This window comes from Streptomyces sp. NPDC012474, from assembly GCF_042955185.1.
Taxonomy (GTDB): domain Bacteria; phylum Actinomycetota; class Actinomycetes; order Streptomycetales; family Streptomycetaceae; genus Streptomyces; species Streptomyces cahuitamycinicus.
In genome coordinates this window covers 115,344-169,331 of the sequence record NZ_JBIBEP010000012.1, presented here as the reverse complement: position 1 = coordinate 169,331, position 53,988 = coordinate 115,344, and the positions used below count along the sequence as shown (strand labels likewise).

The 53,988-nt window shown below is 72.1% G+C and carries 58 protein-coding genes and 1 riboswitch (1 of these 59 cut by a window edge); of the genes, 23 read left to right on the top strand and 35 right to left on the bottom strand.

Annotated features, from left to right (window positions below; all coding sequences use genetic code 11):
- Nucleotides 1-15: 15 nt before the first annotated feature.
- From ACFY9S_RS25395 to ACFY9S_RS25385, 3 genes are all read right to left on the bottom strand, one after another.
- Nucleotides 16-1,029: a CNNM domain-containing protein gene (locus ACFY9S_RS25395; protein ID WP_391132222.1), complete on the bottom strand. Its 1,014-nt coding sequence runs from the start codon at nt 1,027-1,029 to the stop codon at nt 16-18.
- The gene (locus ACFY9S_RS25390) at nt 1,026-2,366 is read right to left on the bottom strand and encodes a CNNM domain-containing protein (protein ID WP_391132220.1); all 1,341 of its coding nucleotides are present in this window, start codon (nt 2,364-2,366) and stop codon (nt 1,026-1,028) included. The genes ACFY9S_RS25395 and ACFY9S_RS25390 overlap by 4 nt, the downstream gene beginning before the upstream one ends.
- A 157-nt stretch (nt 2,367-2,523) precedes the next feature.
- On the bottom strand, nt 2,524-3,414 hold the full coding sequence (locus tag ACFY9S_RS25385; protein ID WP_391132218.1) for an MBL fold metallo-hydrolase: 891 nt from the start codon (nt 3,412-3,414) through the stop codon (nt 2,524-2,526).
- A 106-nt stretch (nt 3,415-3,520) separates the two neighbouring features.
- Between ACFY9S_RS25385 and ACFY9S_RS25380 the strand changes: the two genes are divergently transcribed.
- From ACFY9S_RS25380 to ACFY9S_RS25370, 3 genes are read left to right on the top strand one after another with little or no spacing between them, the layout of a single operon-like run.
- Nucleotides 3,521-3,724 carry a hypothetical protein gene (locus tag ACFY9S_RS25380; protein ID WP_391132217.1) on the top strand — a complete coding sequence of 68 codons (204 nt, stop codon included), beginning with the start codon at nt 3,521-3,523 and terminating at the stop codon, nt 3,722-3,724.
- Complete coding sequence (locus ACFY9S_RS25375; RefSeq protein WP_391132215.1) at nt 3,711-5,129, top strand: amidase family protein; 1,419 nt, start codon at nt 3,711-3,713, stop codon at nt 5,127-5,129. The genes ACFY9S_RS25380 and ACFY9S_RS25375 overlap by 14 nt, the downstream gene beginning before the upstream one ends.
- 10 nt (nt 5,130-5,139) lie before the next feature.
- The gene (locus tag ACFY9S_RS25370) at nt 5,140-5,697 is read left to right on the top strand and encodes a TetR/AcrR family transcriptional regulator C-terminal ligand-binding domain-containing protein (protein WP_391132213.1); all 558 of its coding nucleotides are present in this window, start codon (nt 5,140-5,142) and stop codon (nt 5,695-5,697) included.
- Between the two features lie 265 nt (nt 5,698-5,962).
- On the opposite strand, the gene ACFY9S_RS25365 is transcribed toward ACFY9S_RS25370, so the two are convergent.
- Genes ACFY9S_RS25365 through ACFY9S_RS25350 form a run of 4 tightly spaced genes read right to left on the bottom strand, consistent with a single transcriptional unit; the run spans nt 5,963 to nt 10,808 of the window.
- The gene (locus ACFY9S_RS25365) at nt 5,963-6,427 is read right to left on the bottom strand and encodes a GNAT family N-acetyltransferase (protein WP_391132211.1); all 465 of its coding nucleotides are present in this window, start codon (nt 6,425-6,427) and stop codon (nt 5,963-5,965) included.
- 55 nt (nt 6,428-6,482) lie between these two features.
- Nucleotides 6,483-7,373 carry a TIGR03621 family F420-dependent LLM class oxidoreductase gene (locus tag ACFY9S_RS25360; protein ID WP_391132209.1) on the bottom strand — a complete coding sequence of 297 codons (891 nt, stop codon included), beginning with the start codon at nt 7,371-7,373 and terminating at the stop codon, nt 6,483-6,485.
- Between the two features lie 44 nt (nt 7,374-7,417).
- A complete protein-coding gene (locus ACFY9S_RS25355) occupies nt 7,418-9,988 on the bottom strand; it encodes an FtsX-like permease family protein (RefSeq protein ID WP_391132207.1) in 2,571 nt (856 codons plus the stop codon).
- A gap of 4 nt (nt 9,989-9,992) precedes the next feature.
- Nucleotides 9,993-10,808, bottom strand: coding sequence for an ATP-binding cassette domain-containing protein (locus ACFY9S_RS25350; RefSeq protein WP_391132205.1), 816 nt, complete (start codon nt 10,806-10,808; stop codon nt 9,993-9,995).
- 53 nt (nt 10,809-10,861) lie between these two features.
- Here ACFY9S_RS25350 and ACFY9S_RS25345 point away from each other — a divergent pair, with 53 nt between their 5' ends.
- A complete protein-coding gene (locus ACFY9S_RS25345; protein WP_391132203.1) occupies nt 10,862-11,185 on the top strand; it encodes a fic family toxin-antitoxin system, toxin component in 324 nt (107 codons plus the stop codon).
- Nucleotide 11,186: 1 nt separating this feature from the next.
- Here the strand turns inward: ACFY9S_RS25345 and ACFY9S_RS25340 are convergent, their stop codons facing one another.
- From ACFY9S_RS25340 to bioB, 6 genes are all read right to left on the bottom strand, one after another.
- Nucleotides 11,187-11,861, bottom strand: coding sequence for a methyltransferase domain-containing protein (locus ACFY9S_RS25340; protein ID WP_391132201.1), 675 nt, complete (start codon nt 11,859-11,861; stop codon nt 11,187-11,189).
- 71 nt (nt 11,862-11,932) lie between these two features.
- Nucleotides 11,933-12,868, bottom strand: coding sequence for an endonuclease/exonuclease/phosphatase family protein (locus ACFY9S_RS25335; RefSeq protein WP_391132199.1), 936 nt, complete (start codon nt 12,866-12,868; stop codon nt 11,933-11,935).
- Nucleotide 12,869: 1 nt separating this feature from the next.
- Nucleotides 12,870-13,769, bottom strand: coding sequence for a class A beta-lactamase (gene bla, locus ACFY9S_RS25330; protein WP_391132197.1), 900 nt, complete (start codon nt 13,767-13,769; stop codon nt 12,870-12,872).
- Nucleotides 13,770-13,865: 96 nt separating this feature from the next.
- On the bottom strand, nt 13,866-14,591 hold the full coding sequence (gene bioD, locus ACFY9S_RS25325) for a dethiobiotin synthase (RefSeq protein WP_391132195.1): 726 nt from the start codon (nt 14,589-14,591) through the stop codon (nt 13,866-13,868).
- 1 nt (nt 14,592) lies between these two features.
- A complete protein-coding gene (locus ACFY9S_RS25320; protein WP_391132193.1) occupies nt 14,593-15,873 on the bottom strand; it encodes an adenosylmethionine--8-amino-7-oxononanoate transaminase in 1,281 nt (426 codons plus the stop codon).
- The gene (gene bioB, locus ACFY9S_RS25315; protein ID WP_391132191.1) at nt 15,866-17,047 is read right to left on the bottom strand and encodes a biotin synthase BioB; all 1,182 of its coding nucleotides are present in this window, start codon (nt 17,045-17,047) and stop codon (nt 15,866-15,868) included. The genes ACFY9S_RS25320 and bioB overlap by 8 nt, the downstream gene beginning before the upstream one ends.
- A gap of 150 nt (nt 17,048-17,197) precedes the next feature.
- Here bioB and ACFY9S_RS25310 point away from each other — a divergent pair, with 150 nt between their 5' ends.
- On the top strand, nt 17,198-18,325 hold the full coding sequence (locus tag ACFY9S_RS25310) for an aminotransferase class I/II-fold pyridoxal phosphate-dependent enzyme (protein WP_391132189.1): 1,128 nt from the start codon (nt 17,198-17,200) through the stop codon (nt 18,323-18,325).
- 51 nt (nt 18,326-18,376) lie between these two features.
- On the opposite strand, the gene ACFY9S_RS25305 is transcribed toward ACFY9S_RS25310, so the two are convergent.
- The gene (locus ACFY9S_RS25305; protein WP_102909590.1) at nt 18,377-18,607 is read right to left on the bottom strand and encodes a DUF397 domain-containing protein; all 231 of its coding nucleotides are present in this window, start codon (nt 18,605-18,607) and stop codon (nt 18,377-18,379) included.
- Between the two features lie 9 nt (nt 18,608-18,616).
- On the bottom strand, nt 18,617-19,477 hold the full coding sequence (locus tag ACFY9S_RS25300) for a Scr1 family TA system antitoxin-like transcriptional regulator (protein WP_391132187.1): 861 nt from the start codon (nt 19,475-19,477) through the stop codon (nt 18,617-18,619).
- A 212-nt stretch (nt 19,478-19,689) separates the two neighbouring features.
- Between ACFY9S_RS25300 and ACFY9S_RS25295 the strand changes: the two genes are divergently transcribed.
- Nucleotides 19,690-20,169 carry an ATP-binding protein gene (locus ACFY9S_RS25295; protein WP_391132185.1) on the top strand — a complete coding sequence of 160 codons (480 nt, stop codon included), beginning with the start codon at nt 19,690-19,692 and terminating at the stop codon, nt 20,167-20,169.
- A gap of 116 nt (nt 20,170-20,285) precedes the next feature.
- On the opposite strand, the gene ACFY9S_RS25290 is transcribed toward ACFY9S_RS25295, so the two are convergent.
- The 4 genes from ACFY9S_RS25290 to ACFY9S_RS25275 form a co-directional block, all read right to left on the bottom strand.
- The gene (locus ACFY9S_RS25290) at nt 20,286-20,915 is read right to left on the bottom strand and encodes a DUF6328 family protein (protein ID WP_391132184.1); all 630 of its coding nucleotides are present in this window, start codon (nt 20,913-20,915) and stop codon (nt 20,286-20,288) included.
- Between the two features lie 81 nt (nt 20,916-20,996).
- Nucleotides 20,997-21,470 (bottom strand): C40 family peptidase, encoded by a 474-nt coding sequence (locus ACFY9S_RS25285; RefSeq protein WP_102909586.1) that lies wholly within the window; start codon nt 21,468-21,470, stop codon nt 20,997-20,999.
- Nucleotides 21,471-21,473: 3 nt separating this feature from the next.
- A riboswitch (cyclic di-AMP (ydaO/yuaA leader) is annotated at nt 21,474-21,686 on the bottom strand.
- Nucleotides 21,687-22,022: 336 nt separating this feature from the next.
- Entirely contained in the window at nt 22,023-22,331 is a 309-nt protein-coding gene (locus ACFY9S_RS25280; protein ID WP_030835441.1) for a hypothetical protein, read from the bottom strand.
- Between the two features lie 7 nt (nt 22,332-22,338).
- Nucleotides 22,339-22,974 (bottom strand): ATP-dependent Clp protease proteolytic subunit, encoded by a 636-nt coding sequence (locus ACFY9S_RS25275; protein WP_391132181.1) that lies wholly within the window; start codon nt 22,972-22,974, stop codon nt 22,339-22,341.
- Nucleotides 22,975-23,063: 89 nt separating this feature from the next.
- On the opposite strand from ACFY9S_RS25275, the gene ACFY9S_RS25270 reads away from it, so the two are divergent.
- Complete coding sequence (locus ACFY9S_RS25270) at nt 23,064-23,348, top strand: type II toxin-antitoxin system prevent-host-death family antitoxin (protein ID WP_391132180.1); 285 nt, start codon at nt 23,064-23,066, stop codon at nt 23,346-23,348.
- 80 nt (nt 23,349-23,428) lie between these two features.
- Here ACFY9S_RS25270 and ACFY9S_RS25265 read toward each other — a convergent pair whose 3' ends face one another.
- Nucleotides 23,429-24,421 carry an ABC transporter permease gene (locus ACFY9S_RS25265; RefSeq protein ID WP_391132178.1) on the bottom strand — a complete coding sequence of 331 codons (993 nt, stop codon included), beginning with the start codon at nt 24,419-24,421 and terminating at the stop codon, nt 23,429-23,431.
- Between the two features lie 125 nt (nt 24,422-24,546).
- Between ACFY9S_RS25265 and ACFY9S_RS25260 the strand changes: the two genes are divergently transcribed.
- The 8 genes from ACFY9S_RS25260 (at nt 24,547) to ACFY9S_RS25225 (ending at nt 31,658) form a co-directional block, all read left to right on the top strand.
- Nucleotides 24,547-25,194, top strand: coding sequence for a TetR family transcriptional regulator (locus ACFY9S_RS25260; protein ID WP_391132176.1), 648 nt, complete (start codon nt 24,547-24,549; stop codon nt 25,192-25,194).
- Nucleotides 25,195-25,305: 111 nt separating this feature from the next.
- Complete coding sequence (locus ACFY9S_RS25255; RefSeq protein WP_102909581.1) at nt 25,306-25,608, top strand: urease subunit gamma; 303 nt, start codon at nt 25,306-25,308, stop codon at nt 25,606-25,608.
- 13 nt (nt 25,609-25,621) lie between these two features.
- Nucleotides 25,622-25,933: an urease subunit beta gene (locus tag ACFY9S_RS25250; RefSeq protein ID WP_102909580.1), complete on the top strand. Its 312-nt coding sequence runs from the start codon at nt 25,622-25,624 to the stop codon at nt 25,931-25,933.
- Nucleotides 25,926-27,647, top strand: a complete 1,722-nt coding sequence (locus ACFY9S_RS25245; protein WP_102909579.1) for an urease subunit alpha — start codon at nt 25,926-25,928, stop codon at nt 27,645-27,647. Before ACFY9S_RS25250 ends, ACFY9S_RS25245 begins: the two co-directional genes overlap by 8 nt.
- Before the next feature lie 11 nt (nt 27,648-27,658).
- The gene (locus tag ACFY9S_RS25240) at nt 27,659-28,333 is read left to right on the top strand and encodes an urease accessory UreF family protein (protein ID WP_391132174.1); all 675 of its coding nucleotides are present in this window, start codon (nt 27,659-27,661) and stop codon (nt 28,331-28,333) included.
- Between the two features lie 115 nt (nt 28,334-28,448).
- Nucleotides 28,449-29,126, top strand: coding sequence for an urease accessory protein UreG (ureG, locus tag ACFY9S_RS25235; RefSeq protein WP_391132172.1), 678 nt, complete (start codon nt 28,449-28,451; stop codon nt 29,124-29,126).
- Complete coding sequence (locus tag ACFY9S_RS25230; RefSeq protein WP_391132170.1) at nt 29,114-29,926, top strand: urease accessory protein UreD; 813 nt, start codon at nt 29,114-29,116, stop codon at nt 29,924-29,926. Before ureG ends, ACFY9S_RS25230 begins: the two co-directional genes overlap by 13 nt.
- A gap of 130 nt (nt 29,927-30,056) precedes the next feature.
- Nucleotides 30,057-31,658 (top strand): alpha/beta fold hydrolase, encoded by a 1,602-nt coding sequence (locus ACFY9S_RS25225; RefSeq protein WP_391132168.1) that lies wholly within the window; start codon nt 30,057-30,059, stop codon nt 31,656-31,658.
- A 50-nt stretch (nt 31,659-31,708) separates the two neighbouring features.
- Here ACFY9S_RS25225 and ACFY9S_RS25220 read toward each other — a convergent pair whose 3' ends face one another.
- The gene (locus ACFY9S_RS25220; protein ID WP_391132166.1) at nt 31,709-32,740 is read right to left on the bottom strand and encodes an NAD-dependent epimerase/dehydratase family protein; all 1,032 of its coding nucleotides are present in this window, start codon (nt 32,738-32,740) and stop codon (nt 31,709-31,711) included.
- 59 nt (nt 32,741-32,799) lie between these two features.
- Nucleotides 32,800-33,516: a 1-acyl-sn-glycerol-3-phosphate acyltransferase gene (locus ACFY9S_RS25215; RefSeq protein WP_391132164.1), complete on the bottom strand. Its 717-nt coding sequence runs from the start codon at nt 33,514-33,516 to the stop codon at nt 32,800-32,802.
- Nucleotides 33,517-34,040: 524 nt separating this feature from the next.
- Between ACFY9S_RS25215 and ACFY9S_RS25210 the strand changes: the two genes are divergently transcribed.
- Complete coding sequence (locus ACFY9S_RS25210; RefSeq protein WP_391132162.1) at nt 34,041-34,496, top strand: RpiB/LacA/LacB family sugar-phosphate isomerase; 456 nt, start codon at nt 34,041-34,043, stop codon at nt 34,494-34,496.
- A 1-nt stretch (nt 34,497) separates the two neighbouring features.
- Here ACFY9S_RS25210 and ACFY9S_RS25205 read toward each other — a convergent pair whose 3' ends face one another.
- The 5 genes from ACFY9S_RS25205 to ACFY9S_RS25185 form a co-directional block, all read right to left on the bottom strand.
- Nucleotides 34,498-35,736, bottom strand: a complete 1,239-nt coding sequence (locus ACFY9S_RS25205) for a SpoIIE family protein phosphatase (RefSeq protein ID WP_391132160.1) — start codon at nt 35,734-35,736, stop codon at nt 34,498-34,500.
- A 63-nt stretch (nt 35,737-35,799) separates the two neighbouring features.
- Nucleotides 35,800-38,259 (bottom strand): SpoIIE family protein phosphatase, encoded by a 2,460-nt coding sequence (locus ACFY9S_RS25200; protein WP_391132158.1) that lies wholly within the window; start codon nt 38,257-38,259, stop codon nt 35,800-35,802.
- A gap of 177 nt (nt 38,260-38,436) precedes the next feature.
- Nucleotides 38,437-39,690 carry an ornithine--oxo-acid transaminase gene (gene rocD / locus ACFY9S_RS25195; RefSeq protein WP_391132156.1) on the bottom strand — a complete coding sequence of 418 codons (1,254 nt, stop codon included), beginning with the start codon at nt 39,688-39,690 and terminating at the stop codon, nt 38,437-38,439.
- Nucleotides 39,687-40,517, bottom strand: coding sequence for a dimethylargininase (gene ddaH / locus ACFY9S_RS25190; RefSeq protein WP_391132154.1), 831 nt, complete (start codon nt 40,515-40,517; stop codon nt 39,687-39,689). Before ddaH ends, rocD begins: the two co-directional genes overlap by 4 nt.
- Nucleotides 40,518-40,643: 126 nt before the next feature.
- The gene (locus ACFY9S_RS25185; RefSeq protein ID WP_391132152.1) at nt 40,644-41,159 is read right to left on the bottom strand and encodes an AsnC family transcriptional regulator; all 516 of its coding nucleotides are present in this window, start codon (nt 41,157-41,159) and stop codon (nt 40,644-40,646) included.
- Nucleotides 41,160-41,279: 120 nt separating this feature from the next.
- On the opposite strand from ACFY9S_RS25185, the gene ACFY9S_RS25180 reads away from it, so the two are divergent.
- Genes ACFY9S_RS25180 through ACFY9S_RS25165 form a run of 4 tightly spaced genes read left to right on the top strand, consistent with a single transcriptional unit; the run spans nt 41,280 to nt 45,376 of the window.
- The gene (locus ACFY9S_RS25180; protein WP_391132150.1) at nt 41,280-42,026 is read left to right on the top strand and encodes a LytTR family transcriptional regulator DNA-binding domain-containing protein; all 747 of its coding nucleotides are present in this window, start codon (nt 41,280-41,282) and stop codon (nt 42,024-42,026) included.
- A 2-nt stretch (nt 42,027-42,028) separates the two neighbouring features.
- On the top strand, nt 42,029-42,424 hold the full coding sequence (locus ACFY9S_RS25175) for a hypothetical protein (protein WP_391132412.1): 396 nt from the start codon (nt 42,029-42,031) through the stop codon (nt 42,422-42,424).
- A gap of 25 nt (nt 42,425-42,449) precedes the next feature.
- Nucleotides 42,450-44,165, top strand: coding sequence for a cation acetate symporter (locus tag ACFY9S_RS25170; protein ID WP_391132148.1), 1,716 nt, complete (start codon nt 42,450-42,452; stop codon nt 44,163-44,165).
- On the top strand, nt 44,162-45,376 hold the full coding sequence (locus tag ACFY9S_RS25165) for a histidine kinase (protein WP_391132146.1): 1,215 nt from the start codon (nt 44,162-44,164) through the stop codon (nt 45,374-45,376). The genes ACFY9S_RS25170 and ACFY9S_RS25165 overlap by 4 nt, the downstream gene beginning before the upstream one ends.
- Nucleotides 45,377-45,380: 4 nt before the next feature.
- Here the strand turns inward: ACFY9S_RS25165 and ACFY9S_RS25160 are convergent, their stop codons facing one another.
- The 5 genes from ACFY9S_RS25160 to ACFY9S_RS25140 all read right to left on the bottom strand — a co-directional run bounded on the left by ACFY9S_RS25160 (nt 45,381) and on the right by ACFY9S_RS25140 (nt 49,976).
- Nucleotides 45,381-45,560 (bottom strand): hypothetical protein, encoded by a 180-nt coding sequence (locus tag ACFY9S_RS25160; RefSeq protein WP_030835374.1) that lies wholly within the window; start codon nt 45,558-45,560, stop codon nt 45,381-45,383.
- An 80-nt stretch (nt 45,561-45,640) separates the two neighbouring features.
- A complete protein-coding gene (locus tag ACFY9S_RS25155) occupies nt 45,641-46,591 on the bottom strand; it encodes a cytochrome c oxidase assembly protein (RefSeq protein WP_391132144.1) in 951 nt (316 codons plus the stop codon).
- Between the two features lie 167 nt (nt 46,592-46,758).
- On the bottom strand, nt 46,759-47,784 hold the full coding sequence (locus tag ACFY9S_RS25150; RefSeq protein ID WP_102910631.1) for a 6-phosphofructokinase: 1,026 nt from the start codon (nt 47,782-47,784) through the stop codon (nt 46,759-46,761).
- Between the two features lie 201 nt (nt 47,785-47,985).
- A complete protein-coding gene (locus ACFY9S_RS25145; RefSeq protein ID WP_102910632.1) occupies nt 47,986-48,714 on the bottom strand; it encodes a type 1 glutamine amidotransferase in 729 nt (242 codons plus the stop codon).
- Nucleotides 48,715-48,737: 23 nt separating this feature from the next.
- Complete coding sequence (locus ACFY9S_RS25140) at nt 48,738-49,976, bottom strand: MurT ligase domain-containing protein (protein ID WP_033307230.1); 1,239 nt, start codon at nt 49,974-49,976, stop codon at nt 48,738-48,740.
- Between the two features lie 158 nt (nt 49,977-50,134).
- Between ACFY9S_RS25140 and def the strand changes: the two genes are divergently transcribed.
- The gene (gene def / locus ACFY9S_RS25135; protein WP_391132141.1) at nt 50,135-50,674 is read left to right on the top strand and encodes a peptide deformylase; all 540 of its coding nucleotides are present in this window, start codon (nt 50,135-50,137) and stop codon (nt 50,672-50,674) included.
- Nucleotides 50,675-50,744: 70 nt separating this feature from the next.
- Here the strand turns inward: def and ACFY9S_RS25130 are convergent, their stop codons facing one another.
- Entirely contained in the window at nt 50,745-51,386 is a 642-nt protein-coding gene (locus ACFY9S_RS25130) for a TetR family transcriptional regulator (RefSeq protein ID WP_391132139.1), read from the bottom strand.
- A 172-nt stretch (nt 51,387-51,558) separates the two neighbouring features.
- Between ACFY9S_RS25130 and ACFY9S_RS25125 the strand changes: the two genes are divergently transcribed.
- The gene (locus tag ACFY9S_RS25125; protein WP_391132137.1) at nt 51,559-52,788 is read left to right on the top strand and encodes an acyl-CoA dehydrogenase family protein; all 1,230 of its coding nucleotides are present in this window, start codon (nt 51,559-51,561) and stop codon (nt 52,786-52,788) included.
- On the opposite strand, the gene ACFY9S_RS25120 is transcribed toward ACFY9S_RS25125, so the two are convergent.
- Complete coding sequence (locus tag ACFY9S_RS25120; RefSeq protein ID WP_391132135.1) at nt 52,785-53,000, bottom strand: hypothetical protein; 216 nt, start codon at nt 52,998-53,000, stop codon at nt 52,785-52,787. The two genes, ACFY9S_RS25125 and ACFY9S_RS25120, sit on opposite strands and share 4 nt — an antisense overlap.
- Nucleotides 53,001-53,037: 37 nt before the next feature.
- Here ACFY9S_RS25120 and ACFY9S_RS25115 point away from each other — a divergent pair, with 37 nt between their 5' ends.
- The gene (locus ACFY9S_RS25115) at nt 53,038-53,694 is read left to right on the top strand and encodes a transcriptional regulator (RefSeq protein WP_391132133.1); all 657 of its coding nucleotides are present in this window, start codon (nt 53,038-53,040) and stop codon (nt 53,692-53,694) included.
- 63 nt (nt 53,695-53,757) lie between these two features.
- On the opposite strand, the gene ACFY9S_RS25110 is transcribed toward ACFY9S_RS25115, so the two are convergent.
- Nucleotides 53,758-53,988 carry the 3' portion of a DUF6213 family protein gene (locus tag ACFY9S_RS25110; RefSeq protein WP_033307522.1) on the bottom strand. It continues 6 nt past the right edge of the window, so only the last 231 of its 237 coding nucleotides appear in the window; its start codon lies off the right edge, out of view — the gene reads right to left on this strand; the stop codon is at nt 53,758-53,760.

The window sequence follows — 53,988 nt, the reverse complement described above, 5'->3', positions numbered from 1 at the left end:
CCGCGAACCCGGTCCTCACACCCGCCGGCCGAACAGCTCCCGCAGCACGTCCTCCATGGTCACGAGGCCGGCCAGCCGCCCGTCCGACCCGAGGACGGCCGCGAGGTGCGTTCGGCTGCTCCGCATCGCGGTGAGGACGTCGTCCAGCGGGGTGTGTTCCCGCACCCGTGCGATGGGGCGCATGTCCCGCAGCCGGAACGGCACGTCGCGCCCGGCGGCGTCCAGGGCGTCCTTCACATGCAGGTAGCCGACGATCCGCCGCCCCTCGTCCACCACCGGGAAGCGGGAGAACCCCGACTCGGCCGACAGCCGCTCCAGCTCCTCCGGAGTGACGCCCACACTCGCGTACTCCACGTGTTCCAGCGGCAGCACCACGTCCCGCACCACACGGCGGCCCAGCTCCAGCGCGTCGCGCAGCCGCTCCTGGGCACGGTCGTCGATCAGCCCCGCCTCGCCGGAGTCCTTCACGATCTGCGCTATCTGCGCGTCCGAGTAGGAGGCGGCCACCTCTTCCCGGGCCTGAACGCGCAGCAGCTTGAGCAGCGCGTTGGCGAACGCGTTCACCGTGAAGATCACCGGGCGCAGCGCCCGGGACAGCGCTACCAGGGGCGGTCCGAGCGCCAGCGCGCTGCGCACCGGCTCGGCGAGCGCGATGTTCTTCGGGACCATCTCGCCGAGCAGCATGTGCAGATACGTCGCGAGGGACAGCGCGATCACGAAGGACACCGCGTGACCCGCGCCCTCGGGCACACCCATCGCGTGGAACGCCGGCTCCAGCAGATGCGCGATCGCCGGCTCGGCCACCACGCCCAGCACCAGCGTGCACAGCGTGATGCCGAGCTGGGCGGCCGCCATCAGCGCGGACACGTGCTCCAGGCCCCACAGCACGCTCTTGGCGCGCCGGTCGCCCCGGTCGGCGTAGGGCTCGATCTGGCTGCGGCGCACCGAGATCAGCGCGAACTCGGCGCCGACGAAGAAGGCGTTGACGACGAGCGTCGCCAGACCGATCAGCAGCTGGACGGCGGTCACAGCTCCACTCCCTTCTCGTCGGGCTTCCGGTCGTCGAGCGGTGCGCGCAGCCGGACGCGGGCGGCCCGGCGCCCCGTCGCGTCCAGGACCTCCAGGTGCCAGCCGGCGACCTGGAGGGTGTCACCGGCGGCCGGTATCCGCCCGAGCACCGTCGCCACCAGTCCGGCGAGTGTCTCGTAGGGTCCTTCCGGTGTGCGCAGCCCGATCCGCTCCAGCTGGTCCACGCGCGCGGAGCCGTCGGCCGAGTACAGGGCGTGCCCGCTCTCGTCGGTGCCGGCCGCGGCCAGGTCGGGGGACTCGTGCGGGTCGTGCTCGTCGCGCACTTCGCCGACGACCTCCTCGACGATGTCCTCCAGCGTGGCCACTCCCGCCGTGCCGCCGTACTCGTCGATCACCACGGCCATCGTGCGCTTGCCGGACAGCCGGTCCAGGAGCCGGTCGACGGTGAGGGTCTCCGGGACCAGCAGCGGCTCGCGCATCAGCTCGGAGACGTAGATCCGGGTCCGGCGCTCGGCCGGCACCGCCAGCACGTCCTTGACGTGGGCCGTTCCGACGACCGAGTCGAGAGTCCCGCGGTAGACGGGGAACCGGGACAGGCCGGTCGCCCGGGTCGCGTTCGCCACGTCCTCCAGGGTGGCCTGCACCTCCAGTGCGACGACCTGCACCCGGGGCGTCATCACGTTCTCCGCGGTCAGGTCGGCGAGGTTCAGCGTGCGTACGAACAGCTCGGCGGTGTCCGGCTCCAGAACGCCCTCCTTGGCGGAGTGCCGGGCGAGGGCGGCCAGCTCCTGGGGCCCGCGCGCCGAGGCCAGTTCCTCGGCGGGCTCGACGCCGATCCGCCGCACGACCCGGTTCGCCGTGTTGTTGAGGTGCGTGATGAACGGCCGGAACACGGCGCTGAACCCGCGCTGCGCGTTGCCCACGGTCTTCGCGACGGTCAGCGGCGAGGAGATCGCCCAGTTCTTGGGCACCAGCTCGCCGACGACCATCAGGAACACCGTCGACGCGGCCGTGCCGAGCACCAGCGCGATGCTGTGCGACGCCGAGCGCGAGACGCCGAGGTCCTCCAGCGGCCCGGCGATCAGGGCGGCGATCGACGGCTCGGCGAGCATGCCGACCACCAGGTTCGTGACGGTGATGCCGAGCTGCGCACCGGAGAGCTGGAACGTCAGACTCCGTACGGCCTTCAGCGCCCCCTGCGCGCCCCGGTCACCGCGCTCGACGGCGCGCTCCAGCTCGGCGCGCTCGACCGTGGTGAGGGAGAACTCGGCCGCCACGAAGGCGCCGCAGGCGAGCGAGAGCGCGATCGCCGCCAGGAGGAGGAGCACTTCGGTCATCGGTTCACCCCCGTTCCATGGTTCTCCAGGACGGGGCGGAACGCGCGGTGTCGCGCACGGGGAGGGTCGCCCATGGGCGGACGCTCACAACCTTTCATGCAGGACCGAGTGGCCATTCAAGGGTAAAGGATGGGCAAAGTCCTTCCGTGGGGGGTGCTCAGAGGGAACCCGCGGGCGTCGGCGAGAGGCGGTAGGCGCCTTCGTGGGCCACGACGTAACCGGCGGTGGGCGGGGCGAAGTGGGTGCCCAGGAGGAGGGTGTCGGTGCCGGCGAGCGAGCCGAGGAGCTCTCGGCGGGAGGCCTCGGACCGCACGGGATCGATGTCGACGCAGGCGCCGACGCCGGGGGCGGCGAGCTGGACGGGGTGGTGGACGCAGTCGCCGGTGATCATCGCGGTGCGTCCGCGGCTGGTCAGTTCGACGGCGACATGGCCCGGAGTGTGGCCCGGGGTGGGGACGAGGCGCACGCCCGGAGCGACTTCGGTGCCCTCGGCGGGGATGTCGAGGAGGTCGAGGAGTCCCGCCTCCTCCACCGGGATCACCGAGTCGCGAAACAGCTGTCGGCGCGCTTCGTCCATGGCGTACCCGGCCCAGAACTCGCGCTCGACACGGGAGGTCACGTAGCGGGCGCCGGGAAAGGTGGGCAGCCACGCGCCGTCGGTCGCCCGGGTGTTCCAGCCGACGTGGTCGGCGTGCAGGTGGGTGAGGATCACCAGGTCGACCGAGTCCGGGTGGAATCCGGCGGCGGTGAGCCGCTGCAGGTAGTCGGTGTCGAGGTCGTGCCAGGCGGGGTTGGCCCGCTCCTTGCCGTTGCCGATGCCGGTGTCCACCAGGACTCGCGCACCGTCGACGGTGAACGCGAAGCTGTGGCTGTCGAGGCGCAGAACGCCCTCCTCGTCGGCGAAGCCCGGGCGCAGCCACTCGTGTCCGGCGACGACCTCCGGGGTGGCGTCGGGGAGCAGCCAGGGGCCGGTGGCGGGCGGCAGGGGGACCTCGTCGACGCGGTGGACGGTCACGTCGCCCACGGTCCAGTGATCGGCGGTGGTCAAGGATCCTCCTTCGATGCTTAACGCAATCCGTTTGCGTTAAGTCGACGGTAGGTCCTATGCTCCACTAACGCAAACAGTTAGCCTTTGTCAGCAGAACGGGAGCCACATGCCCGACCTCACGCCCTCGGAGGCGGCCCGCTGGGCCCACCGCGCCGGGCTGGTCCTGCCCGCCGACCGCCACGCCGCCGTCGCGGCCACCGCCGACCACATCCGCCACGTCGTCGCGGTCCTGCGCGAGCTGGACTTCGGGGACACCCCGCCCGCCCCCGCCTACCGCGTGGCACAGGAGACGCGCGATGCAGCCGTATGAACTGACCCTCACCGCCGCCGCCGACGCGATCCGGACCCGGCGGCTGTCGCCCGTCGAGCTGGTCGACTCCGTGCTGGATCGCGTCGAACAGACGGAGCCGCGCCACCGGGCCTACGCCACCGTCACCGCCGAGCGGGCCCGCCGGGCCGCGCGTGAGGCCGCGGACGACATCGCGGCCGGCCGGCACCGCGGTCCGCTGCACGGCGTCCCGATGGGCCTGAAGGACCTGATCGACGTCGCGGGCGAGGCGACATCCGCCAGCTCCCGGGTCAGGGCAGGCCACCGGGCGCGGGCCGACAGCACCGTGGCCGCCCGCCTGTCCGCGGCCGGAGCCGTCCTGGTCGGCAAGACCCACACGCACGAGTTCGCGTACGGGCTGACCACCCCGCAGACCGGCAACGCCTGGGACCCCGACCGGGTGGCCGGAGGCTCCAGCGGGGGCTCCGCCGTCGCCGTCGCCGCGGGCACCGCCACCTTCGCCCTGGGCACCGACACCGGCGGATCGATCCGGGTGCCCGCCGCGCTCAACGGGGTCGTCGGCCTCAAGCCCACCTACGGCCTCGTCCCACGCCACGGTGTGACGTCCCTGTCCTGGTCGCTGGACCATGTCGGCCCGATCACCCGCACCGCCGAGGACGCGGCCCTGGTCCTCACCGCCCTGGCCGGCCACGACCCCCGCGACCCCGCCTCCCTGCCCGCACCGGCCGTGAACCACCGGCCGGGCCCCGGCACGGACCTGACCGGGGTGCGGATCGGCGTGCCACGCACCTACTACTTCGACCACGTCGACGCGGAGGTGGAAGCCGCCGTCCGGCACGCGATCGACTCACTGCAGACCCTCGGCGCACGCCTCGTCGAGGTCGACATCCCCATGACCCGCTACATCCAGGCCACCCAGTGGGGCCTGATGGTTCCCGAGGCCACCGCCTATCACGAGGCCACCCTGCGCACGGTCCCGGAGCTGTACCAGGCCGACGTCCGCGTCCTCCTGGAGGCCGGCGAACTGATGCCCGCCGGGGACCATCTGCGCGCGCAGCGTGCCCGCACCCTCATGGGGCAGGAGTGGGCGCGCATGCTGCGCGACGTCGACCTGATCGCCGCCCCCACTCTCCCGGCCACCGCGGTCGAGGCCGGGCAGGAGACCATCACCTGGGACGACGGTACCGTCGAGGGCGTGTCCGACGCCTTCGTACGGCTCTCCGCCCCGGCCAACATCACCGGCGTGCCGTCCCTGACCGTGCCGGTCGGCCACGACACGGCCGGCCTCCCGATCGGCATGCAACTCATGGGACGGCCGCTCGAAGAGAGCCTGATCCTGCGGGCCGGCCACGCCTACGAGCAGACCCGGCCCGCCCGCGAGCTCGCCCCCGCGGCGCCCGCGCCGGACGCCACGCACGGGCTCTAGGGTGACCGGCATGAGCAGGCAGATGGTGCGTCCCGGCGGACGCAGCGCCCGGGTCCAGGCGTCGGTGCACGCCGCCGTGCGCGAACTGGCCGCGGAGCGGGGCCGGGACGCTCTGACCGTCCCGTTGATCGCCCAACGCGCCGGCGTGACCCCGTCGACGGTCTACCGCCGCTGGGGTGACCTGCAGACGCTGTTGTCGGACGTCGCGGTCGAGCGACTGCGGCCCGACACCACCCCCGTGGACCACGGCGCCCTGCCGGCCGACCTGACGGCCTGGGCCGAGCAGTTCCTCGACGAGATGGCCTCGCCCACCGGCCGCGCCTACATCCGTGACGCCCTGCTCGGCGACCCGGACGGCGGCAACGCCGGCCGGTGCTCGGCATACGCCGCCGAGCAGATCGACGTCATCCTCGCCCGCGCGACCGGGCGCGGCGAGCGGGCACCCGACGTCGAGACGGTCATCGACGAGGTCGTCGCGCCCCTGATGTACCGCATCCTCTTCCGCCCGGCGGGCCTCGACGCCGCCTGCGCCCAGCGGCTCGTGGCCCGAGCCCTGGGCGGAGCCTGACCGGGCGCCGGGGCAGACCTGCGGGGTGTCCGCAAAGCCCCGACGCCCCACGAGGCCCGGCACGCCGAGGGCACACACCGGACGCCCCGGGGCGTCCGCTTGTGCCCGGGGGCGCCTCCGTCCCGAGCCCGCCCCCGGGCTGTACGACGCGAGTTCGGGGGCGCCTCCGTCCCGGGCCTGCCCCCGGGCTGTACGACGCGAGTTCGGGGGCGCCTCCGTCCCGGGCCTGCCCCTCGGGGCGGACGACGCGAGTTCGCGGACGCTCCTAGTCGGTGAGGGGCTTCACCCAGCGCCGCCATCGCTCCTCGGGCCCGTAGCCGACGGCACTCCACGTCCGGTGCGCGGTCTCGTTGCGCGTGAGCACCATCGCGTCGGCGCGGCGCCCGCCGAGCCGGACGAAACGTTCCTCCGCTGCGGCGAGCAGCGCGGAGGCGATGCCCTGACGGCGGAGGTCCGGGTGCACGGCCAGCCGGTAGAGATGGCATCGCCAGCCGTCGAACCCCGCGATCACCGTGCCCGCCAGCTCACCGTCCCTCCCCCGAGCGCTCGAACCCGCTCGAGCAGGGGGGACCCTCATGGCCAGGAGCAGCGCCTCGGGGTCGCGTGCGACCAGTCGCTCCACGCCGCCGCGGTCGTCACTGATGCTCGTGCCTTCGGCGGCGACCTTCCAGAACGCCAGCACGGCGTCGAGGTCGTCGGGCGTCGCGGCCCGGATGCGCAAGGTGGTCATGGGGCGATCACAGCACGCACGGCGAGCCGCGGCCCGGCATTTCACCATGCGGACGTCAGGCCCCGCGCACCCGCGCCATGACCGGTGCGAACACCTCCATGCAGGGCTCCAGGACGGTCAGATACGTGAAGCCGTAGCGCTCGCGCCGGGCGAGGACCTGCTCCGCGAGTTCGTCGGGGGTGCCGACCAGGCAGACGGGAAGGCGCAGCACCTGATCGACCGTCATGCCCGGAACGAGTTCCAGGAACGGCCGCACCGCGGCCTCGCGGTCCTCGGTGCCGATCACCATCTGCACCAGCAGGTTCAGCTCGGGCGGTACCTCACGGTGCTCGGCGAACCTCAGGTACCGCGCCACGCGTTCTTCGAGCTCGTCCGCGGTGATCGGCGTCAGCTGCCCGGTGGTGCTGCCCGCAGCCGTACGTGCCCCGGTGAACGCCGCGATGTCCGCGTGCTCGGCGCTCAGCCGCAGCATCCGGTCGCCGTTCCCGCCGATCAGCAGCGGCACCCGCGGCCGCTGCACCGTCTGCGGCCGGTGCTCTCCCGAATCGAGCAGTCGCTCCAACTCCTCGACGGTGCGCCGCAGATGGTCCACCCGCTCGCCCGGCGAGCCGAACGGCAGCCCGGCCGTCTCGTGCTCCTCCCGCACGTAGCCGGTGCCGAGCCCGAGTTCCAGGCGACCGCCCGTCAGCGCGTCCGCCGTGGCCACCTCACGGGCCAGCAACGTCGGGTTCCAGAAACCCGCGTTGAGCGTGAAGGTGCCGACCCTCGGGCGCTCGGTCGCCTGGGCCGCCGCGACCAGCGCCGGGAAGGGCGCGGGCATGCCCAGATGGTCGGGCACGAGGATCACGTCGTAACCCAGCTCCTCGGCCCGGCGGCACTTGGCGCGCCACTCCTCTGCGGACGCGGGCTCGATCAGATTGACCCCGAAGCGGAACGGACGCGGCATGAACTCTCCTCACACACAAGCCAGTTGAGTACCCCGCGATTCCATCACTCGTGCGCGATGGCCGCCAGCACGTTCATGCGGGACGCGCGCAGCGCCGGCAACAGTGCCGCCACGATCCCGACCACCACCGAGCCGACCACCACCAGCACGATCGTCAGCCACGGGATCGCCAGGGCCGTCATCCCCTGGAGCGCCAGCACCTGCTGCATGCACACACCCCACACCAGTCCCAGGGCGAGCCCGAGGACCGCGCCGAACACGGCGATCACCACCGACTCCAGCCGGATCATCCGCCGCAGCTGCCGCCGGGCCAGCCCGATCGCCCGCAACAGCCCGATCTCCCGGGTGCGTTCGACGACCGACAATGCCAAGGTGTTGACCACGCCCAGCACCGCGATGATGATCGCCAGCCCCAGCAGCGCGTACACGAGGTACAGCAGAACGGCGATCTGGTCGTGGACCAGCCGCTTGTAGTCGGCCAGGTCGCGCACCTGCACCTGCGGGTACGGATCCAGCGTCTCCTCCAGGTTCGCGCGCAGGTCGCGGTCGCCCGTGCCGCCCGCGGCGTTGACGTACAGCGCGGAGTCCTGCCCGCCCGGCGCGTACCGCTCCAGGGTGCCCAGCCCGAAGAACAGCCCGCCCTGGGTGCCGAACCCCTCGGCGGAGTCCTGGTCGGTGAGCGCGCCGACCGTCAGCTCGGCAGAGCGCCCGCCCGGGAACTCCACGGGGAGGGCGCTGCCCACCCGCACGCCGTGGTCGCGTGCGAAGTCCCGGTCCATGGCCAGGTGTCCGCTCGCGAGCGCGGCCGCGGAGTCACCCTGTGCGTAGGTGATGTTGGCGACCTCGTCGAGCCGGGGACCGTAGCCCGCGGCGGTGGTCTCCACACGGTCGCCGTCCGGGAGCCGCACCGCGACCGGTGTGAACCGCCCGCGCACGACGAGACCCACGCCGTCGGTGCCGCGCACCTTGTCGGTGACCTCCTGTGGGAACGGCTGGAAGTTGCTGCTCTGGATCACGAAGTCGGCGCCCAGTGTCTTGTCGATCTGCCGGTCGAGCGACGCGGTCATCGACTCGCTCGCCACCGACATCCCGCCCACCAGGGCGATCCCCACCATCAGGGCCGCGGCGGTGGCCCCGGTACGGCGGGGGTTGCGCAGGGCGTTGCGCTGGCTCATCCGGCCGATCGACCCGAACAGCGCGGGGAAGGCCGCGCCCAGCACCCGGATCACCGGCCGCACCAGCAGGGGCCCGGCGATCACGGTCGCGATGAGGGTGAGCACCACACCGAGCCCCAGCAGGGACGCCGCCGACGAGGTCTGCCGCGACACCGCGCAGCCCGCGAGCGCCGCCGCACCGGCCGCCCCGACGATCGCGCCCGCCACCGCGCGCGCCCGCAGCGGCCGGCCCACTCCGGCGACCTCGGCGTCCGAGAGCGCGGCCATGGGTGAGACGCCCGCGGCCCGCCGCGCCGGGAGGTACGCGGCGACGAACGTGACGCCGAGCCCGACGACGTACGCCGCCACCGGTGTCACCCAGCCGATCTCCATCTCGTCGGCGTCGATGTTCATGCCGAGCAGGCCCATCAGCTCGATCAGCCCGGCCGCGAGCCCGATGCCGGCGGCGAGCCCCAGGGTGGAGCCGACCAGCCCGAGCAGCAGGGCCTCGGTGAGCACCGAGGCGCGGACCTGGCGCCGGTCGGCGCCCAGCGCGCGCAGCAGGCCCAGTTCACGGGTGCGTTGGGCGATGAGCATGGAGAAGGTGTTGACGATCAGGAACACGCCGACGAGCACGGCGATCCCGGCGAAGCCGAGCATCACGTACTTGATCACGTCGAGGAACCCGCCGAGCTGCTCGACGTCCGACTCGGCCTGCTCGTCGGCCGTCCTGAAGTCGTAGGTGTGGGCACCGAGCACGCCGGCCACGCGCCGCTTGAGCTGGTCGTCGCCGACGCCCTGAGCCGCGTCGACCGAGATGCCGGTGGCCGTCCCCGGCCGGCCCAGCAGCTTCGTCTGGGCGGTGGCGGTGTCGAAGTAGAGCTGCGCGGAGCCGGGGTTCGTGGTCCTGAACGTGACGATGCCGACCACTCGGACCTCGAACGACCCGGGGGGTGCGATGACCGTGAGGGCGTCGCCGATGCGCACGTCCTTGCGGTCGGCGGTCTCGGAGTCGATCAGGGCCTGGGCGGGACCGCGCGGGGCGTGGCCCGAACTCAGCTCGACCGGGCTGCGCTCGTTCGGGCTCCAGGCGTTGCCGAGCGTCGGTGCCCCGGTGGTCGGGCCCACCGGCTGGTTCTCCTCGTCGACGACCGTGAGACCGTTCACCTTCACGTCGGCGCGGGCCGCCGCGACTCCGTCGACCTGCCGCCGGACCCGTTCGGCGAGCGAGGCCGGCAGGGTGGCCGTCCGGCCGGAGGGCACCGCCTCGTCGAGGTCCTCCTTCGGGCTGACCGTGACATCCGCCGCGGTGGAGGCGAACAGCCGGTCGAACGTGCGGCTGACGGTGTCCGAGAAGATCAGGCTTCCCGTGACGAACGCGACCGAGAGCAGGACGGCGAGCGCGGAGAGCAGCAGCCGCCCCTTGTGCGCCAGGAAGCTCCGCAGGGTCGCCTTGAGCACGGGCTCAGTTCTCCTCGGACGACGCCGGGGCGTCCTCGTACCGGGTGCGGATCACGTCGAACCTCTTCATCCGCTCCAGTACCGCCTCCGCCGTGGGGCGCCGCATCTCGTCGACGATCCGGCCGTCCCCGAGGAAGAGCACCAGGTCCGAGTGGGCGGCCGCGCCCGGGTCGTGGGTGACCATGACGACGGTCTGTCCGAGCTGGTCCACCGCCTCGCGCAGGAAGCCGAGCACCTCCAGGCCGGCGCGGGAGTCGAGGTTGCCGGTCGGCTCGTCCGCGAAGATCAGCTCCGGCCGGGACGCCAGCGCCCGCGCGCAGGCCACGCGCTGCTGCTGCCCGCCGGAGAGCTGCGACGGGCGGTGCCCGAGCCGGTCCCGCAGACCCAGGGTGTCGATCACCCGGTCCAGCCATGCCTCGTCGGGCTTCCGGCCCGCGATGTCCATGGGCAGCGTGATGTTCTCCAGCGCGTTCAGGGTCGGGATGAGGTTGAACGACTGGAACATGAAGCCGATCCGGTCGCGGCGCAGCCGTGTCAGCTCGCGCTCCCTCAGCCCCGTGATCTCCGTGTCGCCCAGCCAGACCTGACCTGCCGAGACGGTGTCGAGGCCCGCCAGACAGTGCATCAACGTGGACTTCCCGGAGCCCGACGGGCCCATCACCGCGGTGAACCGGCCCCGGACGACGTCCACGTCCACCGAGTCGAGTGCCAGCACGGTCGTCTCGCCCGAGCCGTACGCCTTGGTGAGACCGCGGGCGCGGGCCGCGATCCCGTCGGCCGGCGCGAGGCCGGGAGCGTGCTCCGCAGCAGGTGTGGACAAGGCCGCCTCCTCTGGGTGGACGTCAGGACCTCATGGTCCCGCCCGAGGGTAATGTGACCCGGCCCACACTCGGTATCCTCCGCGGGTCGGACTCCGCCCTTGTCGTCGCCCGCCATCAGGCCACCGTATTCGCCGTCCCCGTCTACGACAGCCCGCACGCCCGCGCCGCCGCCCTGCTCCAGCTCCTCCTGCACGTCCCCGCCCTGGAGCGCTCCGACGCCCTGTTCGCCTCCGCCGTCGCCTACGCGTACCTCGTCGCCGGCGGCCTCAAGGCCGTCACCTCGCCCGAGCAGGTCCGCGACCTCGCCCGGCTGGTCAAGAGCGGCGAGGCGTCCGTCCGGGACATCGAGCGGGAACTGCGCCGGTGGAGCCTGTGACCTACCCTTCGGTCGGGCGCCACCCCGTGCCGAGCACGCAGTACGAGGTGGGCAGCGTCGGCCCCTGTTCCGGCATGAGCACCCGCCGGTAGGGACCGAGCTCGAACCCGGCGTCCCGCAGCGCCCGGACCGGCTCCCGCGCCACATGGCAGCCCCCGCTCAGCACCGGCCACACCGTCCGGTCCAGCGCGTGTTGTGTGAAGGTCATCGCACGGCCGCCGCCCCGGCCGTGCTCGAAGAACCGCACCTCGCCGCCCGGCCGCAGCACCCGCCGCAGTTCCCCGAGCGCCCGGGGCACGTCCCGCACACTGCACAGCACCAGCGACACCACCGCCGCGTCGAAGCCCTCGCTCTTGACCGGCAGCGCCTCGGCCGCGCCCGGCACGACGTCCACCGGCACCCCGGCGCGCAGGGCGGCCTCCACGGCCAGGTGCCGCAGCCGCCGCTCCGGTTCGATGGCGACGACCTCCGCGACGGTGCCCGGGTAGTGCGCGAAGTTCAGCCCGTTGCCCGCGCCGATCTCGATCACCCGCCCGGACAGCCCGCCGAGCAGTCTCTCGCGTATGCGGCCCACCCCCATCCGGGTCTCGGCGGCCACACTGGCCCGGGCGTAGCAGCGGGCGAACAGCGGATGGTGCACGGCGTCCCGTGGCACCTTTCCTGAGCGGAGCGGCATGGAAGACCTCCCTGCGAGGCTGGCCCCCTACCCCGATTCTCCCCGCGACGGGCCCGGCGCACCCCTGCCGGCTACCGCAGGAGCAGGCGGCCCAGCACCGGAAGGTGGTCGCTCCCGGTGGCCTCCAGCGCCGTCACCTCCGCCACCTCGACCCCTCGCCCCAGCACCTGGTCGATCCTCGCCACCGGCAGGCCGGCCGGCCAGCTGAACGCGAACCCCGTGGGCGGAGCGTGCAGCCGGGAGGTGAGCGGGGCGAGGCCACGGTCCCGGACCGTGCCGTTGAGGTCGCCCACCACCAGCAGCCGGCCCGCCGGGTCGGCTGCGATCCTGGCCCCGAGCAGGGCCGCGCTCTCGTCCCGGGCCGCCGAGGCGAGCCCCGTCGGGCCCAGGCGCACGGACGGCAGATGGACCACGTACACCGCGATCCTGCCGCCGGGCGCGGACACCGTCGCCCGCAGGGCCCGCCGCCAGCTCTCCGGGAAGCCCTCGGGCCGGATGTCGACGGGCCGCACGTCCGAGAGCGGATACGCCGACCAGAGCCCTACCGTCCCGCGGACCGCCCGATGCGGATGGGAGGCGCCCAGGACCCCCTGGTAAGCGGGCCGCGCGGCGGGCGTCAGCTCCTCCACGGCGATCAGGCCGGCGCGCGTGGCCAGCAGGGCCCGGGCGGTGCCGGCGGGGTCGGCGTTGTCGTCGGCCACGTTGTGCTGGACGACGGTCAGGTCGTAGGAGCCCGGAGGTGAGGAGAACCACACCCCGCCGAACATCCAGAGCCACACGGCCCCGGGCGCCAGGCAGGCGAGCAGCCCCGCCCTCGACCGCGCGATCAGGGCGACGCAGCCGAGCACGGGCACGGCCGGCCCCAGCCACGGCAGAAACGTCTCCAGCAGGCTCCCCAGCCGCCCGGCCCCGTTGGGCACGGCCGAGTGCAGGGCGAGCAGACCGGCGACACCGCAGGCGCCGCTCACCAGCCAGGCGTCCCACGACGCTCTGCCGCCGACGGCCACGCTAGGCGAGTTCCGCCGCAAGCAGGGCGGCGGCGCCGGCCACCAGCGGATTGTCCGCCGGAGCGTCCTCCTCCGGCTGCGTGGTCAGCACCGACATCACGATCGGCGGGCCGTCCGGCGGCCAGGTGATGCCCACGTCGTTGTTGCCGCCGTACCGCCCGCCGCCGGTCTTGTCGGCGATCAGCCAGTCGGCGGGCAGGGCCTTGCGGAACTTCTCGGTGCTGGTGGTGTTGCGCAGCAGCCAGTCCGTGAGCCGCGCGCGGTCCCGGGGCGCCAGCGCGGATCCGAGCACGAGCCGGGCGTAGGTCAGGCCGATGGCGCGCGGGGTCGTCGTGTCGGTCACCCGCCACGGCTCGGCGGAGTTGAGCTGGGGCTCCCAGCGGTCGAGCCGGGTGATCCGGTCACCGATCGAGCGGGCGAAGCGCGTGATGGCGGTCGGCCCGCCCAGCTCCTTCAGCAGCAGGTTGCCCGCGGTGTTGTCGCTGAAGCGGATGGTGGCGTCGCACAGTTCGCCGACGGTCATGCCGGGCGCGACGTGCTTCTCGGTGATCGGGGAGTACCCGGACTTCTCGACGTAGGCCTGCGTGTAGTGGACGCGCCGGGCCAGGAACTCGCCGTCGCGGTCGAGGTCGCGCAGGACGGCCGCGGCGGCCAGCGTCTTGAACACCGAGGCCATCGGGAAGAGCTCGTCGGCCCGGTACGTCACCGTCCGGCCCGTGCGCACGTTGCGGGCGTACACGCCCAGCCGTGCGGTGTGCTCCCGCTCCAGGTCCCGCAGCCGCGCCGTGATGCCGCCGGCGGCGGGCAGCGCGTGGGCCGTGCCGCCGCCCAGCGAGAAGGCGGCGGCTGTGCCCAGCGCGAGGGCTGTACGGCGGGACGGGCGTGATCCGTTCGTGTGCAAGATGGTCCCTTCGGAAGTGATCACGTACGTACTTCAACACGCGATCACGCCCCCGCCGGTTTCACCGCGCGCCGGCCCGCGCGCCCGCCCGGACGCTCAGAACGCCCCGGGCGCCTCCCGCTCCCGGAACGCATCCGTGTCCCAGGAGCCGTCCAGCCGCGGCGCCAGCCAGTGCGGCGCGGCCGCCCGGAAGCCCGCCGGAGGCAGGGCACCCGACCCGGCCGGGACGGAGCCCAGCAGCGGGGCCCCGGCCACGTCCGGCAGGTCCGCGAGATTGCAGCGGGCGGCGAGGTCCGGGGCCGCGGGCCAGCTCCCGATCACGATCCCGGCCAGGTCCAGCCCCCGGGAGCGCAGTTCACGCGCCGTCAGCTCCGTCATGTTCAGGGTGCCGAGCCCCGCTGGGGTCACGACCAGCACCGGCGCCGACAGCAGCCGGGCCGCGTCCGCCAGGGTGCCGCCGGCCGCGTCGAACCGGACGAGCAGCCCGCCGGCCCCTTCGACCAGCACCAGGTCGTGCTCGGTGGCCAGCTTGGCGGCGGCCTCCGCGACCTCGTGCGGATGGACCGGAGCCCGGCCCGCCCGGCGCGCTGCCGTGGCCGGCGCCAACGGCTCGGGATACCGGGCGAGTTCCGCCGTCGTCACCGGGCCCGCGAGGCGCGCCACCTCGTCGGCGTCGCCGGGCTCGTCGGGCCCCACGCCCGTCTGCGCGGCCTTCAGTACGGCCACCGAACGGCCGGCGGCCAGCGCCGTCGCGGCGACGGCGGCGGTCACGACCGTCTTGCCGACCTCCGTGCCCGTGCCCGTGATCACCAGTACCGGCATGTCACCCCTCCCGCGCCGCCGCGCACACGGCCCGCGCGATCCGCGCCAGGTCCGCGTCGCCCGTGACGTACGGCGGCATGGTGTAGATCAGATCGCGGAACGGCCGCAGCCACACGCCCTCGCGCACGGCCGCCGCCGTCGCCGCCTCCATGTCCACGGCGTGGTCCAGCTGCACGACCCCGATGGCGCCGAGCACCCGCACGTCCTTCACCCCCGGCAGCTGCGAGGCCGCCGAGAGCCCGTCCCGCAGGGCCGTCTCGATCCGCTTGACCTCCGCGAGCCAGTCCTGCCCGAGCAGCAGCTCGATCGAGGCGCAGGCCACCGCCGCCGCCAGCGGATTGCCCATGAACGTCGGGCCGTGCGCGAGCACCGGCACCTCGCCCCGCGAGATGCCGTCGGCCACCCGCGCGGTGCACAGGGTCGCCGCCATCGTCAGGTAGCCGCCGGTCAGTGCCTTGCCCACGCACATCACGTCCGGGGTCACGGCGGCGTGCTCCGCCGCGAACATCGCGCCCGTACGACCGAATCCGGTCGCGATCTCGTCGAACACCAGCAGCACGTCGTGCGCGTCGCACGCCTCGCGCAGCACCCGCAGATACGCGGGGGAGTGGAACCGCATCCCGCCCGCGCCCTGCACCACCGGCTCGACGATCACCGCCGCCAGTTCCCCGGAGTGCCGCTCGATCAGCGACCGCAGCTGCCCGGCGTACGCCTCTTCGTACTCCACCGGGGGCGGATCGGCGAACACCTGGCGCTGGAGCACCCCGGTCCACAGATCGTGCATCCCGCCCTCGGGATCGCACACCGACATGGGCTGCCAGGTGTCGCCGTGGTAACCGCCGCGCCAGGTCAGCAGCCGCTGCTTGCCCGGGCGGCCCAGCGAACGCCAGTACTGCAGGCACATCTTGACCGCGACCTCGACCGACACCGACCCCGAGTCGGCGAGGAACACATGCTCAAGGCCCTGGGGTGACATGTCGACAAGGAGCTTCGCCAGCCGTACGGCGGGCTCGTGGGTGAGCCCGCCGAACATCACGTGGCTCATCCGCCCGAGCTGCTCGCGGGCGGCCTCGTTGAGCACCGGGTGGTTGTAGCCGTGGATCGCCGACCACCAGGACGACATTCCGTCGACCAGCTCTCCCGAGCCGTCGGCGAGTCGCAGCCGCACCCCGCTTGCCGACTCCACGACGAGCGGTTCCCGCCGCCCGGGCATCGGCCCGTACGGGTGCCACACGTGCCGCCGGTCGAGCTCCAGCAGCTCGGCGACCGCCGGCTCAGGCATTGGGCGCGAGGTCCGTCCCTGCGCCCCGGCGGCGCACGGCGACCAGGTCGGTCCGGGGCTCGGCGATGTGCGGGCCGTCCTGCGCGGCATGCGGCGCGGGCTCGGATGCGCACGCCCCGCCACCCTCGGAACCGCACACTCCGCCACCGTCGTGGCAGCCGCCGCCGGCGGCCCGGTGCTCCGGCAGCGTCACCTGGTCGGTGCCCTCCACCTCGAACCCGGCGTCCGCGATCATCTCCAGGTCGGCCCTGCCGGCCTGGCCCTCGCTGGTGAGGTAGTCGCCGAGGAAGATCGAGTTGGCCAGGTGCAGGGCGAGCGGCTGCATCGTGCGCAGATGGACCTCGCGCCCGCCCGCGATCCGCACCTCGACGTCCGGGCAGACGAACCGTGTCATGGCCAGGATCCTGAGGCACCGCTGCGGGGTCAGGTTCCACTCCTTGCCCAGCGGAGTGCCCTCGAACGGGATCAGGAAGTTGACGGGAACCGAGTCCGGGTCCAGCTCACGCAGCGAGAAGACGACATCGACCAGGTCCTCGTCCGTCTCACCCATGCCGGCGATCAGCCCGGAGCAGGCGGACAGACCGGCCGCGTGCGCCTTCTGCACGGTGTCGACGCGGTCCTCGTAGGTGTGCGTGGTGGTGATCTCCCCGTACGTCGCCTCGGACGTGTTGAGGTTGTGGTTGTAGGCGTCGGCACCGGCCTCGCGCAGCCGCTCCGCCTGGCCCTCGGAGAGCAGTCCGAGGCAGGCGCACACCTCGACGCCCTCGTTGGTGTCCTTGATCGCCTTGATCGTCTCGGAGACCCGGTCCACGTCCCGGTCGGTCGGGCCGCGCCCGCTGGCCACCAGGCACACCCGTTTGGCCCCTCCGGCCACCCCGGCCGCCGCCGCGTCGGACGCCTGGCCGGGTTTCAGCCAGGTGTACTTCAGGATCCCGGCCGTCGAGCCGAGCCGCTGCGAACAGTACGAGCAGTCCTCGGGACACAGACCGGACTTGAGATTGACGAGATAGTTCAGTTTCACCCGTCGGCCGAACCAGTGCCGCCGCACCTTTCCGGCCGCGGCCACCACATCGAGCAGGTCGTCGTCGGACGTCGCGAGGACGGCGAGTGCCTCGTCGCGGGTCGGCAGCTCGCGCCGAAGCCCCTTGTCCACCAGCGTGTTCAGCAGGTCCATGGAAGCCGATCCTGTCCTAAGGAGGCGTCCGGGGCCAAGGAGACTTCGCACAAGAGAGTCCCTTCGAGGTGTGGGTATCGCCACACACTGACCTGCTGGGCGCCCCGCTAGTGTCTGTGCACTGCCTACAAATTCCCCGGAGGACCACCCATGGCGTTCGGCTGGATCGACGAGCAGGCGGAGCTGCGCGCCCGCGCCGGACTCGTTCGGACTCTGCGCCCCCGTCCGGCCGATTCGCCGCTCCTCGACCTGGCGAGCAACGACTACCTCGGGCTGGCCCGCCATCCCGAGATCACCGAGGGTGCGGCCCGGGCGGCGTGGACCTGGGGCGGCGGCTCGACGGGCTCCCGGCTGGTCACCGGCACCACCGAACTGCACGCCGAACTGGAGCGGGAACTGGCCGATTTCTGCGGCTTCGAGGCGGCTCTCGTCTTCTCCTCCGGCTACGCCGCCAACCTCGCCGCGGTCACCGCGCTGGCCCCGCACGGCTCCCTGGTCGTCTCCGATGCGGGCAACCACGCCTCGCTCATCGACGGCTGCCGGCTGGCCCGCGGCACCACCCAGGTGGTGGCGCACGCCGAGCCGGACGCCGTGTGCAAGGCGCTGGCGACCCACGACGGCACGGCGATCGCCGTGTCCGACACGGTCTTCTCCGTCGACGGCGACGCGGCGCCCCTCACCGCGCTGGCCGGGGCCTGCCGGGAGCACGGCGCCGGGCTGGTCGTCGACGACGCCCACGGTCTGGGCGTCCTCGGCGACGGTGGGCGCGGCGCTCCCCACGCGGCGGGAATCGCGGGCGCCGGCGACGTGGTCGCGACGGTCACGCTGTCCAAGTCGCTGGGCAGCCAGGGCGGAGCCGTCCTCGGCCCCGCGCGGGTCGTCGACCACCTGGTCAACGCGGCCCGGACGTTCATCTTCGACACGGGACTCGCCCCCGCCGCGGCCGGAGCGGCTCTGTCGGCCCTGCGGCTGCTGCGCCGTGAACCGGAACGGGCGGCACGGGCCCGCGCGGTGGCGGGTGAACTGCACGCACGCCTGACCGCCGCGGGTCTGGAAGCGGTCCGTCCGGACGCCGCGGTGGTCTCGGTGCGGGCGCCCTCTCCCGAGGACGCCGTGAACTGGGCGGCACGGTGCCGCGCGGCGGGCCTGGTCGTGGGGTGCTTCCGTCCTCCCTCCGTGCCCGACGGCATCTCACGGCTCAGGCTGACCGCCCGGGCTGACCTGACCGGTCAGCAGATCGAACGCGCTGTACGGCTGATCGGCGAGACGCGGCCATGAGTCGGCGTGACACGGCCGTGGGTCGCACGATGACGGTCTGACCGAATCCGGTCACATGCGGTCGACCCCGGCCGCGAACGCAGCCCAGCTCCCCGGGGAGAAGAGCAGCGCGGGCCCGGCCGGGGCCTTGGAGTCGCGCACGGCGAGCAGTCCGGCCCAGAGCGGGGCGTCCGGACACGCGGTCTCGACGCAGTTGTTCGCGCCGGTGCTGTAGCTGCTGCGCAACCACCGCACACCGTGCAGTTCGGTGCTTGAGGGGACGTGACGAGGCAGTGCACGCATGGTGCCTCCTTACGCGCCGGTGGCTGTCCCGGCGATGAAATCCAACGAGTCCTCGGGCGAAAGGGCGTGGATCTGAAGGGCGTTGAAGGCCTCCGTGTAGGCCTGGAGGTCTTCTTTCCGTTCGAGGTAGAGGCTACTCGTCAAGTGGTCGAGAACAACCACATCCAGATCAGAAGTGCTCGAAAACGAGAAGATAACGAAAGGGCCGGTGACACCGATGTGTGCCCCGGCAGCGAACGGCAGGACCTGGAGGCGCACTTGGGGCAGCCGGGCCGCCTCGACCAGCCGTTCCAGCTGGCGGGCCATGACCCCGGGTCCGCCCACTTCCCGGCGCAGCACCGCCTCGTCCAGGACGGCACTGAGTCTCAGCGGGGGGTCGGCGCGCAGCACGTCCTGCCGGGCCAGCCGCACCTCCACCAGCGTGTCGAGCCGGTCCTCGGGGAGCCCCTCCACCGCCGCCCTCGTCACCGCACGCGCGTACTCGGGCGTCTGGAGCAGACCCGGCACGACCGTGGTCTCCAGCGTGCGCATCGCGCCGGCCTGGGACTCCAGGCTGATGAAGTCCCGGTAGGTCGGCGGCAGCACCCCGCGGTAGGCGTGCCACCAGTGGTGCCGGCCGCCGCTGTCGTCGGAACCGGCCAACGCCATGAGCAGGTCCCGGAGTTGGGCGTCCGCCACATCGTAGGCGTCGAGAAGTAACCGCACGTCGGCCGGTTTCACACCGCTCGTGCCCGTCTCGATCCGGCTGACCTTGGACTGGTGCCAGCCCACCAGCCGGGCCGCCTCACCGCTCGTGAGCGCCGCCGAGGTGCGCAGCGCACGCAGTTCGGCGCCCAGTTTCCGGCGGCGCACCGCGGGACCGTGCTGCATGGCTCCTCCTTACTCCTTCCGAGCCACCCAAATACGGTCTCGCGTCGGAGAGTTCACCGCTTTGAGCGACAGATATATGCATATCTTGGTGGATCGCCGCCCTTCGCGGGTGTTCTGGTGGCACTCTGGCGACGAAGCACCAGTCCGGGACCGTACTCGAACCATCCGCTCCGTGTCGGGCTGTGGTCCCGTGGGAAAGGGACGACGTCGCCATGGCAGACCATTTGGAAGCATCCGTCACTCTGCCGAGCGATCCAGCCTCGGTCTCCGCAGCGCGTGCCTATGTGGTGGGCACGCTGGCGGAGTGGGGCCTGCCGGCGGACACGGACGTGTCCGACACCGTCCGGCTCATCATCTCCGAACTCGCCACCAACGCCGTGCTGCACACCTCCGGTCAGTCGCCCACGTTCACCGTGGACGTCGAGCTCGACCGCGACGAGCACCTGCGCATCGGTGTCACGGACAGCCATCCGCGCTTCCCCAGACGCCTGCCCGCCGCCGTTCAGCAGGACAACGGCCGCGGCCTGGTCATCATCCGCTGGCTGACCGCGGAATGCGGCGGCAGACTCCGCATCCGCCCCACCCGTGAGGGCGGCAAGACCATCTCGATCGAACTTCCGTGGGTCGTCCCGGTCCAGGCCGGTGACGACGGCGGTGCGGCAGGAGCCGTAGTCACTCCCGGCAGGACCTGAAAGACCTCCCCAGCGGGTGCCCTCCGCGCACCCCGGCCCGCCCGACCGGCATCCGGGCCACCGTCACGGCTGTGACACCCACTCCGAGCCCTTGGACCCGCCGGAGTAAGGGGCCGTCACCGGGGCCGTGCCGACGCCTCCCGGTGTGCTGCCGCCCCTCGAAGCCCTGACGGCTGCCTGACGGTGTGCCGCAGCGGCGCGGGGGCCTTGACGTCGCCCTCGCCTGGTTCCTCTACGGCGGTCCGGCCCGTACCGTCCGCCTCCTGGCGCAGCCCCGCCCGCCGCACCAGCCGCGGGAGCAGCCCCCACAGGCCGACACAGACCAGGAATGTCGCGGCGCCCGCGGCGATACCGCCGGCCCGGCCCGTGGTCACGTCGACCACCAGCAGCACGGAACCGCTGAACGCGAACACCAGCACGCTCAGGCCCGTGGTGGCCAGGCGTGAGGAGACCTGCACGATGCGGGGCTTGGCGCCCTGCTGGAAGAGGGAGCGGTGCAGCGCGGCCGGAGCGGTGAAGAGCGCGGCTGCCACGACCGCCAGCAGCAGGGTGATGACGTAGGTGACGCGCTGGACCGTGTCGAGGTCCTCGAAACGCGAGGTGAACGCCAGCGACAGCAGGAAGGCGAAGAGGATCTGTACGCCCGTCTGGGTGACGCGGAGCTCCTGGAGCAGTTCCACGAAGTTGCGGTCGGCGCGTTGCAGCGGAGTCTCATTGCGCGCGGTGCAGGGACGGTGCTCGGCCATGGGACAACGGGTATCCAGGTGAGCCCGTGTCACGCTCCGGCGTGCGGCGGCGCGTCAGGACGCCGCCGCACGCCGGGCGGATCACTTCACGCGCCCGTACCAGACGCTCTTGGTCCAGATCTTCTGCAGCCGCACCACGTCCCCGCTCTTCGGGGAGTGCCAGAGCTTGTTCTTACCCGCGTAGATACCGACGTGGTACACGTTGCTGCCCGAGTGGAAGAACACCAGGTCGCCCGCCTTGCGGTTCTTGGCGGAGATGTGGCGCGTCTTGTTGTACTGCTGGGCAGCCGTGCGGGGGAGCTTCTTGCCGGCCTTCTTGAACGAGTAGAGCGTGAGCCCGGAGCAGTCGAACCGGTGCGGACCGATGGCCCCGTACTTGTAAGGCGAACCCTTCTTGGAAGCCGCGATCTTGAGTGCCTTGGTCGCCGGTGTGGCTGCCGCGGCCTCGGAGGTGAAGCCGGGCGCCACTATCGAGCCGCCCACGGCGGCGATGGTGAGCGCCGAGGCCGTGCCGGCCCGGACCATGAGCGACGGGACACGATTGAGCGCAGTCATGCGCAACCCTTCGTCAGCCGCCTGTGAAGGATGACCTGTCGGATTCGGGCTGGCGAAGTTGCCCGGCCGCTGACGCGGCTTCACCCCAAGGGCTGCTCGGGTCAGGTCATGGCGTGACCGTCCCGGCGACCCGTCGTGCTTGGGTCCTCCACTCCTGCCGATCCACTCCTGTCGACCGGTCATCCGGGCGGCGGCAGGACTCGGCGTCCGCCCGGATCGCCCCGCCACAGCGGCGGGGGCTTGTCGTCAGACAGGGATCTTGGCGCATGCCTGTCCGGATTTCCCAACGGAACCGGGGATTTGTGTTGTTACTCACCACTCACCCGTTCGGGTGGACACGTGTGCGTTTGAGCCACTGTCCATGTACACGCGTGCGTCCGGACCTGCGGCGGAATGCCCCATTCCGTCCGTGGGTCACGCGTGTTGCGCAACCGGAACGGTCCCAAAATCGGTCTCCCGCCTACTCCGAACAGGGGTACGTCTTTTGGTCCGTTTCGACTCACGTGCGAACGCTCCGGCGCCGGGGCGGGTGTCCGGTCCGACGGTTCCGCGTCAACTGACGGACTCCGGGGGCAGGGTGAGCCGGGCCGTGCGCCGTTCGCCGTCCAGCACCCGCAGCGCCCGGGCCAGGGTGCCGGCGTGCAGTTCCGTCTCGCCCCGCTGATGCATGAGGGTCAATGCGTCACGCAGTGCGGTCGCCTTGCCGACCAGGGCCTGGGCGGCGCGCAGCCCCCGGTAGGTGTCGCCGTCCTGGGCCGGGTTGATGCGGCCGAGCAGGTCGACGACGTCGAGGTAACGGTCGATCAGTTCCGCCTCGGCGCGCGTCAGGGCGGGCAGTGGCGGCAGTTCGGGCGGGAGCACCGGGGCCTCACCGGCCGGTCGGCGGGGCGAGGGTGGCCTTGCGGCCGGGGACGATCCCGTCCACCAGGCCGTAGTCCACCGCCTCCCGGGCGGTCAGGATCTTGTCCCGCTCGATGTCCGAGCTCACCTGCTCCCGGGTGCGGCCCGTGTGCTGCGCGAGCAGCTCCTCGGTCCGGGCCCGGATGCGCGTCAACTCGTCGGCCTGGATCGCCAGATCGCTCGCCTGCCCCCGGACCGGCTCGGGCAGCGCGGGCTGATGGATCACCAGACGGGCGTCGGGCAGCGCGAATCGCTTGCCGGGCGTGCCCGCCGCCAGCAGCACCGAGGAAGCGGCACCGGCCTGACCCAGGCAGATCGTCTCCACGTCGCAGGAGACGTACTGCATCGTGTCGTAGATCGCCGTCATCGCGTGGAAGGTGCCGCCGGGGGAGTTGATGTAGAGCGAGATGTCCCGCTCCGGGGCCTGGTGCTCCAGGTGCATGAACTGGGCCATGACGTCGTTCGCCGAGGTCTCGTCCACGGGCGTCCCGAGGAAGACGATCCGCTCCTCCAGAAGCTTCGAGTACGGATCCATCGTCCGTTGCCCGGACACCGTGCGTTCGGTGAACTCGGGCAGTACGTAGCGGGCGGACGGTCGGGTCATGGTGAGCCCCTCCTCGCGGCGCGGCCGTCTCCGGCGACGGCCGCCTCTGTAAAAAATGTACAGGACGTACGTCACGTTATGATGGGGACATGGCCTACGAGATTCCGGTGACGCAAGCCAGGGCTGAGCTCGCCGACCTGATCAACCGCGTGGTGTACGGCGGCGAACGCGTCGTCGTCACCCGGCACGGCAAGCCCCTCGTCGCCCTCGTCTCGGCCGATGACCTGCGGCGGCTCGAAGAGAACCAGGAGCTCGCGGAGTCCACGGAGGAGCAGGTGATCAGCGCCGTCTCCACGGTCCGCGAGGTCGCGTCCGCTCCTGGCGAACCCCAGCGGTTCGGCATCGCGGCGGAACACCGGCGGGCCGGCCACTAGGTCCCAGCCCCGGACGGACGAAGACCGCGCGTCCCCGTCCGCTGCAGCGGGGACGCACGGCCGCTTCGAAGGGCCGCCGGTCAGCCGACGGCCGAGAGCTCCCGGCGGTCGGCCGCGGGCCCGGCGCCCGCCTTCCGGGCCTTGAGCGAGCCGCCGAGCAGTACGGCGCCCAGGCCCAGCGCCGCCCACCAGGCCAGGGTCAGGGCGGGGCCGGCCGCCGCCGCGCCGTCGAAGGAGGACACCGAGCGCAGCAGGGTCGTACCCGCGCCGGGCGGCAGCCACTGGCCGATCGCGCCGGCCGGCTCCGGCAGCATCTGCGGGGCCGAGGTGGCGCCGGAGAAGGGGTTGCCGATCAGCATCACCACGGCGGCCGCGATGCCCGTGCCGGCGGGGCCGATCAGGGCGGCGAGTCCGGCGACGGCGCCGCCGACGGCCAGCGTGGACAGCGCGAGCACCCCCGCTTCCGCCCACCAGTCGCCGCCGAGCGCTCCGAGCCAGCTGTGCGCGATCCCGGCTGCGGCCATGCCCACCAGGATGGACGCGCCGAGCAGTGCGAGAGCGGCCCGGACGCCGCGCAGTCCGAGCAGGGTGACCACGGCGCCCGCCGCGATGCCGGCCAGGGCGAGCGGCAGCACGGCGGCGCTCAGCACGGCGCCGCGCGGATCGCTGGGCGGGGTGGGCGCGACATCGACCGTCTTGATCTGTGCGCCCCCGGCGGCGACCTGCTGCCCCACTGCCTGCTGGAGGAACTGCGCGACGGCCGGTCCCGCCGCGGACGCGGTGAGCAGCTCGGGTCCCTGCCGCGTGACCACGACCGCGCCGTACACGCTCCGGTTCTCGATGGCGTCCCGGGCGGCGGCCTCGTCGGCGTAGCGGTGGATCTCGAAGGCGCCCTCGTGCCGCTCCAGCCGGCTCTCGGCCTGGGCCGCCGCGGCGGGCGGTCCGGCCACGCCCAGCGGCAGGTCGCGGGGCGCGATACGGGAGGCCGGCCAGGCGAAGGCCCACAGGGCGAGGGCGGCCAGGACGGGCGCGAGGACGACGACCGCGATCACATGGCGGTTGCGGGAAGGCATGAGGGTCTCCTGGAGTGAGCGAACCGGAACGCCAAAAAGAAGGATCGTTCGTTTTTGCTCTGCTCTCACCGTGCTCCGCTTGCGCCACCTTGTCAAGAATGAATATTCGTTTTACTTTGTGGACCATGGCTCGCGTGTCCCAGGAACACCTCGACGCCCGCCGCCGCCAGATCCTCGACGGTGCCGCGCTCTGCTTCGCCCGCAACGGCTTCCACGCCACGTCCATGCAGGACGTGCTGAAGGAGGCCGATCTCTCGGCGGGTGCCGTGTACCGCTACTTCAGCGGCAAGGAGGAGCTGATCGGCGCCATCGTCGCCGAGGTGCTCGGTTCGGTCCGTGAGGCCTTCGAGGAGGCCGCGCGGCAGAGCCCGCCCCCGCCGCCGGACGAACTCGTCGCCTCCGTCCTCGGCAGGACGCTGGCCGCTCGTGAGTCCCTGGTCGTCGACGGCCGACCCGCCTTCCCACGGCTCGTCGTCCAGGTCTGGACGGAGACGCTGCGCAACGAAGAGCTGGCGCTCGTCCTGCGGGACGGCTACGGCTCGGTCCGCGCGGCCTGGGGGAGGATCGTCGAGGGCTACCAGAAGGCCGGGATGATGCGAGCGGACGTGGCGCCGGACCATGTGGCCCGCACGATGATCGCCGCCGTGCTCGGGTTCATCGCACAGCAGTCCCTCTTCGGACCCGCGCCGGTCGAGGTCCTCCGGGACGGTCTGCGGGCGCTGACCAGCATGCGGGACGGGGAGACAGCCCCCGGTGGATCACAAGTCGTTTAACGTGCCCGAAACGCGGTCCATTTAGCCTGCCGACCACGCCACCTGGCACGTTGCCCCGTGGCCGCGGCAGCCGGGCCCCGCACGGCCCGAGCGAGGACTGTGAGGTGGGACGTGCAACTGACCCCGCACGAGCAAGAACGACTGCTGATCCATGTGGCGGCCGACGTGGCCGAGAAGCGCCGGGCCCGGGGACTGAAGCTCAACCACCCCGAGGCGATCGCGCTCATCACCTCGCACATCCTCGAAGGAGCACGCGACGGCCGGACCGTCGCGGAACTCATGTCCTCCGGACGCAAGCTCCTGACCAGGGACGACGTCATGGACGGCATCCCGGAGATGATCCACGACGTCCAGGTCGAGGCCACCTTCCCGGACGGCACCAAGCTCGTCACCGTCCATGAGCCGATCGTCTGACGGGGAGGTCGTCGTGATTCCCGGAGAGATCCTGTTCGCCGACGGGCCGATTGCCTACAACGAGGGCCGCGAGGCCGTCCGGCTGACCGTCCTCAACGCCGCCGACCGGCCCGTGCAGGTCGGCTCCCACTACCACTTCGCCGAGGCCAACCCCGGCCTGGAGTTCGACCGCGCCGCCGCGCGCGGCAGGCGGCTGAACGTCGCCGCCGGCACGGCCGTGCGCTTCGAGCCCGGGATCCCCGTCGAGGTCGAACTCGTTCCGCTGGCGGGCGCCCGCGTGGTGCCCGGTCTGCGCGGGGAGACCGGAGGTGCCCTCGATGCCTGAGATCTCGCGTGCCGCCTACGCCGACCTGTTCGGCCCGACCACCGGCGACCGGATCCGCCTCGCCGACACCGACCTGCTGGTCGAGATCGAGGAGGACCGCTCCGGCGGTCCGGGACGCGCCGGCGACGAGGCCGTGTTCGGCGGCGGCAAGGTCATCCGCGAATCCATGGGCCAGGCCCGTGCCACGCGCGCGGAAGGCACCCCCGACACCGTCGTCACCGGCGCGGTGATCATCGACCACTGGGGGATCGTCAAGGCCGACGTCGGCATCCGCGACGGCCGGATCACCGGCATCGGCAAGGCCGGCAACCCCGACACCATGGACGGCGTCCACCCGGACCTGGTCATCGGCCCCGAGACCGAGATCATCGCCGGCAACGGGCGGATCCTCACGGCCGGTGCGATCGACGCCCACGTCCACTTCATCTGCCCGCAGATCGCCGACGAGGCGCTGTCCTCCGGCATCACGACCCTCGTCGGCGGCGGCACGGGCCCCGCCGAGGGCTCCAAGGCCACCACCGTGACGCCCGGCCCCTGGCATCTCGCGCGGATGCTGGAGGCGATGGAGGCCCACCCCCTCAACATCGGGCTGCTCGGCAAGGGCAACACCGTCTCCCACGAGGCGATGCTGTCGCAGATCCGAGGCGGTGCCCTCGGCCTGAAACTGCACGAGGACTGGGGATCGACCCCGGCCGTCATCGACGCCTCGCTGACCGTCGCCGAGCAGACCGGCATCCAGGTCGCGATCCACACCGACACACTCAACGAGGCCGGGTTCGTCGGCGACACCCTGGCCGCGATCGCCGGCCGGGGCATCCACGCGTACCACACCGAGGGTGCGGGCGGCGGGCACGCGCCGGACATCATGACCGTGGTCTCCGAGTCCTACGTGCTGCCGAGCTCCACGAACCCGACCCGGCCGTTCACCGTCAACACCGCCGAGGAACACCTCGACATGCTGATGGTGTGCCACCACCTCAATCCGGCGGTGCCGGAGGACCTGGCCTTCGCCGAGTCGCGGATCCGGCCGTCCACGATCGGGGCGGAGGACGTGCTGCACGACCTGGGCGCGATCTCGATCATCTCCTCCGACTCCCAGGCCATGGGCCGCGTCGGAGAGGTCGTCATGCGGACCTGGCAGACCGCGCACGTGATGAAGCGGCGCCGGGGCGCGCTGCCCGGCGACGGGCGGGCCGACAACCGCCGGGTGCGTCGCTATGTCGCCAAGTACACGATCAACCCGGCGCTCGCCCAGGGCCTGGCCCGGGAGATCGGGTCGGTCGAGAGCGGCAAGCTGGCCGACCTGGTGCTGTGGGAGCCGGCGTTCTTCGGCGTCAAGCCGCAGCTCGTCATCAAGGGCGGGCAGATCGCGTACGCGCAGATGGGCGACGCGAACGCCTCCATCCCCACGCCGCAGCCGGTGCTGCCGCGCCCGATGTACGGGGCGATCGGGCGGGCACCCGCCGCCAACTCCCTCAACTTCATCGCTCCCCTCGCCGTCGAGGACGGGCTTCCGGAGCGGCTGGGCCTCGGGAAGCGGTTCGTGGCGATCGAGTCGACGCGCGGTGTGACCAAGGCCGACATGCGGGAGAACGACGCACGGCCCGAGGTGCGGGTCGACCCCGACAGCTTCGCCGTGCACATCGACGGGGAGCTGGTCGAGGCGGCGCCCGCGGCGGAACTGCCCATGGCTCAGCGGTACTTCCTGTTCTGAGGGTGGTCTGAATGTCGCGTGCAGCGCTTCTCGTCCTGGCCGACGGACGGTTTCCCGCCGGAGGGCATGCCCACTCCGGTGGCGCCGAGGCGGCGGTCAGGGCCGGACGGATCAGTGGGGCGGCGAGCCTGGAGGAGTTCTGCCGGGGGCGGTTGCACACGGCGGGGCTGGTGGCGGCGGGACTGTCCGCTGCCGCGGCGCTCGGGATCGATCCCGTCGCGCTGGACCGCGCGGCGGACGCGCGAACACCGTCACCCGCACTGCGGGTCGCCGCCCGGAAACTGGGACGGCAGCTGCTGCGAGCCGCGCGGGCGACCTGGCCCTCCGCCGAACTGGACGCTCTCGGCCGGGAGTTCCCCAAAGGGGCGCACCAGCCGGTGGTGCTGGGGCTGGCGGCCCGGGCGGCGGGGCTGGGGCCGGTGGACGCGGCCTACTGCGCGGCGTACGAGAGCGTGAGCGGGCCCGCCTCGGCGACGGTGCGCTTGCTGAGTCTCGATCCGTTCGACGCGACGGGTGCGCTGGCCCGGCTGGCGCCGGAGGCGGACCGGGTCGTGGACCGGGCGGTGGAGGCGGCCCGGAGGGCGGTCGACGAGGGGCTCGACGCCCTGCCGGCGGGCTCCGCACCCCTGCTGGAGATCGGGGCGGAGGTGCATGCGGCATGGCCCGTACGCCTGTTCGCGTCATAGGGGCGCTCAGGTAACCCACCAGGGGCGTGGGGCTGCGTTCGACATGCGGCTCCGCCGCGTGAGCGCGACCGGCCATCACGCACCCGCACCCGACCACGATTCTCAGGAGCCACACATGCACCTCGAACACCACCGCGACACCCCCACCGCCCTCAGCGCCGACGCCCACCGCCCCGACGGCATCCGCAGAGCCTTTCGCATCGGGCTCGGTGGCCCCGTGGGCTCCGGGAAGACCGCCACCGTCGCCGCGCTGTGCCGGGCGCTGCGGGACGAACTGTCGCTCGCCGTCGTCACCAACGACATCTACACCCGGGAGGACGCGGAGTTCCTGCTCCGCGAGGCCGTACTGCCGCCCGAGCGGATCACCGCCGTGGAGACGGGCGCCTGCCCGCACACCGCGATCCGGGACGACATCTCCGCGAACCTGGAAGCGGTGGAGGATCTGGAGGACGCGGTCGGGCCGCTGGACCTGGTGCTGGTGGAGTCCGGCGGCGACAACCTCACCGCGACCTTCTCCAAGGGGCTCGTCGACGCGCAGATCTTCGTGATCGACGTGGCCGGGGGTGACGACATCCCGCGCAAGGGAGGCCCCGGCGTGACCACCGCCGACCTGCTCGTCGTCAACAAGACCGACCTCGCCCCGTACGTCGGCTCCGACCTCGCCCGGATGGCCGCCGACGCCAAGGCGCAGCGTGCCGAACTGCCCGTCGTCTTCCAGTCGTTGCGGGGCGGTACCGGGGTGGCGGACGTCGCCGCGTGGGTGCGTGCGCAGCTTTCCGCGTGGACCGCGTGAGCGTGCCTGCCGGTGCCGGTGCCGGTGCCGGTGCCAGCGCCGGTGCCGGTGTGCGGTCCGTCGCGCGGATCGTCGCCCGTGCCGACGGGCGCGGCGGGACCTCGCTGCCCGTGCTGGAGAGCGACGGGCCCCTGGCGTTGCGGCGCACCCGGTCGGCCGGAACCGGGGCGCGGGTCATGCTGGTCGGTGCGATGAGCGGACCGCTCGGCGGTGACCACTTCACCGTGGAGGGCCGGGTCGAGGAGGAAGCGCGGCTGTCCGTCGGCTCGGCCGCCGCCACCATCGCGCTGCCCGGGCAGGCGAAGGGCGAAGCCCGTTACGACGTCCGGCTCGACATCGCCGACGGTGGCGAACTGCACTGGCTTCCCGAACAGTTGATCTCCGCCCAGGGCAGCGACCTGCGTGTCTCCACTCGGGTCGAACTCGCCGGCACAGCCCGGCTCGTGCTGCGCGAGGAGCAGGTGCTCGGACGCGTCGGTGAGGAACCCGGGCGGCTCACGAGCCGTCTGACCGTGCGGGTGGCCGGGCAGGCCGTGCTGGACCAGGAACTGGCCTGCGGGCCCGGCGCGCCGGGCGGCTGGGACGGGCCCGCCGTGCTGGCGGGGCATCGTGCGGTCGGGCAACTCCTCGTCGTACGACCGGAGTTCGCCGCCACGCCGGTGGCCGCGGGGCTATTGGGGGAGGGTGCCTCGGTGGTGCCGCTCGCCGGGCCCGCCGCGCTGGTGACGGCGGTGGCGCCGGACGCCCTCAGGCTGCGGCGGCTGCTCGACGAGGCCCTCGCCTCGCTCCCGCGGACCTAGACGTCCGTAGAGCAGCACAAGCTCTCCGTTTATCGGATTGGCAAAGAAGGGTGTCCGGCTCTGTTGTCAGGGACCTCACAACCGGAAGGATCCCCCGTACTGATCACAACGAGGTACGGGGAGGTCCCCCTTGAGGGGTTCGAGACCGAAGAGGCGGGTGGCGGCACTCGGTTCGGCCGGCGCGCTCGTCACGGCCACGCTGATAGCCGGTGCCGTCGCGGCGCCCACGGCGAACGCGAAGACGGGCAGCGGCCACGGCCAGGACCGACAGGCCCGGGGCACCGCGATCGCCGCAGCCCGGGCCGCGAAGGCCGGGATCGACTGGCAGGACTGCCCCGCCGACTGGAACCTGGCCAAGCCGATCCAGTGCGGATACGTCACCGTACCGCTCGACTACGCCAAGCCGTACGGCAAGCAGATCAAGCTCGCCGTCGACCGCATCGGCAACACGGGCACGAAGGCCGAGCGGCAGGGCGCGCTCATCTACAACCCCGGCGGCCCCGGCGGCTCCGGACTGCGCTTCCCGGCCCGGGTCACCAGCAAGAACGCCGTCTGGGCCAACGCGGCCAAGGCCTATGACTTCGTGGGCTTCGACCCGCGCGGCGTCGGCAAGTCCGCGCCCATCTCCTGCGTGGACCCGCAGGAGTTCGTCAAGGCGCCCAAGGCCGACCCGGTGCCCGACTCCGAGGCCGACAAGCGCGCCCAGCGCAAGCTGGCCCGCGAGTACGCCGAAGGCTGCCAGGAGCGCAGCGGCGCGATGCTGCCGCACATGACCACGCCGAACACCGCGCGCGACCTCGACGTCATCCGCGCCGCCCTCGGTGAGAAGAAGCTCAACTTCCTCGGTGTCTCCTACGGCACGTACCTAGGCGCCGTCTACGGCACCCTCTTCCCGCGCCACGTGCGCCGCATGGTCGTCGACAGCGTCGTCAACCCGTCCCGGGACAAGATCTGGTACCAGGCCAACCTGGATCAGGACGTCGCCTTCGAGACCCGCTGGAAGGACTGGCAGGACTGGGTCGCGAAGAACGACGCGACCTACCACCTCGGCGACACCCGCGCCGAGGTCCAGCAGCAGTGGCTGAAGCTGCGCGCCACCGCGAAGAAGAGCCCGCTCGGTGGGGTCGTCGGCCCGGCCGAGCTCATCTCCTTCTTCCAGAGCGCCCCGTACTACGACTCCGCCTGGGCGCCGACCGCCTCGGTCTTCAGCAAGTACGTCGCCGGCGACACCCAGGCGCTCGTCGACGCCGCCGCTCCCGACCTGTCCGACACGGCGGGCAACGCGGCCTCGGAGAACGGCAACGCCGTGTACACGGCCGTGGAGTGCGCCGACGCCAAGTGGCCCACCAGCTGGCAGAGGTGGGACCGCGACAACACGCGGCTCCACAAGGACCACCCGTTCATGACCTGGGCCAACGCCTGGATGAACCTGCCGTGCGCCACCTGGCCGGCCAAGCAGCAGACGCCGGTGAACGTCAAGACCGGCAAGGGCCTGCCCGGCGTGCTCATCGTCCAGTCCGAGCGGGACGCGGCCACCCCGTACGCGGGCGCGGTGGAGCTGCACAAGCGGCTCAAGGGCTCCCGCCTGATCACGGAGAAGGGAGCGGGCTCCCACGGAGTCACCGGCCTGGTCAACCCGTGCATCAACCCCCGGGTGGACAGCTACCTGCTCACCGGCAAGCTGGACTCCGCCGACGTGACGTGCGCGCCGCACGCCACGCCGAAGCCGTAGCCGTCGCCCGACGGTGGTGAGGGGCGGCCGGGACACCGGCCGCCCCTTCCTCATGCCCGCCGGGCCGCGAACCAGGCGTCCTCCGCCGCGTAGTCGAAGAGGTCCGGGTAGGCACGGGCGAGGGTGGGGAACGCCTCCCGCCAGTCCTGCTCGGACAGCCTGCCGGTGAGCCACTCGACCGTCTCCGGCAGGCTGTCCGGGTAGGACACGACCGGCCGGTAGCCCAGCTCCCGTTCCGCGGCGGACATGTCGCACACCACCGGCAGCTCCACCGACCAGGGCGAGCTGCCCACGGACGCCTGCGGCGGACCGTCCAGCAGGACGGTCTGCGTCTCCACCCCCATGACCGCGTCCACGGCGGCCCCGATCTCCGACGCGGTCGGCGGCAGCGGATCGCAGGCGTTGAGCACCCGCGAGCCCGGCCGGGCCGCCGCCAGCCGGATCAGTTCGGCGATGTTGCGCGCGGCTGAGGTGTGGAAGAGGCTCTCACCCCGGAAGGCGAGCGCCCGCCTGCGGCGGCCGTCAAGGTTCCGTTTGACGAAGTACAGCTCCCGGGGGAGCGGGCTGTACGGCCCGTGGACCGCGCCCGGGCGCAGCACGGTCGTGGGCAACCGGTCGGCCGCCGAGAGGAGTTCACGCTCCAGTGCCGCCTTGCCGGTGCTGTACGTGGCGTCCCCCGGCGGGACCGTCACCTGGTCCTCCGTGATCGGCACGGGGTAGCGCGGGAGGCCGTCCGGCTCGCGCATGGTGTCGAAGCCGCGGCCCTCGCCGTCCTCGTACACCGACACGGTCGACACCACGACGGCCGCCCCGATCCGGTCGGCCAGGCCCGTCAACTGCCGGGCGTGCCGCGCTCCGTAGGCGACCAGGTCGACCACGAGGTCGCAGCCGTCGCCGATCAGCGCCCCGAGCGCCACGTCGTCCTCGCGGTCCAGCCGCAGCGTCCGCACCTCACCGGGCCGGCTCGCGTGCCGGGCGCCGCCGCGCGACGCGGCGGTCACCTCCCAGCCGTCCCGCGCCAGCGCCCGCACGGCCGGCCTCCCGATCTGCCCGCCGGCCCCGATCACCACAGCACGTCTCATGCCGTGACGGTAGATCGCCGCAGGCCGGCCAGGTAACCGCCTTCTGCCGACAGCAGAGCTCAACGCAGGGGCATACGCCGGAACTTCCGCTCCTTGGTGGCCGACTCCTCCGCCTTCACGACGGCCGCGTACCGGTCGACGTACTCCTGCTCGGACAGCGAGAGGATCGCGTACATGATCTCGTCGGTGATGGCGCGCAGGACGGCCTTCTCGTTCTCCATGCCGTCGTAGCGGGAGAAGTCGAGGGGCTTGCCGAAGCGGATCACGACGGGGTGGAGGTTGGGGATGACCTTTCCGGGCGGCTGGGCCTCGAAGGTGCCGATCATCGCGCAGGGGATCACCGGGACGCCGGCCTTGAGCGCCATCACCGCCACCCCGACCTTGCCCTTGTAGAGCCGGCCGTCGTGCGAGCGGGTCCCCTCGGGGTAGATGCCGAGCAGCTCGTCCTTGCTCAGCACGCCTAGGCCCTCGCGGATGGCGGCCTGGCCCGCGTCCTTGCCGGAGCGGTCGACCGGGATCTGCCCCGCGCTGCGGAAGAAGAACGCCGTCAGGCGACCCTTGATCCCGGGGCCCGTGAAGTATTCGGCTTTTGCGAGGAAGGTGATGCGCCGTTTGAGGATGGCGGGCATCAGAAAGTGGTCCGAGAACGACAGATGGTTGCCTGCGATGATCGCGGCGCCCTCCGCGGGCACGTGCTCCAGGCCCTCTATCCGCGGCCGGAAGACCAGTCGCAGCAGCGGACCCAGCAGCACGTATTTCAGCAGGTAGTAGAACAAAGCGGGCGCTCCTCGACTCTCGCGGTGGACTCAACCGCCGCATTCCAGCAGGTCAACCGGCATGTCGTGGGGTGCCAGTGTAGGTGCAGGCATGGCCACCGGGCACCTTGCGCGGGCGGACCGCACAGATCCTTCGCCAATTGACTGATGGTCAGTCAGGCAGGTGCTCCCGGTGGTGCTCATGCGGCTGGGGAGAACCGCGGGACCAGCGTGCTGCGCCGCCCGGGCGACGGGCAAGCCGAACGGGTGGCCTGGCGCGATAGCGGGGTGTGTGTGGCGGGCCGGTAGCTCTTGCCTGCGGTCCTCGGTTGTGGGTCGGTGGCTTTTGCCTGCGGTCCTCGGTTGTGGGTCGGTGGCTTTTGCCTGCGGTCCTCGGTTGTGGGTCGGTGGCTTTTGCCTGCGGCCGTCGGTTGTGGGTCGGTGGCTTTTGCCTGCGGCCGTCGGTTGTGGGTCGGTGGCTTTTGCCTGCGGTCCTCGGCTGCTGGCCGGTGGCCTTCGCCGCTCCGCCGAGTAACCTGCCAGGCATGCGGATCTCTGTTTCCTCGGACATGGACGAACCCGTCGCCCGCTCCCTCGTCGCCGCCCTGCGCGAGCGGGGGCACGAGGTGCGCCCGCACGGCGCGCTGCGCCCGGGGGACGACCCGCAGTGGGCGGTGTGCTCCGAGGCCGCGGCCCGTGAGGTCGCCGACGGTACGGCGGACCAGGCGGTGGTGTGCTGCTGGACCGGCACGGGCGCTTCGATCGCCGCGAACAAGGTGCCCGGCGTACGGGCCGCCCTGTGCACGGACGCATACACGGCCGACGGGGCCCGCCGCTGGAACGACGCCAACGTGCTCGCACTCAGCCTGCGGCTGACGTCGCAGCCGCTGCTGACGGAGATCCTCGACGCGTGGTTCGCGGGTGAGCCCAGCGCGGACGCCGAGGACCGGCAGAACGTCGACCGCGTCCGGCTGCTCGACCACGGCAAGACCCGTATGTAGGTCACAGCCGCACGATGATCAGCGCCGTGTCGTCGGTGGCGCCACCCGGCGGCAGCAACTCCAGCAGAACGGTGTCGGCGAGGGTCTCGGGGTCCTGGTCGCGGTGGTCGCGCAGGGCGTCGGCGAGCCGTTCAAGGCCCTTGTCGATGTCCTCGTGTCGCCGTTCGATCAGACCGTCGGTGTAGAGCACGAGCGTGGCGCCAGCCGTGAACGTGGTCTCGGCCTGAGGTCTTCGGATCGGGTCCGGGCGGGCGTCGAGCGGCGTGTCCGTGGCCTGGTCGAGGAACTCCGTACGGCCGTCCCGGTGGACGAGCACGGGCGGGGGATGGCCGGCGCTGCTGTACGTGATGACGTGGCGGTCGCAGTCGACGAAGGTCGTCACGGCGGTCGCCGACTCCGCTCCGTCGATCACATGGGCGTAGCGCCCCAGCACGTCCAGGGCCTGGGCCGGCCCGTCGGCGACCCGGGAGGCCGCGCTGAGCGCACTGCGCAACTGGCCCATCACTCCGGCGGCCTCCAGCCCGTGCCCGACCACGTCGCCCACGGCCACACCGATGCGGTCGCCGCCCACCAGATCGACCAGGTCGTACCAGTCCCCGCACACGTTGAGCGCGCCCACGGCGGGGCGGTACCGGACGGCGGCCGGGTGGTTGCGGACCTGGCGGGGGGCGGGAAGCATCGCCTTCTGCAACGCCAGTGCCACCTCCCGCTCCCGGGAGTGCGCCTGGCGCAGCCGTTCGTTGAGCTCCTGCAGCTCACGGGCGCGGGTGTACAACTCGGCCTCCAGCACCCTGCCCCGGCTGCCCCGGTTCCCCGGAGGGCCGCCCCGGGCCCGGATCAGCTCCGTGACCTCCTCCACGCGGTGCAGGATCAGCACGACCTTGCCGTCCGAGCCGAGCAGCGGCGCGTTCACCGGGCTCCAGTAGCGCTTCTGCCACTGGCCGGGCCGCTCCGGGTCCTGGACGTCGTAACGCTGCAGGGCCATGGTGTCGCGCTCACCGGTGGCCAGGACGCGGTACAGCGAGGCTTCCAGGTTGCGCATGCCCGTCGCGGCCGGGTCGTTCGGGTTGTCCGGGAAGACGTCGAACAGGTACTTGCCGATCAGCTGCTCCCGCGAGCGGCCGGAGACGCGGGCGAACTCCTCGTTGACGTCCGCGTACACGAGCTCGGGTGTCAAGAGCGCCACCATGCCGGGCAGGGCCTTGAAAACCGCACCGTAGTCGATCGCCGTCTCAGCCATGGCTGCCGCCTCACCGCCGGGATCACACCAGTTTCGCACGGTCTGGGCGAACCTCACCCGGCTTCACTCCTGGAGGTCCGTCAGGGACTGCTCGGCCCAGATGATTTTCCCGTCGGGAACGAACCGCGTGCCCCACCGCTGCGTGAGCTGGGAGACCAGTAGCAGACCGCGCCCGCCCTCGTCCGTCGTCCGGGGATGGCGCAGATGGGGCGCGGTGGCGCCGCCGTCGAGAACCTCGCACACCAGCGCCCGCTCCCGGATCAGCCGGAGCCGGATGGACCCGGTGGCGTACCGCATGGCGTTGGTGACCAGCTCGCTCACCACCAGCTCCGTGGTGAACGCCAGATCGTCCAGGCCCCAGCGCGCCAGCTGCCGGGTGGCCGTGCGACGGGCGTCGGCGACCACGGCCGGGTCCGAGCGCAGCTCCCAGGCCGCGACCTGCTCGCTGCCGAGACGTTTCGTCCGGGCCATCAGCAGGGCCACGTCGTCGTAGGGGCGGGCCGGGACCAGGGCGTCGACCACGGCCCTGCAGTACGACTCGAGCGGGCCCGACCGCTCCAGCGCGCGGCGCAGCCGCTCCCGGCCCGCGTCGACGGCCCAGGTCTCGCCCCGGGCCAGCAGGCCGTCGGTGTGCAGCGCGAGCGTGCTGCCCTCCGCGAGCGGCAGCTCGACCGCTTCGAAGGGCGGCCCGCCCACGCCGAGCGGCGGGCCCTGCGGCAGATCGGCGAACACGACCGAGCCGTCGGGCCGTACCACAGCGGGAGCGGGATGCCCCGCCGCGGCCATCGCGCATCCGCCGTCGACCGGATCGTAAACGACGTACAGGCACCCGGAACCCACGACCCGAGCCCCCGCCGACCCCGCCGCGCCGGGCTCCGCACCCTCCTCCCGCGCCGACCGCGCCACCAGGTCGTCGAGGTGCGCCAGCACCTCCGCGGGCGGCAGATCCAGCGCCGCCAGGGTCCGTACGGCGGTCCGCAGCTGCCCCATGGCCGCCGCGGCGTCGATGCCGTGCCCGGGCACCTCGCCCACGACCAGCGCGACCCGCGCCCCGGACAGCGGGATGAGGTCGTACCAGTCGCCGCCGAGACCGGTCAGCTCGTCGGCCGGCCGGTAGCACGCGGCCACCTCGACGGCGTCCTGCTCGGGCAGCCGGTGCGGGAGCAGGCTGCGCTGCAGGACGAGCGCGGCGTCCCGCTCGCGGGTGTAGCGGCGGGCGTTGTCCACGCAGACGCCCGCGCGGGCGACGATGTCCTCGGCCAGCCGCAGATCCTCCTCGTCGAAGGACTCCCGGTGACGGCGCCGGTAGAAGGTCGTGATGCCCAGAGTGGTGCCGCGCGAGCGGATCGGCACGGTCATCACACTGTGCAGGCCCAGTTCCAGGAAGGTGGCCCGGCGGCCGCTCGGGGTGTCCGTGGTCCAGTCCCGGGTCAGCGGGTCGAGGCGCTCCTCCCGCCAGGACCGTCCCGTGGCCAGACAGCGGAAGGGCGGCGTACCGGCCCGGAAGGCCACCGTCTCGCCGATCTCGATGACGGCTTCGACGAGGTCGTCCTGCGCGGACCGGTAGCCGGCACGGCGGAGCTCCACCGGCTCCTCCGCGTCCGCGAGAGGCCCGGGAGCCGGCTCGGCGCCCCGCAGCACCGACTCCAGCAGATCCACGGTGACGAAGTCGGCCAGCCCGGGCACGGCCACGTCCGCCAGCTCCTGCGCCGTGCGCGTCAGGTCCAGGCTGCGGCCGATGCTCTCGCCGGCCCGGTCGAGCAGCGCCAGCCGCTGCCGCGCCCGGTGCCGCTCGGTCATGTCCACGACGGTGTAGTACACGCCGATCGGATGGCCCTGATCGTCCTCGAGCCGCGTGAACGACAGCATGTGCGCGGTCTCCCGCAACGGTGCCGAGCGCACATGGCCCACGTGCTCGTAGCCGATCACCGGCTCGCCGGTCTCCAGCACGTGCCGCATCTGCGCCTCGACCGCCTGGGCGTCCATGCCGGGCTGGACGTCCGCGAAGCGCAGACCGAGCCGCCGCGCGGCCGGACCGCCGCCGAACTGCTCCAGGGCGGCGTTCGACCACACGAAGCGCAGGTCCGTGTCCACGATCGCGATACCGACCGGGGCATCCGCCGTCATCTGCTCCAGGACCGTGCGGCTCATGTCCCAGCCGGGGGCATCGGACAGCTCCGACAGCAGCATCAGCCAGCGCGACCCGCCGTGCGCCTCCTCGGCCGAGGCGATCCGGGCCGCCACCTTCACCGGCTGCCCGTCCCTGCGGCGGGCCGTCAGCAGTCCCGTCCAGCCGCCGTCCCTGCGGCACCGCTCGACCAGGTCCGGCACGCGCTGCGCGTCCTCGGCGACCAGCAGATCGGCCAGCTTCCTGCCGACGGCCTCCGAAGCCGGGTACGCCAGCAGCCGCCGGGCACCGCCGGTCCAGCCCGTCACCACGCCCTGTGGATCGAGCAACAGGGGCGCCGCGTCGGCTACATCGAACCGCTGCCGGGCAACGCCGTACACCTCGTCTGCGCCCACGGCCGACCTCTCTGTCGCTGAGAGTGGTCTACCACCTCTAGCCCCAATCTTCACCCTTCCGGCGCCGGCGGGCGGCTTGTGCAGGGCCGGTCGGGGAGGGCGACGACAAGGGCGGCCAGACCCACACGGATGCGATGTCGTGGACGTCGTTCCCCACCGGGGTGAGCGCCGGGCTCCTCAGCCCAGCGCCTTCTCCAGTGCCGCGAGGGCCCCCGTCAGCTCCTCGCCCGTGATGGTGAGCGGTGGGGCCAGGCGGATCGTGGAGCCGTGGGTGTCCTTCGCCAGGACTCCCTCGCGCATCAGGCGTTCGCTGATCTCGCGCCCGGTGCCGAGCGCGGGGTCGATGTCGACGCCCGCCCACAGGCCGCGCGAGCGGAAGCCGACGACGCCCTTGCCGACCAGCCCCGTCAGACCGTCACGCAGGATCACGCCGAGCTCGGCCGCCCGGCCCTGGAACTCGCCCGTCTCCAGCAGCTCCACCACCGCCGTACCGACGGCAGCCGCCAGCGGATTGCCGCCGAAGGTGGAGCCGTGCTCACCCGGGTGCAGCACCCCGAGCACCTCCCGGCGCCCGACCACCGCCGACACCGGCACGATGCCGCCGCCCAGCGCCTTGCCCAGCAGCAGTACGTCCGGCACCACCGGCTCGTGCTCGACCGCCAGCGTGCGGCCCGTGCGGCCGAGCCCGGACTGGATCTCGTCCGCGATGAACAGACACCCCTTGCGGCGGGTCAGCTCCCGCACACCGGCCAGATAGCCGTCGTCGGGGATGATCACCCCCGCCTCGCCCTGGATCGGCTCGATCAGCACCGCGGCCGTCGTCTCGTCGATGGCCGCCTCCATCGCGGCCAGGTCGTTGTACGGCACCACCCGGAAGCCCGGGGTGAAGGGCCCGAAGCCCGCTCGGGCCGTCTCGTCCGTGGAGAAGCTGACGATCGTCGTCGTACGGCCGTGGAAGTTGTCCGCCGCGACCACGATCGTCGCCCGGTCGGCGGGGACGCCCTTGACGTCGTAGGCCCACTTGCGGGCCACCTTCACCCCACTCTCCACCGCCTCCGCGCCGGTGTTCATGGGCAGCACCATGTCCATGCCGGTCAGCGCGGCCAGCCGCTCCGCGAACTCGGCGAGCCGGTCGTTGTGGAAGGCACGCGAGGTGAGCGTCAGCCGGTCCAGCTGACGGTGCGCCGCCTCGACCAGCGCCGGGTGCCGGTGGCCGAAGTTGAGGGCCGAGTAGCCGGCGAGCATGTCCAGGTAGCGCCGCCCCTCGACGTCCTCCACCCAGGTGCCCTCGGCCCGCGCGACGACCACCGGCAGCGGGTGGTAGTTGTGCGCGAGGACCGGCTCCTCCGCGCGGATCAGCTCCTGCGAGCCACGGGTCTCCCGCGCGTCACGGGCCCCCTGCGAGTCCTCGGTGCGGACGGGTGCGGTCATGAGCGGATCTCCCGGATCTCCTGGGTGCAGCACTTGATGCCGCCACCGGCCTTCTGGAACTCGGACAGGTCGACGGGGACGGGGACGTAGCCACGGCAGGCCAACTGCTCGGCAAGGCCCGTCGCCCCCGGCGAGATGAACACATGGCGCCCGTCGGAGACGGAGTTGAGCCCGAACGCCATCGCGTCCTCGCGGGTGGCGAGCACCGCGTCCGGGTACAGCCGGGCCAGCACCTCACGGCTGCCCGGCGAGAACGCCTCGGGGTAGTAGACGATGTTCCCGTCGTGCCCCTCGTCGAGGACGAACAGCGCCGTGTCCAGGTGGTAGAAGTACGGATCCACCAGCGTCAGGCTGATCACCGGCGTCCCGAAGTGCTCCTGCACCTCGCTGTGGGCCTCCCGCGTCGTACGGAAGCCCGTCCCGGCCAGGATCCAGCGGTCGGCCGGCACCAGGTCGCCCTCGCCCTCGCACACCGACTCGGGGTGGTACACCTCGTACCCCTCCGCCTTGAACCACGCCTCGTACGGCACGGACTCGGGACGGCGCTCGGGCGCGTGGAAGAGCGAGCCGAAGACGCGGCCGTCGACGACGACCGCCGCGTTCGCGGCGAAAACCATGTCGGGCAGGCCGGGAACGGGTTTCACACTGTCCACGGTATGGCCGTGGGCACGATAGGCGTCGACCAGCGCCTGCCACTGGTCCAGAGCGCGAAGAACATCGACGGGTTCACCGGGATGCATCCACGGGTTGATCGCGTACTGCACGGCGAAGTGTCTGGGTTCGCAGACGAGGTAGCGCCGCCGGCGCGGCACACGGGAGTCGGGCACAGAGGGGTCCCTCCGCTTCCTCACGGTGTGTGACTGGTGGTTGACACAACGGTAGGAACTGGCGGAGGTGCGCGACAAGAATCAAAGATTGCGCGTTCACGCAGGAACGCTGCGTCTTCCGGCCGCTCAGCGCACGTCTGCTGCGCCGCCCGGGACCCCCTCCGGGGCCGGATGGCTCGCCCCCGCCTCCGGGCTCTCCGGCAGCAGATGGGACAGCACCATCACACTGATCGTCTTCCGGATGAACGGCTCCTGCCGGATCCGCTCCAGCACCTCCTCGAAGTGGTCCACGTCCCGCGCCCGGACATGCAGCAACGCGTCCGCGCCGCCGGTCACCGTCATCGCAGCGGCGATCTCCGGGTAGTCGCGCACGACCTCGGCCAGCCGCCGCGGCGGGGCGGCGCCCTCGCAGTACACCTCGACGTAGGCCTCCGTGCGCCAGCCCAGCGCCGACGGCTTCACCGTCGCCGAGAACCCGGTGATCACACCCGTCTCGCGCAGCCGGTCGACCCGCCGCTTGACCGCCGTGGCCGACAGCCCGATCGCCGCGCCGATCTCCGCGAACGACGTCCGGGCGTTCGCCATCAACGCGGTGATGATCTTCCGGTCGAGTTCGTCGAACGGCGTGGACCTGCTGCTCATGCGGGCACTGTATCCACCGGCACCCCGGCCCGCTCCCGGCCCCGCGCGGGCACCGTGTCCAGCGCGTACGTCCCCCCGGCACGTGTCCAGACGTACGGATCACCCCTACACTCCGGGTTCATGCTGCGCGCCCTGGCTGTCGACGACGAACGCCCCTCCCTGGAGGAGCTGCTCTACCTCCTGCACGCCGACCCCCGCATCGGCAGCGCGGAGGGTGCCGGCGACGCCACCGAGGCCCTGCGCCGCATCAACCGCGCCCTGGAGTCCGGCCCCGGCGGGCCCGAGGCCATCGACGTCGTCTTCCTCGACATCCAGATGCCCGGCCTCGACGGCCTCGACCTCGCCCGGCTCCTCACCGGCTTCGCCCGGCCGCCGCTCGTCGTGTTCGTCACCGCCCACGAGGACTTCGCCGTGCAGGCCTTCGACCTCAAGGCCGTCGACTACGTCCTCAAACCGGTCCGCAAGGAGCGCCTCGCCGAGGCAGTCCGCCGGGCCGCCGAGCTGCGCGGTGCGGCGCGCATACCCGTGAGCGAACCCGACCCGGACCACATACCCGTCGAACTCGGTGGCGTGACCCGCTTCGTCGCCGTCGAGGACATCACCCACGTCGAGGCCCAGGGCGACTACGCCCGCCTGCACACCGACAAGGGCAGCCACCTGGTGCGCATCCCGCTGTCCACCCTGGAGGAGCGCTGGCGCACCCGCGGCTTCGTCCGCATCCACCGCCGCCACCTCGTCGCCCTGCGCCACATCGGCGAACTCCGCCTGGACGCGGGCACCGTCAGCGTCCTCATCGGCTCCGAGGAACTGCAGGTCAGCCGGCGCCACACGCGCGAACTGCGCGACCTGCTCATGAGGAGGCCGTGACGGTGCCCCAGGACCACACCGAACGCCGCGTCGTCGTCACCGCCCCGCCCCGCCGCACCGTCCCCCACGCTCGGCTTCGCTCGCGCGGGAGGCATCCCCAGGCCTCCGGCTACTACCGCCCGCGCACCGAGATCGACGAGCAGACCACCCTCGGCCACGCCTACGTCCGCTCCCTGATGCGCACCCAACTGCGCGCCGCCCTCACCGTGTTCGCCGTGCTCGGCCTGCTCGTCGGCCCACTCCCGCTGCTCTTCGCGGCGATGCCCGACGCCCGCCGCCTGGAGTGGGCCGTCCTCGGCTTCGGCCTCTACGCCCCCCTGGTCCTGCTCGCCCGCTGGTACGTCCGCCGCGCCGAGCGCAACGAGCGCGACTTCGTACGCCTCGTCGAGGACCGATGAACGACCACCGACGGACCGGCGCCCGATGAACTCCAGCTACGCCATCCCCGCCGTCGCCCTCGTCGTCGTCGCCACGGTCCTGGTGGGCGCCTTCGGCCTGCGCATCTCCCGCACCACCTCCGACTTCTACGTCGCCTCCCGCACCGTCGGACCCCGCCTCAACGCGGCCGCCATCAGCGGCGAGTACCTCTCCGCCGCCTCCTTCCTCGGCATAGCGGGCCTCGTCCTGGTCCAGGGCCCCGACATGCTCTGGTACCCGGTCGGCTACACCGCCGGCTACCTGGTCCTGCTGCTCTTCGTCGCCGCCCCGCTGCGCCGCTCCGGCGCCTACACGCTCCCCGACTTCGCCGAGGCCCGCCTCGCCTCCCAGGCCGTGCGGCGGCTCGCCGGCGCCTTCGTCGTCGGTGTCGGCTGGCTGTACCTGCTGCCCCAGCTCCAGGGCGCCGGGCTGACCCTCACCGTGCTGACCGGTGCGCCCGACTGGCTCGGCGGGGTGATCGTCGCCGTCGTCGTCATCGCCATCGTCGCCGCCGGCGGCATGCGCAGCATCACCTTCGTGCAGGCCTTCCAGTACTGGCTGAAGCTCACCGCCCTGCTCGTCCCCGCACTCTTCCTGGTCCTCACCTGGCAGAGCGACGGCGCGCCCCGGCACGCCTTCGACGAACCGGCCACCTTCCGCGAGCAGCGCGTCGTCCGTGTCGACGACAGCATCGACCTCACCCTCGACCGGCCCCTGACCGTCACGGTGACCGGCACCGTCGACGGCCGGACGCACACCGGCACCCGCCTGGAACTCCCCGCCGGTACCCACCGCATCGACAGCGGCACCCGCCTCACCTTCGCCGCGGGCGCCCCCGTCCCCCGGGCCGAGCGCAGCGGTGGTGGCGACCTGTCCCCGTCCCAGGCCGAGGGCCGCGAGGAACGCCCGCTGTACGCCACGTACGGGCTGATCCTCGCCACGTTCCTCGGCACCATGGGCCTGCCGCACGTCGTGGTCCGCTTCTACACCAGCCCGCACGGCGTCGCCGCCCGACGCACCACCGTCGCGGTCCTCGGCCTGATCGGCGCCTTCTACCTCCTGCCACCCCTCTACGGTGCCCTCGGCCGCCTCTACGCCCCCGAACTCACCCTCACCGGCGACCCGGACGCCGCCGTCCTCCTGCTGCCCGACCGCATGATCGGGGGAGTGGGCGGAGACCTGCTGGGCGCGCTGGTCGCCGGGGGCGCCTTCGCCGCCTTCCTGTCCACGGCCTCGGGCCTGACCATGGCGGTCGCGGGCGTCCTCACCCAGGACGTCCTCCCGTCCCGCGGCGTACGGCACTTCCGCCTCGGCACGGTCCTCGCCATGGCCGTGCCCCTCGCGGCGAGCGTCCTGGTCGGCGGGCTGCCGGTCGCCGACGCCGTCGGGCTCGCCTTCGCCGTGTCGGCGTCCTCGTTCTGCCCGCTGCTCGTCCTCGGCATCTGGTGGCGGCGGCTGACCCCGCCCGGCGCCGCCGCCGGGATGCTCGTCGGGGGCGGCTCCGCCCTGCTCGCGGTCGCCGCGACCATGGCGGGCTACCCGGGCGAGGGCGCCGCCCTGCACGCCCTGCTCGCCTGGCCCGCCCTGTGGTCGGTGCCGCTGGGCTTCCTCACCATGATCCTGGTGTCCCTCGCCACTCCCGGACGGGTCCCGCCGGGCACGGCGGCGGTCCTGGCCCGCTTCCACCTGCCGGAGGAACTGCGCACGGAGGTGACGGCATGAGCGGGTTCCTGGCGGGCCTGTGCGTCGCCGTGCTCCCGGTCCTGGCCCTCGGCGTCTGGCTCGGGCGGCGCACCGCACACGCCAAGAGCCTCGCCGGCCTCGGCACCCCCGTCGAGCACGCCACCTTCGAGACCCTGCACACCGCCTCCCTCGCCGCGCCCCCGCTACGGGCCGGCCTGACGGAGGAGACCGCCCGCAAGTCCGCCCGCAAACTGCGCTCCCTGCTCGGCACGGAGGCCCTCTGCCTCACCGACCAGGGGCAGGTCCTGGCCTGGGACGGCGACGGCGCACACCACCGCACCGAGATCATGGAACGTCTTACGGGCCCCCTGGAGACGGGCCGCGGCGAAGCCTTCCGGCTCACCTGCGACAGCCTCGACTGCTCGGTGCGCTGGGCGGTCGTCGCCCCGCTCACCGTCGACGACCGGGTGCACGGCGCCCTCGTGGCCTGCGCGCCGCGCGAGTCGGCGGTGCTGGTCCGGGCCGCCGGCGAGGTCGCCCGCTGGGTGTCGGTCCAGCTGGAACTGGCCGATCTCGACCAGTCCCGCACGCGCCTCATCGAGGCCGAGATCAAGGCGCTGCGGGCCCAGATCTCCCCGCACTTCATCTTCAACTCGCTCGCGGTGATCGCCTCGTTCGTCCGCACCGACCCCGAGCGCGCCCGCGAGCTGCTCCTGGAGTTCGCCGACTTCACCCGCTACTCGTTCCGGCGGCACGGCGACTTCACCACCCTCGCCGAGGAACTCCACGCCATCGACCACTACCTGGCCCTGGTGCGGGCGCGCTTCGGCGACCGCCTCTCCGTCACCCTCCAGATAGCCCCGGAGGTGCTGCCGGTGACCCTGCCCTTCCTGTGCCTGCAGCCGCTCGTCGAGAACGCCGTCAAGCACGGCCTGGAGGGCAAGGCCGTGTCCGCGGGCCAGTGCCACATCCAGATCACCGCCCAGGACGCGAGCGCCGAGGCCCTCGTCGTCATCGAGGACGACGGTGCCGGCATGGACCCCGGCCTGCTGCGCCGCATCCTCGCCCGTGAGGTCAGCCCCTCGGGCGGCATCGGCCTCTCCAACGTCGACGACCGGCTCCGCCAGGTCTACGGCGACGACTACGGCCTGGTCATCGAGACCGCCGCGGGAGCCGGCATGAAGATCACCGTCCGGCTCCCGAAATACCAGCCCGGTGTGCACTCGGCGGGGCGGCTGACCAGGGAGTGAGCTCTCAGGTGCTGCGCGTGGTGACCACCAGTCCCAGGGTGATCAGGCCCAGGACGACCCAGCCGAACCACAGCCAGCCGTTGCTCCCGAGCGCCACCGTGTAGGCCGTCACCACGACCAGTCCGCCCAGTGTGAGCGCTCCCATGGTCTTCGTAGAGTTGGAACCGTTCGTGGAACCGGGCATCGCAACACCCTCCTCATGGTTCGGTCCCTCCATGGTGCCCGGCGGACGCCCGGCGCGCACGGCCCGTACCGAAGAGGACTTCAGCGCCCCTGCGCGTTCAGCGAGGCCAGATAGGCGTTGTACGCCTCCAGTTCCTTGTCCCCGTCACGGTCGGCGGCCCGGTCCGTGCGCCTGGCCTGCCGCTGGTCCGAGGCGTACCACTGGAACAGCAGGGCCACCAGGACCAGCACGGAGGGGATCTCGCTGAACGCCCAGGCGATGCCGCCCGCCGCGTTCTGGTCGGAGAGCGCCTCGATGCCGAGCGAGGCGCTCGGGTTCTTGAACGTCTCGACCATCGGCTCGGACGCCATCATCAACGCGATCCCGAAGAACGCGTGGAACGGCATGCCCGCGAACAGCTCCAGCATCCGCATCAGGTAGCCCGGGCGGTGCGGGCCCGGGTCCACGCCCATGATCGGCCAGAAGAACACCAGACCGACGGCGAGGAAGTGCACCATCATCGCGACATGGCCGGGCTTGGAGCCCATCAGGGTGTCGAAGATGGGCGTGAAGTACAGCCCGTACAGGCTCGCGATGAACAGCGGGATCGTGAACGCCGGGTGCGTGATGATCCGCATGTACCGGCTGTGCAGGAACATCAGCAGCAGTTCCCGCGGCCCCTTGCGCCCCCGCCCCGCGGTCGGCAGCGCCCGCAGCGCCAGCGTGATCGGCGCCCCGAGCAGGATGAGGATGGGCGACACCATGCTGATGACCATGTGCTGCACCATGTGCACGCTGAACATGACCATGCCGTAGTCGTTCAGCCGGGTGCACATCATGAGCATGATGCTCAGCACGCCCAGAACGAAGGCGACCGTCCGCCCCACGGGCCACTTGTCACCGCGCCGGACGAGCCGCACGACCCCCCACCCGTACAGCGCGAGCCCGGTCAGGCAGGCGGCGAGGAAGAACGGGTCCGCCGACCACTCCAGCCCTCGCCCCAGCGTGAACGGCGGCAGGTCCATGGTCATGCCGTGCCCGCTGTGATCCATTCCGCCGGCTCCTGTTTCGTGGGGGTGTGCAGCCATCTGTCCGCCCACAAGAGTAGAACCGCCCCCGGTCACACAGGTGACCGGGGGCGAACTCAGGGCGCGGGGCTGTACCGATATGCGGCTCCGCCGCCTGACACACAACCCGCACCCGGCGGATCAGCACGGCCTCAGAGAACGCACTCCGCCTCTTCGTACCGGTCCTCCGGCACGGTCTTCAGCGTCTTGACGGCCTCGGCCAGCGGCACCATCACGATGTCGGTCCCGCGCAGCGCGGTCATCTGCCCGAACTCACCCCGGTGCACGGCCTCCACCGCATGCCACCCGAACCGCGTGGCCAGCACCCGGTCGTAGGCGGTCGGCGTACCGCCCCGCTGCACGTGTCCGAGGATCACCGGCCGGGCTTCCTTCCCCAGCCGTCCCTCCAGCTCCACGGACAGCTGCCGCGCGATCCCGGCGAACCGCTCGTGCCCGTAGATGTCCTTGCCGCCCTCGTCGAACTCCATGGTCCCGGCCCGGGGCTTGGCCCCCTCGGCCGCGACGACGATCGCGAAGCGCTTGCCCGCCTCGAACCGCTCGCCCACCCGGCGGGTCAGCTCCTCTATGTCGAAGGGCCGCTCGGGGACGACGATGGCGTGCGCGCCGGCCGCCATGCCGGAGTGCAGGGCGATCCAGCCGGTGTGCCGGCCCATGACCTCGACCACCAGGACCCGCTGGTGCGACTCGGCGGTGGTCTTCAGCCGGTCCAGGGCCTCGGTCGCCACCCCGACGGCCGTGTCGAAGCCGAAGGTGACATCCGTGACGGCGATGTCGTTGTCGATGGTCTTCGGCACGCCCACGATGGGCAGACCGCTGTCCGCCATCAGCCGGGCGGCCTTGAGGGTGCCCTCGCCGCCGATGGGGATGATCGCGTCGAGGCCGAGCTCCTCGACATGCCCCCTGGCCCGCTCCACACCGTCCCGCAGCTGGGAGGGCTGGACCCGGGAGGACCCGAGAATCGTGCCGCCGCGGGCGAGGATGCCGCCCACCGCGTCGAGGTCGAGCTTGAGGTAGTCGCACTCCAGGAGGCCTTTCCAGCCGTCCCGGAAGCCGATGACCTCGTCGCCGTGGTCGACGACGGCGCGGTGCACGACGGACCGGATGACGGCGTTCAGGCCGGGGCAGTCGCCGCCGGACGTGAGGACACCAATGCGCATAGCCCGAATACCTTCTCAACGTGGGCCGGGGACCGGACCGCGTTGTCCGGCTGGAATCCCCGCCACCCTAGCGGCATCGAGGGGCCGGACCGAAGCACGCGTCCGCCTGCTGGACGACCCCGCTCACCTGTGCGGATGGGCCGTCATACGGGCTGTTGACCAGCAGGTTGACGCGTGCCCGGGCACGCTGCGGCGCTGCCTCTACGCGGGCTGCTGAGCAGCGGCGATCCGCTCGTTGCGCAGTGCCTCGTACCAGCGGTCGTCGGTCGGCGGCAGGGCGTTGACGTCGAGGGCCAGTTTCAGCAGCAGGTCCGCGATCAGCGGGTTGCGCGCCAGCACCGGCCCGTGCATGTACGTGCCGAAGACGGTGTCGTTGTACGCGCCCTCCGTGCCGTCGCCCGTGCCGTTGCCGTTGCCGAACCGCACCTGGGCGAGGGGGCGGGCGGTGGGGCCCAGGTGGGTGACGCCCTGGTGGTTCTCGAAGCCGGTCAGCGGGGGCAGGCCGAGACGCTGGTCGATGTCGCCCAGCACGTCACCGACGCACCGCGCGCCTTCGCCGCGCACCGACACCACGTCCAGCAGCCCGAGGCCGGGCTCGCGCTGGCCGAGGTCGTTGATGAACTCGTGGCCGAGGATCTGGTAGCCGGCGCACACGGAGAACACGATGGCGCCGTTCTCCACGGCACGGGTCAGTCCGCCGTCCCGGCGCAGCCGCTCGGCGGCGAGCCGCTGCGGCCGGTCCTCGCCGCCGCCGATCAGGTAGATGTCGCCGGAGGTCGGGATCGGCTGGTCGCTGCGCACGTCCAGCCGGGCCACGTCCAGGCCGCGCTGCTGGGCCCGGCGTTCGACGACGAGGACGTTGCCCTGGTCGCCGTAGGTGCTGAGCAGGTCGGGATAGATCCAGACGACCCGCAGTTGGTTGTCGCTCACAAAAGTCCCCTGACGTCTCGTGCTCAGTTGCCGACGCGGCGGCGCAGGTCCTGGAACGCCGTGTAGTTGGCGATGACCTCGATCCGGCCCGGCGGGCACGCCGCCACCGCCTGGTCGAGGTTCTCGTAGACCTGGAAGTGCTGGTCGGCGACCTCCAGGCGCACCGCCAGGTCCAGCCGCCGGTCGCCGACGACGCAGATCGGGTGGCCGGTCAGACGTGAGTAGTCGACATCCCACAGCCAGGACGTGTCGGTGCCGTCGGCGGAGCGCGCGTTCACCGACAGGATGACCGGGGTGGGCGGCGGGTCGATCAGGGAGAACGTCTCCAGCCAGCCGGCCGGGTTCTTCGCGAGCAGCAGCCGCAGGTCACGGCCCTGGAACTGGACGACGTCGTAGCGCCCGGCGACCGCCTGCACCTGGTACATGCGCTCCAGAGCGACCTGCGGCGGCACCCCGAACACGGCGGCGACGGCGGCCGACGAGGCGGCGTTCGCCTTGTTGGCGCGGCCGGGCAGCTGGAGGTGGATCGGCCAGGCCGAGCCGTGCGGGTCGAGCACGTGGTCGCCGGAGAGCGCCCAGCTCGGCGTCGGACGGCGGAATCCGCACTCGCCGCAGAACCAGTCGTCGCCCGGGCGCTGCATCACGCCACCGCACGACGGGCAGGACCAGGCGTCGTCCTTCCACATCTGCCCCGCCGCGACCCAGATCACGTTGGGGGAGGACGACGCCGCCCACACCACCAGCGGGTCGTCGCAGTTGGCCACGACCACGGCCTTGGAACCCGCGAGTCCCTCCCGCCAGTTCTCGGCGAGCATGCGGGTCTCGGCGGCGCGGTCGAGCTGGTCGCGCGAGAGGTTGAGCAGGGCGATGCACTTCGGGGCGGTGTCCCGGGCGACGCCGGCGAGGTACTTCTCGTCGACCTCGATGACGCCGTAGCGGGCGTCCGAGCTGCCGGCGAGGGCCGAGGTGATGCCGGCCGGCATGTTGGCGCCGAGCGCGTTGGAGACGACCGGTCCCGCCGCGCGCAGGGCCTCGGCGATGAGCCGGGTGGTGGTGGTCTTGCCGTTCGTCGCGGAGACCAGGATCACGTCCAGGTTCTGGGCGAGCCGGGCGAGGAGGTCGGGGTCGAGTTTCAGCGCGACCCGGCCGCCGATCACCGAACCGCTGCCGCGCCCTGCGGCGCGCGATGCCGCCGCGACCGCCTTGCCCGCGGTCACGGCCAGCTTGGCCCGCGGCGAGAGCGGGTCCGAGTTGCCTGCCATCAGTTCTCGATCCTCCTTGCGTACGCGCCGCGCCTTGAAGCCTGACGGCCACGTGGTGTGGACCTCAGCCTATCGAGATCCATTCGCACTCCCGAACCGCGGCACTGTGGCGAACTCGTGTGGGAGGCGCGGACCGACAGGACCTTACTCTTGCCGCCATGCGACAGAGCCCCATCCCCGGCACCCGCGGCCGCGTGAGACCCCTCACCCTGCACGGCGATCCCGTCCTGCACTCGCCCTGTGCTGAGGTCACCGACTTCGGCCCCGAACTGGCCAGGCTCGTCGAGGACTTGTTCGCGACCATGTACGCCGCCCAGGGCGTCGGCCTCGCCGCCAACCAGATCGGCGAGGGCCTGCGGGTCTTCGTCTACGACTGCCCGGACGACGAGGACGTCCGCCATGTGGGCCACGTGATCAACCCGCGCCTGACCGAGAAGGACGGCGTGGTGATCCGGGGCCCGGAGGGCTGTCTGTCCCTGCCGGGCCTGGAAGCGGGCACGGAGCGCTACGACCATGCGGTGGTCGAGGGTTTCACGGTCACGGGGGAGCCCGTCACCGTCCACGGCACGGGCTTCTTCGCCCGCTGCCTGCAACACGAGTGCGACCACGTGGAGGGCCGCGTCTACGCGGATCACCTGAGCGGCTGGCGCCACCGCAGGCTGATGCGCCAGGTCGTCAGGGCTTCATGGCGCCGGTGAGCGTATGTCCCTCAGGGGCCCGGGGAACGGCGCGAGCAACCCCCACGGGCGGTCAGCCGAACCACAACGGTCAGAAACCCGGGCCCCCGACCCTGTCCCCGGCCGCCGCAAGCCGCCCCCACAACAGATCGGCAAGACTCCGCACCAACTCCGCACGAGAACAGGGCCGTTCGCCCAGCCACCAGTCCCCGGCCGCATGCATCATGCCGACGATCCCGTGCCCCCACACCCGCGCCAGCTGCTGCCCGCCCGGCCCGAGATCCAGCCGCTCCTCGATGACCTGCGCCAGCTCCTCACCCATCCGCCGCAGCAACGGCGCACTGTGCTTGCCGACATCGAAGCCCTGATCCCCGGGGCTCCCCTCCGCGGGGTGCATCAGGAACCGGTACACCTGGGGTCGCGCCTCGATCGCCGTGAGGTAGGTGTCCAGCGTCGCCTCGACCCGCTCCCGCCGGTCCGCCGGCGCGTCCAGCGCCGCCCGCAGCGAGTCCAGCAGCGCGTCCGTGTGCCGCATGGCCAGGGCCGCGTAGAGTCCGCCCTTGTCGCCGAAGTGCCGGTAGAGAATCGGCTTGGTGATGCCGGCTTCCGCGGCGATCGCGTTCATCGAAGCCTGCGGGCCGTCGCGCAGCACCACTCGGTCGGCGGCTTCCAGCAGCTCACGCCGACGGCGATCGGCGGACCGTTGCTGATCGGTCCGCTGCGTGGTGTCCATGGTCTCTCCCCACCCGTGCTGTTTCGATAACGCCTGCGCAAACTAACACTGAAGCATGCCCAGGGCACCGAACGGGTGCCGACCGGTCGGTAGGAGTTGACTTCGACTACCCACCGGTAACAGACTGCTGTTACCGCAAGTAACATGCACGTGTGCCGCTGAAGGGGACGACATGGCCGAGTTCACCATGGAGCTCAACGACGAACAGAAGGAGGTCCGGGACTGGCTTCACGGCTTCGCGGCCGACGTGATCCGCCCCGCGGCCGCCGAATGGGACGAGCGTGAGGAGACTCCCTGGCCGGTCATCCAGGAGGCCGCCAAGGTCGGCATCTACTCCCTGGACTTCTACGCCCAGCAGTACTTCGACCCCACCGGCCTCGGCATCCCCATGGCGATGGAGGAGCTGTTCTGGGGAGACGCGGGCATAGCCCTGTCCATCGTCGGCACCGGCCTCGCCGCCGTCGGCGTCCTCGCCAACGGCACCGAGGAGCAGATCGGCACCTGGATCCCCCAGATGTACGGCGACGCCGCCGACGTCAAGGTGGCCGCGTTCTGCTCCTCCGAGCCCGACGCCGGCTCCGACGTGGCCTCCATGCGCACCCGGGCCGTGTACGACGAGGCCAAGGACGAGTGGGTGCTCAACGGCACCAAGACCTGGGCGACCAACGGCGGCATCGCCAACGTCCACGTCGTGGTCGCGGTCGTCGACCCCGAGCTCGGCTCCAAGGGCCACGCCTCCTTCATCGTCCCGCCGGGCACCGAGGGGTTGTCCCAGGGCCAGAAGTTCAAGAAGCACGGCATCCGCGCCTCGCACACCGCCGAGGTCGTCCTGGACAACGTGCGGGTGCCCGGCTCCTGCCTGCTCGGCGGCAAGGAGAAGCTCGACGAGCGGCTCGCCCGCGCCCGGGAGAGGGCCAGGCAGGGTGGTGGGGAGCGCGTGAAGAACGCGGCGATGGCCACGTTCGAGGCCTCGCGCCCGGCCGTCGGCGCCATGGCCGTCGGAACCGCCCGGGCCGCGTACGAGGTCGCCCTCGACTACGCCACCACGCGGGAGCAGTTCGGGAGGCCGATCGTCGACAACCAGGGCGTGGCGTTCCAGCTCGCCGACATGCGCACGTCCATCGACGCGGCCCGGCTCCTCGTCTGGCGGGCCTCCTGGATGGCGGTCAACGGCAAGCCGTTCACCGCGGCCGAGGGCTCGATGTCCAAGCTGTTCGCGAGCGAGACGGCCAAGACGGTCACGGCCCAGGCGATCCAGATCCTCGGCGGCAACGGCTACACCCGGGAGTACCCGGTCGAGCGCATGCACCGGGACGCGGCCATCTACACCATCTTCGAGGGCACGAGCGAGATCCAGCGCCTGGTGATCGCCCGGACCCTCGCCGGCGTGCCCATCCGCTAGCGCTGTCCGAGCGGCGTCAGCCGCTCGATGGCGCTGCGCGCCCGTAGTTCCTCGATCACCGGCTCGGAGGACATCTTCGCCGGCGTGTCCGTCGGGTCGGTGAACGCGTGCGGTTGCCCGAACGGGACTCCCGCACGAATCCCCGCGGGCACGCCGGCTTCGCGCCGGACCGCTCCGCGGCCGGGGGCGACGTGCCAGGCTCGTCCCGGCACATCGACGACGGTTGACGGACGCTTGACGGAGGAAGCGATGACGCACCCGGCCCTGGACCTGCTGCGGACGACCACGGCGGCCCTCGCCCCGGACCCGGACACCAACCCCTTGGTCCCCCGGATCGCCGCCGGTACGGCACCCCGCGCCACCCTCGCCGCGCTCGCTCTCGAACAGACCTGGGTGATCCCCGCCGACCGTCGCGCGTTCGAGCACCTGGCCGTCCGCTCCGCAGCGGCCGATCCGGAGGCCGCTGCCTTCTTCACGACTCTCGCGGAGGGTGAGGCGCTGGCAGGCGGGCGACTGGTCGCCTTCGCTCGGGCGTGCCGCGCGCAGGAGGCGTCGTACGAGCCGCTTCCCGGCTGCCAGGCGTACCCCGCGTACGTGGCCTGGCTGGCACTCAACGCCGCACCGGCGGACGTGGTGCCGGCGCTGACGGCCAACTTCTCGGCATGGGGCGGCTATTGCGCGACCATCGCCACGGCACTGCGCGAGCACTACGGCTTCACCGACGAGGCCTGCGCCTTCTTCGACTTCTTCGCGGAAGAGTCACCCGACCTGGACCGGCTGGCGACAGCAGCGGTGGAGGCGGCTCTGGACGCCGGGCGCCTCGATCAAGCACGAGTTCGCACATACGGCCGCCTGCTCCAAGCGTACGAGGCGATGTTCTGGACGGCGCTGAGCGGGACTCGCTGAAAGGGGCGCGGGGAACTGCGCGACAGCCACCTACACGGCCACATACACCCGCGTACGCCACAGTTACGTCGCGGTCCCGCTGCTGTGCGCGATACAGGCCACGTCAATACGATCGGCCAGCTTCGCCAGCTCAATGGCCAACTCGGCGACCGTGTCCTCGTCCAGCCCCGACTCCCCGCCCTCCACCAGCCGCACCCACCGACCCCCCACCGTCCGCAACAGCTTGCTGACATCCGCCGCGGCCACCTGCAAGGTCCCGCGGTCGTCGACGATCAGAGGCAGAGTCACTTCGCG

What these genes read in the sequence shown, in the direction of transcription:
- ACFY9S_RS25390 (WP_391132220.1), bottom strand. Translation starts at nt 2,366, where the DNA reads ATGACCGAAGTGCTCCTCCTCCTGGCGGCGATCGCGCTCTCGCTCGCC.
- ACFY9S_RS25380 (WP_391132217.1), top strand. Translation starts at nt 3,521, where the DNA reads ATGCCCGACCTCACGCCCTCGGAGGCGGCCCGCTGGGCCCACCGCGCC.
- ACFY9S_RS25375 (WP_391132215.1), top strand. Translation starts at nt 3,711, where the DNA reads ATGCAGCCGTATGAACTGACCCTCACCGCCGCCGCCGACGCGATCCGG.
- ACFY9S_RS25370 (WP_391132213.1), top strand. Translation starts at nt 5,140, where the DNA reads ATGAGCAGGCAGATGGTGCGTCCCGGCGGACGCAGCGCCCGGGTCCAG.
- ACFY9S_RS25365 (WP_391132211.1), bottom strand. Translation starts at nt 6,427, where the DNA reads ATGACCACCTTGCGCATCCGGGCCGCGACGCCCGACGACCTCGACGCC.
- ACFY9S_RS25360 (WP_391132209.1), bottom strand. Translation starts at nt 7,373, where the DNA reads ATGCCGCGTCCGTTCCGCTTCGGGGTCAATCTGATCGAGCCCGCGTCC.
- ACFY9S_RS25340 (WP_391132201.1), bottom strand. Translation starts at nt 11,861, where the DNA reads ATGCCGCTCCGCTCAGGAAAGGTGCCACGGGACGCCGTGCACCATCCG.
- bioD (WP_391132195.1), bottom strand. Translation starts at nt 14,591, where the DNA reads ATGCCGGTACTGGTGATCACGGGCACGGGCACGGAGGTCGGCAAGACG.
- ACFY9S_RS25320 (WP_391132193.1), bottom strand. Translation starts at nt 15,873, where the DNA reads ATGCCTGAGCCGGCGGTCGCCGAGCTGCTGGAGCTCGACCGGCGGCAC.
- bioB (WP_391132191.1), bottom strand. Translation starts at nt 17,047, where the DNA reads ATGGACCTGCTGAACACGCTGGTGGACAAGGGGCTTCGGCGCGAGCTG.
- ACFY9S_RS25310 (WP_391132189.1), top strand. Translation starts at nt 17,198, where the DNA reads ATGGCGTTCGGCTGGATCGACGAGCAGGCGGAGCTGCGCGCCCGCGCC.
- ACFY9S_RS25305 (WP_102909590.1), bottom strand. Translation starts at nt 18,607, where the DNA reads ATGCGTGCACTGCCTCGTCACGTCCCCTCAAGCACCGAACTGCACGGT.
- ACFY9S_RS25300 (WP_391132187.1), bottom strand. Translation starts at nt 19,477, where the DNA reads ATGCAGCACGGTCCCGCGGTGCGCCGCCGGAAACTGGGCGCCGAACTG.
- ACFY9S_RS25295 (WP_391132185.1), top strand. Translation starts at nt 19,690, where the DNA reads ATGGCAGACCATTTGGAAGCATCCGTCACTCTGCCGAGCGATCCAGCC.
- ACFY9S_RS25290 (WP_391132184.1), bottom strand. Translation starts at nt 20,915, where the DNA reads ATGGCCGAGCACCGTCCCTGCACCGCGCGCAATGAGACTCCGCTGCAA.
- ACFY9S_RS25285 (WP_102909586.1), bottom strand. Translation starts at nt 21,470, where the DNA reads ATGACTGCGCTCAATCGTGTCCCGTCGCTCATGGTCCGGGCCGGCACG.
- ACFY9S_RS25275 (WP_391132181.1), bottom strand. Translation starts at nt 22,974, where the DNA reads ATGACCCGACCGTCCGCCCGCTACGTACTGCCCGAGTTCACCGAACGC.
- ACFY9S_RS25270 (WP_391132180.1), top strand. Translation starts at nt 23,064, where the DNA reads ATGGCCTACGAGATTCCGGTGACGCAAGCCAGGGCTGAGCTCGCCGAC.
- ACFY9S_RS25265 (WP_391132178.1), bottom strand. Translation starts at nt 24,421, where the DNA reads ATGCCTTCCCGCAACCGCCATGTGATCGCGGTCGTCGTCCTCGCGCCC.
- ACFY9S_RS25260 (WP_391132176.1), top strand. Translation starts at nt 24,547, where the DNA reads ATGGCTCGCGTGTCCCAGGAACACCTCGACGCCCGCCGCCGCCAGATC.
- ACFY9S_RS25245 (WP_102909579.1), top strand. Translation starts at nt 25,926, where the DNA reads ATGCCTGAGATCTCGCGTGCCGCCTACGCCGACCTGTTCGGCCCGACC.
- ACFY9S_RS25240 (WP_391132174.1), top strand. Translation starts at nt 27,659, where the DNA reads ATGTCGCGTGCAGCGCTTCTCGTCCTGGCCGACGGACGGTTTCCCGCC.
- ureG (WP_391132172.1), top strand. Translation starts at nt 28,449, where the DNA reads ATGCACCTCGAACACCACCGCGACACCCCCACCGCCCTCAGCGCCGAC.
- ACFY9S_RS25220 (WP_391132166.1), bottom strand. Translation starts at nt 32,740, where the DNA reads ATGAGACGTGCTGTGGTGATCGGGGCCGGCGGGCAGATCGGGAGGCCG.
- ACFY9S_RS25210 (WP_391132162.1), top strand. Translation starts at nt 34,041, where the DNA reads ATGCGGATCTCTGTTTCCTCGGACATGGACGAACCCGTCGCCCGCTCC.
- ACFY9S_RS25205 (WP_391132160.1), bottom strand. Translation starts at nt 35,736, where the DNA reads ATGGCTGAGACGGCGATCGACTACGGTGCGGTTTTCAAGGCCCTGCCC.
- rocD (WP_391132156.1), bottom strand. Translation starts at nt 39,690, where the DNA reads ATGACCGCACCCGTCCGCACCGAGGACTCGCAGGGGGCCCGTGACGCG.
- ACFY9S_RS25185 (WP_391132152.1), bottom strand. Translation starts at nt 41,159, where the DNA reads ATGAGCAGCAGGTCCACGCCGTTCGACGAACTCGACCGGAAGATCATC.
- ACFY9S_RS25180 (WP_391132150.1), top strand. Translation starts at nt 41,280, where the DNA reads ATGCTGCGCGCCCTGGCTGTCGACGACGAACGCCCCTCCCTGGAGGAG.
- ACFY9S_RS25170 (WP_391132148.1), top strand. Translation starts at nt 42,450, where the DNA reads ATGAACTCCAGCTACGCCATCCCCGCCGTCGCCCTCGTCGTCGTCGCC.
- ACFY9S_RS25165 (WP_391132146.1), top strand. Translation starts at nt 44,162, where the DNA reads ATGAGCGGGTTCCTGGCGGGCCTGTGCGTCGCCGTGCTCCCGGTCCTG.
- ACFY9S_RS25160 (WP_030835374.1), bottom strand. Translation starts at nt 45,560, where the DNA reads ATGCCCGGTTCCACGAACGGTTCCAACTCTACGAAGACCATGGGAGCG.
- ACFY9S_RS25155 (WP_391132144.1), bottom strand. Translation starts at nt 46,591, where the DNA reads ATGGATCACAGCGGGCACGGCATGACCATGGACCTGCCGCCGTTCACG.
- ACFY9S_RS25150 (WP_102910631.1), bottom strand. Translation starts at nt 47,784, where the DNA reads ATGCGCATTGGTGTCCTCACGTCCGGCGGCGACTGCCCCGGCCTGAAC.
- ACFY9S_RS25140 (WP_033307230.1), bottom strand. Translation starts at nt 49,976, where the DNA reads ATGGCAGGCAACTCGGACCCGCTCTCGCCGCGGGCCAAGCTGGCCGTG.
- def (WP_391132141.1), top strand. Translation starts at nt 50,135, where the DNA reads ATGCGACAGAGCCCCATCCCCGGCACCCGCGGCCGCGTGAGACCCCTC.
- ACFY9S_RS25130 (WP_391132139.1), bottom strand. Translation starts at nt 51,386, where the DNA reads ATGGACACCACGCAGCGGACCGATCAGCAACGGTCCGCCGATCGCCGT.
- ACFY9S_RS25125 (WP_391132137.1), top strand. Translation starts at nt 51,559, where the DNA reads ATGGCCGAGTTCACCATGGAGCTCAACGACGAACAGAAGGAGGTCCGG.
- ACFY9S_RS25115 (WP_391132133.1), top strand. Translation starts at nt 53,038, where the DNA reads ATGACGCACCCGGCCCTGGACCTGCTGCGGACGACCACGGCGGCCCTC.